The organism is Streptomyces sp. NPDC031265 (assembly GCF_055570295.1).
This window is the reverse complement of the sequence record NZ_JBVIHM010000021.1, coordinates 111,325-164,708: the sequence shown is the minus strand read 5'-3', so window position 1 is coordinate 164,708 and position 53,384 is coordinate 111,325. Positions and strand designations below refer to the sequence as shown.

At 71.7% G+C, this 53,384-nt stretch carries 51 protein-coding genes and 1 tRNA gene; 27 read left to right on the top strand and 25 right to left on the bottom strand.

What is annotated here, in order from left to right; translation table 11 throughout:
* Nucleotides 1-147: 147 nt before the first annotated feature.
* Together ACZ499_RS28090 and hmgA are read right to left on the bottom strand one after the other, a co-directional pair.
* Nucleotides 148-930, bottom strand: coding sequence for a GntR family transcriptional regulator (locus ACZ499_RS28090; RefSeq protein ID WP_468679019.1), 783 nt, complete (start codon nt 928-930; stop codon nt 148-150).
* A gap of 250 nt (nt 931-1,180) precedes the next feature.
* Nucleotides 1,181-2,500 carry a homogentisate 1,2-dioxygenase gene (hmgA, locus tag ACZ499_RS28085; protein WP_468679017.1) on the bottom strand — a complete coding sequence of 440 codons (1,320 nt, stop codon included), beginning with the start codon at nt 2,498-2,500 and terminating at the stop codon, nt 1,181-1,183.
* A 97-nt stretch (nt 2,501-2,597) separates the two neighbouring features.
* On the opposite strand from hmgA, the gene ACZ499_RS28080 reads away from it, so the two are divergent.
* The 7 genes from ACZ499_RS28080 to ACZ499_RS28050 all read left to right on the top strand — a co-directional run bounded on the left by ACZ499_RS28080 (nt 2,598) and on the right by ACZ499_RS28050 (nt 11,270).
* Nucleotides 2,598-3,212 (top strand): TetR/AcrR family transcriptional regulator, encoded by a 615-nt coding sequence (locus ACZ499_RS28080; protein ID WP_468412084.1) that lies wholly within the window; start codon nt 2,598-2,600, stop codon nt 3,210-3,212.
* Between the two features lie 172 nt (nt 3,213-3,384).
* Nucleotides 3,385-5,604, top strand: a complete 2,220-nt coding sequence (locus ACZ499_RS28075) for a molybdopterin oxidoreductase family protein (protein WP_468679016.1) — start codon at nt 3,385-3,387, stop codon at nt 5,602-5,604.
* 122 nt (nt 5,605-5,726) lie between these two features.
* Nucleotides 5,727-7,106, top strand: a complete 1,380-nt coding sequence (locus ACZ499_RS28070; RefSeq protein ID WP_468679023.1) for a CitMHS family transporter — start codon at nt 5,727-5,729, stop codon at nt 7,104-7,106.
* Nucleotides 7,107-7,263: 157 nt separating this feature from the next.
* Complete coding sequence (locus ACZ499_RS28065; RefSeq protein WP_468679014.1) at nt 7,264-7,872, top strand: hypothetical protein; 609 nt, start codon at nt 7,264-7,266, stop codon at nt 7,870-7,872.
* A complete protein-coding gene (locus ACZ499_RS28060) occupies nt 7,859-8,635 on the top strand; it encodes a class F sortase (protein WP_468679013.1) in 777 nt (258 codons plus the stop codon). The genes ACZ499_RS28065 and ACZ499_RS28060 overlap by 14 nt, the downstream gene beginning before the upstream one ends.
* A gap of 111 nt (nt 8,636-8,746) precedes the next feature.
* Complete coding sequence (locus tag ACZ499_RS28055) at nt 8,747-10,141, top strand: aldehyde dehydrogenase family protein (RefSeq protein WP_468679011.1); 1,395 nt, start codon at nt 8,747-8,749, stop codon at nt 10,139-10,141.
* Between the two features lie 49 nt (nt 10,142-10,190).
* Entirely contained in the window at nt 10,191-11,270 is a 1,080-nt protein-coding gene (locus tag ACZ499_RS28050; RefSeq protein ID WP_468679009.1) for a Zn-dependent alcohol dehydrogenase, read from the top strand.
* 112 nt (nt 11,271-11,382) lie between these two features.
* Here the strand turns inward: ACZ499_RS28050 and ACZ499_RS28045 are convergent, their stop codons facing one another.
* The 3 genes from ACZ499_RS28045 to ACZ499_RS28035 all read right to left on the bottom strand — a co-directional run bounded on the left by ACZ499_RS28045 (nt 11,383) and on the right by ACZ499_RS28035 (nt 13,807).
* On the bottom strand, nt 11,383-12,339 hold the full coding sequence (locus tag ACZ499_RS28045; protein ID WP_468679007.1) for a DMT family transporter: 957 nt from the start codon (nt 12,337-12,339) through the stop codon (nt 11,383-11,385).
* 76 nt (nt 12,340-12,415) lie between these two features.
* Nucleotides 12,416-13,111, bottom strand: a complete 696-nt coding sequence (locus tag ACZ499_RS28040) for an ArsR/SmtB family transcription factor (protein WP_468679005.1) — start codon at nt 13,109-13,111, stop codon at nt 12,416-12,418.
* Nucleotides 13,112-13,129: 18 nt separating this feature from the next.
* On the bottom strand, nt 13,130-13,807 hold the full coding sequence (locus ACZ499_RS28035) for a TetR/AcrR family transcriptional regulator (protein WP_468679003.1): 678 nt from the start codon (nt 13,805-13,807) through the stop codon (nt 13,130-13,132).
* Between the two features lie 115 nt (nt 13,808-13,922).
* On the opposite strand from ACZ499_RS28035, the gene ACZ499_RS28030 reads away from it, so the two are divergent.
* The 3 genes from ACZ499_RS28030 (at nt 13,923) to ACZ499_RS28020 (ending at nt 16,115) form a co-directional block, all read left to right on the top strand.
* Nucleotides 13,923-15,074 (top strand): acyl-CoA dehydrogenase family protein, encoded by a 1,152-nt coding sequence (locus tag ACZ499_RS28030; RefSeq protein WP_468411942.1) that lies wholly within the window; start codon nt 13,923-13,925, stop codon nt 15,072-15,074.
* Between the two features lie 59 nt (nt 15,075-15,133).
* Nucleotides 15,134-15,421, top strand: a complete 288-nt coding sequence (locus tag ACZ499_RS28025) for a YiaA/YiaB family inner membrane protein (protein ID WP_385535582.1) — start codon at nt 15,134-15,136, stop codon at nt 15,419-15,421.
* 64 nt (nt 15,422-15,485) lie between these two features.
* On the top strand, nt 15,486-16,115 hold the full coding sequence (locus ACZ499_RS28020) for a TetR/AcrR family transcriptional regulator (RefSeq protein ID WP_385535580.1): 630 nt from the start codon (nt 15,486-15,488) through the stop codon (nt 16,113-16,115).
* A 16-nt stretch (nt 16,116-16,131) separates the two neighbouring features.
* Here the strand turns inward: ACZ499_RS28020 and ACZ499_RS28015 are convergent, their stop codons facing one another.
* Complete coding sequence (locus ACZ499_RS28015) at nt 16,132-16,593, bottom strand: MaoC family dehydratase (protein ID WP_468678999.1); 462 nt, start codon at nt 16,591-16,593, stop codon at nt 16,132-16,134.
* Between the two features lie 127 nt (nt 16,594-16,720).
* Here ACZ499_RS28015 and soxR point away from each other — a divergent pair, with 127 nt between their 5' ends.
* Nucleotides 16,721-17,221, top strand: a complete 501-nt coding sequence (gene soxR / locus ACZ499_RS28010; RefSeq protein WP_468678997.1) for a redox-sensitive transcriptional activator SoxR — start codon at nt 16,721-16,723, stop codon at nt 17,219-17,221.
* Nucleotides 17,222-17,299: 78 nt separating this feature from the next.
* On the opposite strand, the gene ACZ499_RS28005 is transcribed toward soxR, so the two are convergent.
* Nucleotides 17,300-17,911 (bottom strand): hypothetical protein, encoded by a 612-nt coding sequence (locus ACZ499_RS28005; protein WP_468411935.1) that lies wholly within the window; start codon nt 17,909-17,911, stop codon nt 17,300-17,302.
* Between the two features lie 283 nt (nt 17,912-18,194).
* Here ACZ499_RS28005 and ACZ499_RS28000 point away from each other — a divergent pair, with 283 nt between their 5' ends.
* Nucleotides 18,195-20,972, top strand: coding sequence for a penicillin acylase family protein (locus ACZ499_RS28000; RefSeq protein ID WP_468678995.1), 2,778 nt, complete (start codon nt 18,195-18,197; stop codon nt 20,970-20,972).
* Nucleotides 20,973-21,066: 94 nt separating this feature from the next.
* Here the strand turns inward: ACZ499_RS28000 and ACZ499_RS27995 are convergent, their stop codons facing one another.
* The 3 genes from ACZ499_RS27995 to ACZ499_RS27985 form a co-directional block, all read right to left on the bottom strand.
* Nucleotides 21,067-22,383 (bottom strand): serine-threonine protein kinase, encoded by a 1,317-nt coding sequence (locus ACZ499_RS27995; RefSeq protein WP_468678994.1) that lies wholly within the window; start codon nt 22,381-22,383, stop codon nt 21,067-21,069.
* A gap of 119 nt (nt 22,384-22,502) precedes the next feature.
* Complete coding sequence (locus ACZ499_RS27990; RefSeq protein WP_468678992.1) at nt 22,503-23,828, bottom strand: erythromycin esterase family protein; 1,326 nt, start codon at nt 23,826-23,828, stop codon at nt 22,503-22,505.
* 79 nt (nt 23,829-23,907) lie between these two features.
* Nucleotides 23,908-25,176: an exo-beta-N-acetylmuramidase NamZ family protein gene (locus ACZ499_RS27985; RefSeq protein WP_468678990.1), complete on the bottom strand. Its 1,269-nt coding sequence runs from the start codon at nt 25,174-25,176 to the stop codon at nt 23,908-23,910.
* Nucleotides 25,177-25,586: 410 nt separating this feature from the next.
* Here ACZ499_RS27985 and ACZ499_RS27980 point away from each other — a divergent pair, with 410 nt between their 5' ends.
* Genes ACZ499_RS27980 through ACZ499_RS27970 form a run of 3 tightly spaced genes read left to right on the top strand, consistent with a single transcriptional unit; the run spans nt 25,587 to nt 28,656 of the window.
* Entirely contained in the window at nt 25,587-26,360 is a 774-nt protein-coding gene (locus tag ACZ499_RS27980) for an SDR family oxidoreductase (protein WP_468411924.1), read from the top strand.
* Nucleotides 26,357-28,009, top strand: coding sequence for a class I adenylate-forming enzyme family protein (locus ACZ499_RS27975; protein WP_468678987.1), 1,653 nt, complete (start codon nt 26,357-26,359; stop codon nt 28,007-28,009). The genes ACZ499_RS27980 and ACZ499_RS27975 overlap by 4 nt, the downstream gene beginning before the upstream one ends.
* A 53-nt stretch (nt 28,010-28,062) precedes the next feature.
* Complete coding sequence (locus ACZ499_RS27970) at nt 28,063-28,656, top strand: TetR/AcrR family transcriptional regulator (protein ID WP_385535560.1); 594 nt, start codon at nt 28,063-28,065, stop codon at nt 28,654-28,656.
* Between the two features lie 6 nt (nt 28,657-28,662).
* On the opposite strand, the gene ACZ499_RS27965 is transcribed toward ACZ499_RS27970, so the two are convergent.
* The 7 genes from ACZ499_RS27965 to ACZ499_RS27935 all read right to left on the bottom strand — a co-directional run bounded on the left by ACZ499_RS27965 (nt 28,663) and on the right by ACZ499_RS27935 (nt 33,595).
* Nucleotides 28,663-29,877 carry an acyl-CoA dehydrogenase family protein gene (locus ACZ499_RS27965; protein ID WP_468678984.1) on the bottom strand — a complete coding sequence of 405 codons (1,215 nt, stop codon included), beginning with the start codon at nt 29,875-29,877 and terminating at the stop codon, nt 28,663-28,665.
* 9 nt (nt 29,878-29,886) lie between these two features.
* Nucleotides 29,887-30,915 carry a phosphotransferase family protein gene (locus ACZ499_RS27960; RefSeq protein ID WP_468678982.1) on the bottom strand — a complete coding sequence of 343 codons (1,029 nt, stop codon included), beginning with the start codon at nt 30,913-30,915 and terminating at the stop codon, nt 29,887-29,889.
* Nucleotides 30,916-31,027: 112 nt separating this feature from the next.
* Nucleotides 31,028-31,327 carry a hypothetical protein gene (locus ACZ499_RS27955; RefSeq protein WP_468678981.1) on the bottom strand — a complete coding sequence of 100 codons (300 nt, stop codon included), beginning with the start codon at nt 31,325-31,327 and terminating at the stop codon, nt 31,028-31,030.
* A gap of 85 nt (nt 31,328-31,412) precedes the next feature.
* A complete protein-coding gene (locus ACZ499_RS27950) occupies nt 31,413-31,730 on the bottom strand; it encodes a DUF202 domain-containing protein (RefSeq protein WP_468678980.1) in 318 nt (105 codons plus the stop codon).
* Nucleotides 31,727-32,119: a YidH family protein gene (locus ACZ499_RS27945; RefSeq protein WP_371651622.1), complete on the bottom strand. Its 393-nt coding sequence runs from the start codon at nt 32,117-32,119 to the stop codon at nt 31,727-31,729. Before ACZ499_RS27945 ends, ACZ499_RS27950 begins: the two co-directional genes overlap by 4 nt.
* Nucleotides 32,120-32,142: 23 nt before the next feature.
* The gene (locus tag ACZ499_RS27940) at nt 32,143-32,676 is read right to left on the bottom strand and encodes an NUDIX hydrolase (protein ID WP_468678977.1); all 534 of its coding nucleotides are present in this window, start codon (nt 32,674-32,676) and stop codon (nt 32,143-32,145) included.
* A gap of 25 nt (nt 32,677-32,701) precedes the next feature.
* Nucleotides 32,702-33,595 (bottom strand): DMT family transporter, encoded by an 894-nt coding sequence (locus tag ACZ499_RS27935; RefSeq protein WP_468678974.1) that lies wholly within the window; start codon nt 33,593-33,595, stop codon nt 32,702-32,704.
* Between the two features lie 775 nt (nt 33,596-34,370).
* Between ACZ499_RS27935 and ACZ499_RS27930 the strand changes: the two genes are divergently transcribed.
* On the top strand, nt 34,371-35,660 hold the full coding sequence (locus ACZ499_RS27930; RefSeq protein WP_468678972.1) for an MFS transporter: 1,290 nt from the start codon (nt 34,371-34,373) through the stop codon (nt 35,658-35,660).
* Nucleotides 35,661-35,768: 108 nt separating this feature from the next.
* On the opposite strand, the gene ACZ499_RS27925 is transcribed toward ACZ499_RS27930, so the two are convergent.
* On the bottom strand, nt 35,769-36,005 hold the full coding sequence (locus ACZ499_RS27925; protein WP_468678970.1) for a hypothetical protein: 237 nt from the start codon (nt 36,003-36,005) through the stop codon (nt 35,769-35,771).
* Nucleotides 36,006-36,481: 476 nt separating this feature from the next.
* On the opposite strand from ACZ499_RS27925, the gene ACZ499_RS27920 reads away from it, so the two are divergent.
* Nucleotides 36,482-36,781, top strand: coding sequence for a hypothetical protein (locus ACZ499_RS27920; protein ID WP_468678969.1), 300 nt, complete (start codon nt 36,482-36,484; stop codon nt 36,779-36,781).
* Nucleotides 36,782-37,135: 354 nt separating this feature from the next.
* Here the strand turns inward: ACZ499_RS27920 and ACZ499_RS27915 are convergent, their stop codons facing one another.
* Both ACZ499_RS27915 and ACZ499_RS27910 read right to left on the bottom strand, forming a co-directional pair.
* Nucleotides 37,136-37,771 carry a hypothetical protein gene (locus ACZ499_RS27915; RefSeq protein ID WP_468678967.1) on the bottom strand — a complete coding sequence of 212 codons (636 nt, stop codon included), beginning with the start codon at nt 37,769-37,771 and terminating at the stop codon, nt 37,136-37,138.
* Nucleotides 37,762-38,202, bottom strand: coding sequence for a recombinase family protein (locus ACZ499_RS27910; protein WP_468678964.1), 441 nt, complete (start codon nt 38,200-38,202; stop codon nt 37,762-37,764). The genes ACZ499_RS27915 and ACZ499_RS27910 overlap by 10 nt, the downstream gene beginning before the upstream one ends.
* Before the next feature lie 521 nt (nt 38,203-38,723).
* On the opposite strand from ACZ499_RS27910, the gene ACZ499_RS27905 reads away from it, so the two are divergent.
* The 4 genes from ACZ499_RS27905 (at nt 38,724) to ACZ499_RS27890 (ending at nt 42,757) form a co-directional block, all read left to right on the top strand.
* Nucleotides 38,724-39,698: a hypothetical protein gene (locus ACZ499_RS27905; RefSeq protein WP_468678962.1), complete on the top strand. Its 975-nt coding sequence runs from the start codon at nt 38,724-38,726 to the stop codon at nt 39,696-39,698.
* Between the two features lie 69 nt (nt 39,699-39,767).
* On the top strand, nt 39,768-41,297 hold the full coding sequence (locus ACZ499_RS27900) for an APC family permease (protein WP_468678960.1): 1,530 nt from the start codon (nt 39,768-39,770) through the stop codon (nt 41,295-41,297).
* A gap of 91 nt (nt 41,298-41,388) precedes the next feature.
* Nucleotides 41,389-42,123, top strand: coding sequence for a molybdopterin-dependent oxidoreductase (locus ACZ499_RS27895; RefSeq protein WP_468678959.1), 735 nt, complete (start codon nt 41,389-41,391; stop codon nt 42,121-42,123).
* Nucleotides 42,065-42,757: a cytochrome b/b6 domain-containing protein gene (locus ACZ499_RS27890; protein WP_468678958.1), complete on the top strand. Its 693-nt coding sequence runs from the start codon at nt 42,065-42,067 to the stop codon at nt 42,755-42,757. The genes ACZ499_RS27895 and ACZ499_RS27890 overlap by 59 nt, the downstream gene beginning before the upstream one ends.
* Here ACZ499_RS27890 and ACZ499_RS27885 read toward each other — a convergent pair.
* A complete protein-coding gene (locus ACZ499_RS27885) occupies nt 42,743-44,179 on the bottom strand; it encodes a GntT/GntP/DsdX family permease (protein ID WP_468678956.1) in 1,437 nt (478 codons plus the stop codon). The genes ACZ499_RS27890 and ACZ499_RS27885 overlap by 15 nt on opposite strands.
* A gap of 34 nt (nt 44,180-44,213) precedes the next feature.
* Nucleotides 44,214-44,726: a gluconokinase gene (locus tag ACZ499_RS27880; protein WP_468678955.1), complete on the bottom strand. Its 513-nt coding sequence runs from the start codon at nt 44,724-44,726 to the stop codon at nt 44,214-44,216.
* Nucleotides 44,727-44,920: 194 nt separating this feature from the next.
* Between ACZ499_RS27880 and ACZ499_RS27875 the strand changes: the two genes are divergently transcribed.
* The 4 genes from ACZ499_RS27875 to ACZ499_RS27860 all read left to right on the top strand — a co-directional run bounded on the left by ACZ499_RS27875 (nt 44,921) and on the right by ACZ499_RS27860 (nt 49,262).
* A complete protein-coding gene (locus ACZ499_RS27875) occupies nt 44,921-45,622 on the top strand; it encodes a FadR/GntR family transcriptional regulator (protein WP_468678953.1) in 702 nt (233 codons plus the stop codon).
* A gap of 209 nt (nt 45,623-45,831) precedes the next feature.
* Nucleotides 45,832-47,280 (top strand): amino acid permease, encoded by a 1,449-nt coding sequence (locus ACZ499_RS27870; RefSeq protein WP_468678950.1) that lies wholly within the window; start codon nt 45,832-45,834, stop codon nt 47,278-47,280.
* A 267-nt stretch (nt 47,281-47,547) separates the two neighbouring features.
* Nucleotides 47,548-48,633 carry an S-(hydroxymethyl)mycothiol dehydrogenase gene (locus ACZ499_RS27865; RefSeq protein ID WP_468678948.1) on the top strand — a complete coding sequence of 362 codons (1,086 nt, stop codon included), beginning with the start codon at nt 47,548-47,550 and terminating at the stop codon, nt 48,631-48,633.
* Nucleotides 48,633-49,262 carry an MBL fold metallo-hydrolase gene (locus ACZ499_RS27860; protein WP_468411892.1) on the top strand — a complete coding sequence of 210 codons (630 nt, stop codon included), beginning with the start codon at nt 48,633-48,635 and terminating at the stop codon, nt 49,260-49,262. The genes ACZ499_RS27865 and ACZ499_RS27860 overlap by 1 nt, the downstream gene beginning before the upstream one ends.
* Here ACZ499_RS27860 and ACZ499_RS27855 read toward each other — a convergent pair.
* From ACZ499_RS27855 to ACZ499_RS27845, 3 genes are all read right to left on the bottom strand, one after another.
* Complete coding sequence (locus ACZ499_RS27855) at nt 49,246-50,142, bottom strand: amidohydrolase family protein (protein WP_468678946.1); 897 nt, start codon at nt 50,140-50,142, stop codon at nt 49,246-49,248. The two genes, ACZ499_RS27860 and ACZ499_RS27855, sit on opposite strands and share 17 nt — an antisense overlap.
* A gap of 60 nt (nt 50,143-50,202) precedes the next feature.
* On the bottom strand, nt 50,203-51,165 hold the full coding sequence (locus ACZ499_RS27850) for an RluA family pseudouridine synthase (protein WP_468678945.1): 963 nt from the start codon (nt 51,163-51,165) through the stop codon (nt 50,203-50,205).
* A gap of 37 nt (nt 51,166-51,202) precedes the next feature.
* Nucleotides 51,203-51,290, bottom strand: a tRNA-Leu gene (locus ACZ499_RS27845).
* A 190-nt stretch (nt 51,291-51,480) separates the two neighbouring features.
* On the opposite strand from ACZ499_RS27845, the gene ACZ499_RS27840 reads away from it, so the two are divergent.
* Complete coding sequence (locus ACZ499_RS27840; RefSeq protein ID WP_266991443.1) at nt 51,481-52,806, top strand: M20/M25/M40 family metallo-hydrolase; 1,326 nt, start codon at nt 51,481-51,483, stop codon at nt 52,804-52,806.
* 213 nt (nt 52,807-53,019) lie between these two features.
* On the top strand, nt 53,020-53,253 hold the full coding sequence (locus ACZ499_RS27835) for a chaplin (RefSeq protein WP_468678944.1): 234 nt from the start codon (nt 53,020-53,022) through the stop codon (nt 53,251-53,253).
* Nucleotides 53,254-53,384 lie beyond the last annotated feature (131 nt).

Sequence of the window (53,384 nt, the reverse complement as noted above, 5' to 3'; positions counted from 1 at the left end):
GAAAGCGGGGTGCAGGGGCCCGCGGGCCCCGCCCGGGGGTCCGGGGGCGCAGCCCCCGGGACAACCACCTTCACCCCCACCCACCCCCGGAGGCCACGCGGCGGAGCCGCACATGTCACGGCGGGAAGGGGCAGGGTGGGGGACAGATCAACGGGCCTCCACCGTCACCGAGAACGAGAACCGGTCCCCCCGGTACCGGATGCGGGCGACGTCCACCACCCGGCCCGCCGCGTCGTACGTCACCCCCGTGTAGTGCAGGATCGGCGACAGCAGCGGCACCTCAAGGAGTTCCGCCGTCACCGGATCCGCCAGCCGAGCCTCCACCGTGTCCGTGATCCGGCTGATCCGCACCCCCACCGTGTCCCGCAGCACCTTCGTCATGGGCCACCGTTCGAGGTCGGACACGTCGATCCCGGCCGCGAGCTCCGGACGTACCGCGTTCTCCGCCCAGTTGGTGGGCTCCCCGCTCTCCCCGTCCCGCCGCAGGCGCCGGTAGGAGACGACCGACGCGCAGTCGGGGAAGTACTCCGCGAGTTCCCCCGGCACCGGTTCCGGCCCGTGCCCGAGCACCGTCGTCGGCTCGCCCGACTGCTGCGCCACGATCGCGTCGATCGAGCCGAGCAGCCGCACCGGCGCCCCGCGCCGCGCGGCCGGCTCGATGAACGTGCCGCGCCGCCGGTGCCGGGTGATCAGCCCCTCCTCCTCCAGCTCCTTCAGCGCCTGCCGCATGGTCAGCACGCTCACGCCGTAGTGCGCGGCCAGCCGCTCCTCGGTGGGCAGCCGCAGCGAGGCGTCCGGGGTGCGGCCGAGTATCGACGCGCGCAGGGACTGCGAGACCTGGTACCAGAGCGGCAGCTTGCGGTTGAGGACCAGCGAGTCGGGAGCGAAGGAGGAGGCCGGGGGAGTGGGGGAGGAGGTCGAGGAGGTCACGGGGATTCCGTATCAGGCTCTGGGGCGAAGCGGAAGGTACTGATCAGGATCCGGGAGGCCGGGGGCCCGGCGCAGCCCGGTCCGGACGAGCGCGCGGGGCCCGACAGCACCCGCCGGGAAAGCAAGCCGGGCGCAACCGGCAGCCCCCTCCCGGCAGGCGATCCGAGTCCGGCAGCACCCCGCCCGGGCAAGCGAGCCGGGCCACGGCAGTACCCGCCCCGGCAGGCGAGCCGAGCCCCGCCCCCGCGCATCACGCGCGGAAGTGGCGCTCCAGCCCCCGCCACACCTCGTCGTACCCCCGCTGCAGATGCCCCGCCGACGCCGCCTGTTCCGTCGCCGTCACCGGCCACCGGGTCTCGAACATGAACGCGAGGCCGTCGTCGATCTTCTGCGGCTTCAGTTCCGCTGCGCTCGCCTTGTCGAACGTCTCCCGGTCGGGGCCGTGCGCCGACATCATGTTGTGCAGCGAGCCGCCGCCGGGCACGAACCCCTCCGCCTTGGCGTCGTACGCGCCCTCGATCAGGCCCATGTACTCGCTCATCACGTTCCGGTGGAAGTACGGCGGCCGGAACGTGTCCTCGCCCACCAGCCAGCGCGGCGCGAAGACGACGAAGTCGACGCCCGCGAGGCCGGGGGTGTCCGACGGGGAGGTGAGGACCGTGAAGATCGACGGGTCCGGGTGGTCGTACGAGATCGTGCCGATGACGTTGAAGCGGCGCAGGTCGTACACGTACGGGACGTGGTTGCCGTGCCACGCGACCACGTCCAGCGGGGAGTGGTCGTACCGCGCGGACCAGAGATTGCCGCAGAACTTGTTCACCACCTCCACCGGGCCCTCGACCTCCTCGTACGCCGCGACCGGCGCGCGGAAGTCGCGGGCGTTGGCGAGGCCGTTGGCGCCGATCGGGCCGAGGTCGGGGAGCTGGAACGGCTGGCCGTAGTTCTCGCACACGTAACCGCGGGCCGTCTCGTCAAGGAGCTCGACCCGGAAGCGCACGCCGCGTGGGATCAGCGCGACCTCGCCGGGGCGGGCCGCGAGCAGGCCGAACTCGGTGCGCAGCAGCAGTCCGCCGTGCTCGGGGACGATCAGCAGCTCGCCGTCCGCGTCGCTGAAGACCCGGTCCATGGGGGCGTTGGCGTGGTAGAGGTGCACCGCCATGCCGGTGCGCTGCGTGGCGTCGCCGTTGCCGCCCAGCGTCCACAGGCCCGCCAGCCAGTCCGTGCCCTGCTCCGGCTCGGGCAGCGGGTTCCAGCGCAGCCGGTTGGGGTCGGGCACGGTCTCGGTGAAGGGCGCGCTGCGCAGCCGGCCGTTGTCGGTGCGGACGAAGGCGGGGTGCGCGGCCGACGGTGTGATCCGGTACAGCCAGGAGCGGCGGTTGTGCGCCCTCGGCTCGGTGAACGCGGAGCCGCTCAGCTGCTCCGCGTACAGCCCGAGGGGGGCGCGCTGCGGCGAGTTCCGGCCATGCGGCAGGGCGCCGGGAACCGCCTCCGAGCTGTGCTCGTTGCCGAACCCGGGGGAGTACGTCAGCGCCTCCGCCGTCTTCCTGGCCTGCTCGCTGCTGGTCGTCATCTACCGCTCCCGCCGCCGAAGAATCCTGCAATCCTATGGGTCACCGTAGGATTCGGATTCGACCGCGTCAACGGCAAAACCGGCCGAGAGCGGCATGATGGGGCCCGTGCCCCATGCGAACCTCCGCCGCGCACCGGTGCAGCAGCGCAGCGCCGAGCGCCTCAGCCGCATCCTGGACGCCTGCGCCGAGCTCCTGGACGAGACCGGTTACGACGAGCTCTCGACCCGGGCCGTCGCCCAGCGGGCCGGGGTGCCCATCGGCTCGGTCTACCGCTTCTTCAGCAACAAGCGGGCGCTCGCGGAGGCGCTCGCCGCCCGCAATCTGGACCGGTTCGCGGAGATCGTCGGTGCCCGGCTCGTCACGATCGAGGCCGAGGACTGGCGCGGGGCGATCGACGCGGTGCTCGACGAGTACCTGGTCCTGAAGAAGACCGTGCCCGGGTTCAACCTGGTCGACTTCGGCGGCCCGCAGCCGGTCGTCGACCCCGCCACCGACGCCAACCACCTCCTGGCCGACCGGCTCGCCGAGCTGCTCCCGGCCCAGTTCGGCCGCGCCCCCGACGCCGAGCTGCGCCGGACCATCCTGGTCGCGGTGGAGGCGGCGGACGCCCTGCTGCGGCTCGCCTTCCGCACCGACCCGGACGGGGATCCGGGCATCGTGTCCGAGACCCGGGAGCTGCTGCACGCGTATCTGGCCAGGACCCTGGGCTGAGCCCTCGGCCACGGCGCGGCAGCAACGGTCTTCCGCAGCCCTCGGGGTTTCCCAGTCCCCGGTGCTCCCGAGCAATCCCCGGTGCTCCTCAGCCCTCGCCACCATGCCTACCGGTCGGTATGCTCAAAACCGCCCGCGCGTCACCACCCGCCGCCCCCGGGGAGGACCCCCCATGTCCGCACTCCGCATCTGCCCCCTCTGCGAAGCCACTTGCGGGCTGACCCTGACCGTCGAGGGGACCCGGGTCACCGGCGCCCGCGGCGACCGCGACGATGTGTTCAGCCAGGGGTTCATCTGCCCCAAGGGCGCCTCCTTCGGTGAGGTCGACAGTGACCCCGACCGGCTCACCGCGCCCCTGGTCCGCCGCGACGGCGGGCTGGAGCAGGCGACTTGGGACGAGGCGTTCGACCTGGTCGCCGCGCGGCTGCGGCCGGTGGTCGAGACGTACGGCGCCGACGCCGTCGGGGTCGTGCTCGGCAACCCCAACGTCCACACCATGGCCGGGGCCCTCTACCCGCCCGTACTGCTCGGCGGGCTGCACACCCGCAGCCTCTTCACCGCCAGCACCCTCGACCAGATGCCCAAGCACGTCTCCAGCGGGCTGCTCTTCGGCGACCCGTTCGCCATCCCGGTGCCGGACCTCGACCGCACGGACCACCTGCTGCTGCTCGGCGCCAACCCCCTGGAGTCCAACGGGAGCCTGTGCACCGCGCCCGACTTCCCCGGCAAGCTCAAGGCGCTGCGCCGGCGCGGCGGCACCCTCACCGTCGTCGACCCGCGCCGCACCCGTACCGCCAAGCTGGCCGACCGGCATCTGGCCCCGCGGCCCGGGACCGACGCGCTGCTGCTCGCTGCGCTCGCCCATGTCCTCTTCGAGGAGAAGCTGACCTCGCTCGGGGAGCTCGCGCACCGGGTGGAGGGGCTGGCCGAAGTCCAGGAGGCCGTACGGGAGTTCACCCCAGAGGCGGCCGGGGCGGCCTGCGACCTCGACCCGGACGAGATCCGCGTCCTCGCCCGGGAGCTCGCGGCCGCGCCCACCGCCGCCGTCTACGGCCGCATCGGCAGCTGCACGGTGGAGCACGGCACCCTCGCCAGCTGGCTCGTCGACGTCCTCAACATCCTCACCGGCAATCTGGACCGGCCCGGCGGCGCGCTCTTCCCGCTCTCCGCCACCGACCGCGCCCCGCGTCCGGCAGGGCCCGGCAAGGGGTTCGAGATCGGCCGCTGGCGCAGCCGGGTCGGCGGCCACCCGGAGGCCAAGTCCGAGCTGCCGGCGGCCGCGCTCGCCGAGGAGATCGAGACGCCGGGCGAGGGGAAGATCCGGGCGCTGATCGTCTGCGCCGCCAACCCGGTGCTCTCCGCCCCCGACGGCGACCGGCTCGACCGCGCTCTGGCCGGGCTCGACTTCATGGTCAGCATCGACCCGTACCTCAACGAGACCTCGCGCCACGCCGACGTCGTGCTGCCCCCGCCGCCGCCCTCGCAGAGCGCCCACTTCGACTTCGCCTTCAACGCGCTCGCCGTGCGCAACCAGGTCCGCTACACCCGGCCCGCCGTGCCGCTCGCCGAGGACAGGCTGGACGAGTGCGAGATCCACGCCCGGCTCGTCCTCGCGGCGACCGGTATGCACGGCGCCCCGGCGGACGCCGTGGACGCGATGGTCGTCGACCGTACGCTGGGCAAGGCCGTGGCCGACCCGCACTCGGCCGTGCACGGACGCGATCCGAAGGAGCTCGCCGCAGCGCTGACCGGGGAGAACGGTCCCGAGCGGCGGCTCGACATGATGCTGCGGCTCGGCCCCTACGGCGACGGCTTCGGCGCCGCCCCGGACGGCCTCAGCCTGGAGCGGGTCCTCGCCCATCCGCACGGCATCGACCTCGGCCCCCTGGAGCCCCGGCTGCCGCAGGCGCTGCGGACCCGCAGCGGGCGGATCGAGCTGCTGCCCGCACCGATCGCCGGTGATCTGCCCCGGCTGCGCGCGGCCCTCGGCGCCCGCCCGGACGGGCTCGTTCTGGTCGGCCGGCGCCATCTGCGCTCCAACAACAGCTGGCTGCACAACATCCCGTCCCTGAACGGAGGTTCCAACCGCTGCACCCTCCACGTACACCCCGAGGACGCGGCGCGCCTCGGTCTGCGCGACGGCGATCCCGTACGCGTCAAGGCGGACGGCGGCGAGGTGGCGGCGCCCGTGGAGATCACCGACTCCGTCCGTACGGGTGTGGTCAGCCTTCCGCACGGGTGGGGGCACAACCGCCCCGGGACCCGGCTCGGGGTCGCCGCGGGGCAGCCCGGGGTCAACGTCAACCAGCTGCTCGACGGCTCGCGCCTGGACCCGCTGTCGGGGACGGCGGTGCTCAACGGTTTCCCGGTCGAACTGGTCGCACTTCGTTGACCTGGGGTTTTGCTCGTATTGCTCACGTGTCAACATCTTGTTAACGCCGGAAGGGCCGACCTAACGTCATCCCACCGCCAGCCCCCTGGTGGGAGTTCAAGGGTGAACGTTAGGTGTCCTCCATGCTGACCGTCCTCGGCTTCACCATGATCGCGACCTTCCTGGTTCTGATCATGCTGAAGAAGCTGTCGCCCATCGCGGCGCTGGTTCTGATCCCCGCCCTCTTCTGCGTCTTCGTGGGCAAGGGAGCCCACCTCGGCGACTACGTGGTCGACGGCGTGGGCAAGCTCGCGCCGACCGCCGCGATGCTGATGTTCGCGATCATCTACTTCGGCGTGATGATCGACGTCGGCCTCTTCGATCCGATCGTCCGGGGCATCCTGCGGTTCTGCAAGGCCGACCCGGTACGCGTGGTCGTCGGTACGGCGGTGCTCGCCGCGATCGTCTCGCTCGACGGCGACGGCTCGACCACCTTCATGATCACGGTCTCCGCGATGTATCCGCTCTACAAGCGGCTGAAGATGAGCCCAGTGGTGATGACCGGAGTCGCCGCCACCGCCAACGGCGTGATGAACACCCTGCCCTGGGGCGGCCCGACCGCCCGCGCCGCCACCGCCCTCAAGCTCGACGCGTCCGACATCTTCGTCCCGATGATCCCGGCCCTCGCGGTCGGCCTGGTGGCGGTCTTCGTCCTCGCGTACGTCCTCGGCCGCCGCGAGCGCAAGCGGCTCGGCTACCTGACGCTGGACGAGGTCCTGGAGCCGGAGAGCGAGACGGTCCTGGTCGCGGCGGGCGGTTCCGAGCCGCCGCGCCCGGGTGCGGGCGGCGGGTCGGACCAGGACCTGCCCGAGGCGCCCGAATTCCAGGGTCTCGACCCGAAGCGCGCGACCCTGCGCCCCAAGCTGTACTGGTTCAACGCGGCCCTCACCGTGGTGCTGCTCACCGCCATGATCATGGAGTGGCTGCCGATCCCGGTGCTGTTCCTGCTGGGCGCGGCGCTCGCGCTCACCGTCAACTTCCCGCACATGCCGGACCAGAAAGCCCGGATCGCCGCCCACTCCGACAATGTCGTCAACGTGGCGGGCATGGTCTTCGCCGCGGCCGTCTTCACCGGCGTCCTCAACGGCACCGGCATGGTCAAGCACATGGCGGACTGGCTGGTCGGCGCCGTCCCCGACGGCATGGGCCCGCACATGGCGCTGGTCACCGGCCTCCTGAGCCTGCCGCTCACGTACTTCATGTCCAACGACGGCTTCTACTTCGGCGTCCTGCCGGTCCTCGCGGAGGCCGGTGCCGCGCACGGCGTCTCCTCCGTGGAGATCGCCCGCGCCTCGCTGGCCGGACAGGCGCTGCACATGTCGAGCCCGCTGGTTCCCGCCGTGTACGTCCTGGTGGGCATGGCCAAGGTCGAGTTCGGCGACCACACCCGGTTCACGGTGAAGTGGGCGGCGCTCACCTCGCTGGTGGTCCTCGGCGCGGGCATCCTCTTCGGGATCATCTGAGGCGGCCCGGACGCAGGGCGCGGACACCGGCGCGCTGCGCCGGACGGGCGATATCCAACGGCCCGTCCGGCGCCGCTCCGCCGTTTCGCCGTGCGGGTGTGAAAGAGAGTCAGATGAAAGGTCAATTTATATGACAATCTGACTCAAAGGAAAGCGCATGCCTGCCACCTCACCCCCGCGTCCCACCGTCCGCCGCCCGGCCGTCACCGCCACCGCGGCCCTCGCCCTCGGGCTCACGGGAGCCGCCCTGGCCGGGGCGCCCGCCGCACACGCCGCCCCCGGCGACAACGGCGACGTGAAGATCCACAACCTGGGCACCCCGTTCACCGACCAGCGCAACGAGCCCAAGGTCTGCGGGTTCTACCTCGACGGGTTCAACTTCGACAACGGCCAGAACATCAGCTGGTCCATCCAGACGCAGCCCCTCAGGGCGGGCGGCGCGGCCCTCAGCGGCACCATCGCCCTCCCCACCGGCACCGGCCACACCCTGCCGCTCACCCTCCCGGACGGGCAGTACAAGCTCACCTGGAACATCGTCGGCGGCAACGGCGCGGGCAAGCACAAGGTCTTCAGGGTCGACTGTCCCCCGGGCGGCAGCGGCGGCCCGCACGGCGGGCCGAACGCCGGCGGCGGCGGGCTGGCCGGGACCGACGGCTTCACCGACGGCGTCTCGCCGGCCGCGGGCTTCGCGGCCCTCGGTCTGGTCGGGGTCTCCGGGGTGCTCTTCGTCCGACGAATGCGCCGCCGCCCCCATGGCGCCGCGTAGAGGTTCCCGCAGGCCCTTCCACCGCACCCGCGCCTACCGGCTGACGCGGACGGCGGCGCTGGCCGCGACCCTGGTCGTCGGCGGCGTCTGGTGGGCCCAGGACGACGGGTCGGTCGCACCGGTCGCCATGGGCGCCGGGGGGGCCGGGGGCGCGGCGACGCCCTCGGCCCCCACCGGGGCCGACGGGGACAAGCAGGCCCCGGGGCCGCCGGGCGCCAAGCCACCGGCCCCGGCCGGGCCCGGCAGGCTCACCGGGCCCACGGCGACTGCCCGCCCGCCCCGGCCGCTGCCGCCGTCCAGGGCGACCGGTCTCGCCATCCCGTATCTGAGCCTGAAGGCGCCGGTCATCGGCCTCGGGCTCGACCCGGGGCGGCACCTGGCCACCCCGCCGGTCGACAACCCCAAGCTGGTCGGCTGGTTCCAGGGCGGGCCCACCCCGGGCGAGACCGGGACCGCCGTCGCCGTCGGCCACCGCGACACCCGCACCGGGGCGGCCGTCTTCGCCAACCTCTCGGTGCTGCGGCCCGGCAGGCTCGTCGAGGCCCGGCGCGCCGACGGCCGGACCGCGGTGTACACGGTGGACGCGGTCCGCAAGTACGACAAGGCGCACTTTCCCAACGAGGAGGTGTACGGCCCGCGGAACCGGCCGGAGCTGCGGCTGATCACCTGCGGCGGCAAGTTCGACCGCAAGAAGGGCTATGAGAGCAACGTCGTGGTCTTCGCCCATCTGACCGCCGTCCTGGGCCCAGGACGGACCGCATAGCCTCCTCCTGACGCCCGGGGACTGGCCGGGCAGCCCCTGGTGCCGGAAAACTACCGGCGCTAGTTTGGGTCCCCGGACCCAGACGCAGGACCCAGGCTCAGGAGGAGCGCGATGAACGCCCACGACGGGATGTACATAGGCGGCCGGTGGACGCCCGCCGCGGGCGGCGACACGATCGCCGTGGTGAACCCGGCGGACGAGCAGGTCATCGCCCACGTCCCGGCGGGCACCGCCGAGGACGTCGACGCGGCGGTGCGCGCGGCCCGCGCGGCGCTGCCGGGCTGGGCCGCGACCCCGCCCGCCGGGCGCGCCGCCCTGATCGCCGCCCTGCGGGACCGGCTCGCCGCCCGCAAGGACGAGATCGCCGCGACCGTCACCGCCGAGCTCGGCGCGCCCGAGCAGTTCGCCCAGCAGGTGCACGTCGGCCTGCCGATCGCGGTCGCCGGTTCGTACGCCGAACTCGCCGCCTCGTACGGCTTCGAGGAGCGGATAGGGAACTCCACGGTCTTCCACGAGTCGGTCGGCGTGGTCGGCGCGATCACGCCGTGGAACTACCCGCTGCACCAGATCGTCGCCAAGGTGGCCCCCGCCCTCGCGGCGGGCTGCACGGTCGTGCTCAAGCCCGCCGAGGACACCCCGCTCACCGCACGGCTCTTCGCCGAGGCGGTACACGAAGCCGGGCTGCCCGCAGGGGTGTTCAACCTGGTCACCGGGCTCGGCCCGGTCGCGGGCCAGGCGCTCGCCGGGCACGGGGGAGTCGACCTCGTCTCCTTCACCGGCTCGACGGCCGTGGGCCGGCAGATCGGCGCCACGGCGGGTGCGGCCGTCAAGCGCGTCGCCCTGGAGCTGGGCGGCAAGTCCGCCAACGTCATCCTGCCCTCCGCCGACCTGGCCAAGGCGGTCGCCGTCGGCATCGCCAACGTGATGAGCAACGCGGGTCAGACATGCAGCGCCTGGACCCGGATGCTGGTCCACACCGACCGGTACGAGGAGGCGGTCGAGCTCGCCAGGGCCGCCGTCGCCAAGTACCCGGCGGGCGACCGCGTCGGCCCGCTGGTCAGCGCCAAGCAGCGGGAGCGGGTGCGCGGTTACATCGCGAAGGGCGTCGAGGAGGGCGCCCGCCTCGTCGCGGGCGGCGCCGAGGCCCCGCTGGAGCAGGGGTACTACGTGGCACCGACCGTCTTCGCCGACGTCGCACCCGGTATGACCATCGCCCAGGAGGAGATCTTCGGCCCGGTCGTCTCGCTCATCCGGTACGAGGACGAGGACGACGCGCTGCGGATCGCCAACGGCACGGTGTACGGGCTCGCGGGCGCGGTCTGGGCCGGGGACGAGGCCGAGGCGGTCGCCTTCGCCCGGCGGATGGACACCGGGCAAGTCGACATCAACGGCGGCCGGTTCAATCCGCTGGCCCCGTTCGGCGGGTACAAGCAGTCGGGCGTCGGCCGCGAGCTCGGCCCGCACGGCCTGACCGAGTACCTCCAGACCAAGTCCCTCCAGTTCTGACGTCTCAGCACTTCGGAACTTCCGTACTTCTGAATCCGGGAGCAGCATCGTGGTCCGCGCCGCAGTCCTTCCCTCCGTCGGCTCCCCGCTGGAGGTCACCGAGATAGAACTCCCCGAGCCCGGCCCCGGCCAGGTGCGGGTCCGCCTCGCCGCCGCCGGGGTCTGCCACTCCGACCTGTCGCTCACCAACGGCACCATGCGTGTGCCGGTCCCCGCCGTCCTCGGCCACGAGGGCGCGGGCACGGTCGTCTCCGTCGGCGAGGGGGTCACCTCGGTGGCGCCCGGCGACGGCGTGGTCCTCAACTGGGCGCCCTCGTGCGGCAGTTGCCACCCCTGCTCGCTCGGCGAGGTCTGGCTCTGCGTGAACGCGCTGACGGGCGCGGGCGCGGTGTACGCGCGCACCTCCGCCGGGACCGAGCTCCACCCCGGTCTCAACGTCGCCGCGTTCGCCGAGGAGACGGTGGTGGCCGAGAACTGTCTGCTGCCGCTGCCCGAGGGCATCCCGCTCACCGAGGCCGCCCTGCTCGGCTGCGCGGTCCTCACCGGATACGGCGCGATCCACCACTCGGCCAAGGTGCGCGAGGGCGAGACGGTCGCGGTGTTCGGCGTCGGCGGCGTGGGCCTGGCCACGATCCAGTCGGCCCGGATCGCGGGCGCCGCCGAGATCGTGGCGGTCGACGTCTCCCCGGCCAAGGAGGAGCTGGCGCGGCGGGCGGGCGCCACCGACTTCGTCCTCGCCTCGGAGACGACCGCGAAGGACGTCCGCAAGCTGACCGGCGGCCACGGCGTGGACGTGGCCGTGGAGTGCGTCGGCCGCGCGGTGACCATCCGTACCGCCTGGGAGTCCACCCGGCGCGGCGGGCGCACCACGGTCGTCGGCATCGGCGGCAAGGACCAGCAGGTCTCCTTCAACGCCCTGGAGATCTTCCACTGGGGCCGTACGCTCTCGGGCTGCGTCTACGGCAACAGCGACCCGGCGCGCGACCTGCCGGTCCTCGCCGGCCACGTCCGGGCCGGGCGTCTCGACCTGGGCGCGATGGTGTCGGAGCGGATCGGGCTCGACGGGATCCCGGCCGCGTTCGACAACATGCTCGCGGGCAAGGGCGGCCGGGCGCTGGTGGTGTTCTAGGAACAGGACCTAGCGGCAATGCCACTGACTTAACAGCACCCGCAAGCTGTTGACCTGCGGCGATGATGGGGCCGGAAAGCTCTGCAAGGCCGCAAAGTCAGTGGTATTGGACCTAGCGGGCGTCCGCCACGGCGGGCACGGCGGCGCCCCCGCTCTCCGGCTCCGTACGCTCGGTGCGGCGCCGGGGGCGGGAGCGCGAGACCGCCACGCCCGCGAGGCAGAGGGCGCCGCCGACCAGGGTGAGCCACGCCGGGACCTCGTCGAGGACCAGCCAGGACATCAGCACCACCAGCGCGGGCACCACATAGGTGGTCGCGCCGAGGCGGCCCGCCGTCGTACGGGCCAGGGCGTACGCCCAGGTCGTGAAGGCGAGCGCGGTCGGGAAGACCCCCAGATAGACCATGTTCAGCGTCGCCGTGAGCGGCGCGTCGGCGGCGTCCGACACCAGCTGCCCGCTGAACGGGAGACAGACCACGGCCCCCACCAGACAGCCGAAGAAGGTCACTTGGAGCGCGCTGGCGTGGGCGAGCGCGGGCTTCTGCGCCACGACACCGGCCGCGTACGTCACCGCCGCGAGCATGCACAGCACCACCCCGAGCACATTGGCGCCGCCGTCGCCGGACATCGACAGGCCGACGGCCACCGCGCCCGCGAACGAGACGCCCATGCCCGCCACCAGCCGGGGCGGCAGCCGCTCCCCGAGGAACCGGGCGCCGAGCAGCGCGATGAGGATCGGGCCGATGTTGACGACCATGGCGGCCGTCCCCGCGTCGACCTGCTGCTCGCCCCAGTTGAGCACCACCATGTAGAGGCCGAACCACAGCAGCCCGGAGACGGCTATGCCCCGCCAGGCGGCGCGCGGCGGGAGGCCCTCGCGCCGGGCGACGAGGAGCACGCCGAGCACGGCGGTGCCCGCGAGCAGTCGGCCCAGGGCGAGCGCCCCCGGGGAGTAGGCGTCACCGGCGCTGCGGATCGACACGAAGGCCGAGGCCCACAGCACCACGGAGACCCCGGCGGCGGCGAGGGCGAGCCGTTCCGAACGGCGCCCGGTGTGCGAGGAGTTCGTCATATGCCGACGGTACGGCCACAACTGTTCGGCGCTCACCGAATTATTCGGCGCCGCCCTCCGCCGCCCCGGACGCCGCTCACCGCAGGCTCGCCTTCTCGATCCCGAGCAGCTCGGACAGGGCCCCCTCGCCCGCAGGCGTCACCTTGACCGCCCGCTCGGAGCCGATCCGTACGCACCACCCGGTGTCCAGCGCGTGCGCGCACAGCACGGCTCCGGCCACCCCGGCCAGATGGGGGCGGCGCTCGGTCCAGTCCAGGCACGAGCGCACCAGCGGGCGCTTGCCCTTGTGGTCGAGGGCGAGCCCCAACTCCCCGTACCAGCCCACCCCTTCGCGCGTCAGCGCGAACCCGGCGTCCTGGGTGAGCAGCCCCCGTACGGTCATCGCGTCCGTGACGGCCATGCCGAGGCGGCCGGCGAGATGGTCGTAGCAGGTGCGTCCGCGGGCCATCGCGCTGCCCGCGGACGCGGCCCGGAGGCTGTCCGGCCGGGCGGGCGCCGTACGGGCCGCCAGCTCCTCGACGAGGTGGGCGACCCCGGCGTCGGCCAGGCGTACGTACCGGTGCCGCCCCTGCCGCTCCTCGGAGAGCAGTCCGCCCGCCACCAGTTTGCCCAGGTGCTCACTGGCCGTGGAGGGGGCGACCCTCGCGTACCGCGCCAGCTCCCCGGCCGTCCAGGCCCGCCCGTCGAGCAGCGCCAGACAGAAGGCCGCCCGGGTCTCGTCGGCGAGCAGCGCGGCGAACGCGGCCAGTCCGGATCCCCTTGTGGTTGTCATGCCTCCAGGATGCCGCCGTCACCCTTCGGCGGGGGCCGAACCGTGGGCGGCGGACCGGCGGGGCAGCGCGTCGTACTGCGTCTGGAGTCCGTCCAGGAGCGCCCGCAGCCCCGTCCCGAACGCGCCCTCGTCGATCTCCTCCTGCCGCTCGGCCAGCAGATGCGCCTGGCCGAGGTGGGGGTAGTCGGCCGGGTCGTACGCCGTCTCGTCGTCCACGAAGCCGCGGGCGAAGGAGCCCAGGGCCGAGCCCATGACGAAGTACCGCATCAGCGCGCCGATGCGGGTGGCCTGCGCGGGCGGCCAGCCCGCCGCGACCATCGCGCCGAACACCGCGTCCGCGAGCCGCAGGCCCGCCGGGCGGCGGCCGGGGCCCTGGGCGAGCACCGGGACGATGTTGGGGTGGCGGGTGAGGACCGCTCGGTAGGCGACGGCCCAGTCGTGCAGCGCGGTGCGCCAGCCGCGGGCGTCGCCCGTTTCGAACATCGACAGGTCGACCTGCGCGGAGGTCGCGTCCGCCACCGCCTCCAGGATCTCGTCCTTGGTGCGGAAGTGGTTGTAGAGGGAGGGCCCGCTGACGCCCAGCTCGGCGGCGAGGCGGCGGGTCGAGACGGCCGCGAGCCCCTCGGCGTCCACGAGCGCGCTCGCCGCAGCGACGATGCGGTCGTGGCTGAGGAGGGGCTTGCGCGGTCGGGCCATGCGGCACATAGTAGGCCTGCGCCGGAAAACTAGCAGTGGTAATTAAATGGCGACCGGGCCGGCCGCCCGACCGGACTACCTGGGGCGCGAGCGACATGAACCTGGAGCTGTCGGCATGAACCTGGAGCTGAGCGAGGAGCAGGCCGCGGTACGGCGGCTCGCCGAGGACTTCACCGCCCGCGAGGTCACTCCGTACGCCGTCGCCTGGGACCGCGCCGAGAACGTCGACCGGTCGATCGTGAAGAAGCTGGGCGCGCTCGGGTTCCTCGGGCTCACCATCCCCGAGGAGTACGGCGGCTCCGGCGGCGACCACCTCGCGTACTGCCTGGTGACCGAGGAGCTGGGGCGCGGCGACTCGTCGGTGCGCGGCATCGTCTCCGTCTCGCTCGGCCTCGTCGCCAAGACGGTCGCGCACTGGGGCAGCGAGGAGCAGAAGCGGGCCTGGCTGCCCCGGCTGACCTCCGGCGAGGCGCTCGGCTGCTTCGGTCTGACCGAGCCCGGCACCGGCTCCGACGCCGGGAACCTCGCCACCCGGGCGGTCCGCGACGGCGGCGACTACGTCATCAACGGCTCCAAGATGTTCATCACCAACGGCACCTGGGCCGATGTGGTGCTGCTCTTCGCCCGCACCAACGACACCCCCGGACACCGCGGCGTCTCCGCCTTCCTGGTGCCGGCCGACACCCCCGGTCTCACCCGCCGCCCCATCCACGGCAAGCTCGGCCTGCGCGGCCAGGCGACCGCCGAGGTGGTCCTCCAGGACGTGCGCGTCCCCGCCGACGCGCTGCTCGGGCCGGAGGGCAAGGGCTTCTCGATCGCCATGTCCGCGCTGGCCAAGGGGCGGATGTCGGTGGCGGCGGGCTGCGTCGGCATCGCGCGGGCGGCCCTGGACGCGGCGGTCGCGTACGCCGGGCAGCGCGAGCAGTTCGGCCGGACCATCGCGCACTACCAGCTGGTCCAGGAGCTGATCAGCGACATCTCCGTGGACGTGGACGCGGCCCGGCTGCTGACCTGGCGGGTCGCCGATCTCATCGACCGGGGCGAGGAGTTCGCCACCGCTGCCTCCAAGGCGAAGCTGTTCGCCTCCGAGGCCGCCGTGCGCGCGGCCAACAACGCCCTTCAGGTGTACGGCGGTTACGGCTACATCGACGAGTACCCGGTCGGCAAGCTGCTCCGCGACGCGCGCGTGATGACGCTCTACGAGGGCACCAGCCAGATCCAGAAGCTGATCATCGGCCGGGCGGAGACCGGGGTCTCGGCGTTCTGAGTACGACCTGAGTACGCGAGCGGATGTGGCCCCGGCCACACCCGTCGCATCCTGGGCGCATGAGTGAGACACCGGTCAAGCAGCAGAACACGGCCGCGTACTACGGGCAGGCCGTCGCGTCCTTCGCCGTCGCCATCGGGGCCACGGCCATCGGCATCACCCGGCTCCAGGCCGACGCCTGGGTGCGCGCCTTCCTCGGGATAGCCGTCCTCTACCTCGTCACCTCCGCCTTCACGCTCGCCAAGGTGGTCCGCGACCGCCAGGAGGCGGGGCAGATCGTCAGCCGGGTCGACCAGGCCCGCCTGGAGAAGCTGCTCGCCGAGCACGACCCGTTCCAGAAGCTGTAGGGCGCGACCCTAAGCGCTTGCTCACCTTCGGGGTATGGTGTTCGTCCGAAGAAAGGGGCAGGCGATGGATGCGGCTGAGCAGACGGTGGGCGGCGAGGACAAGCCGTGGGGCGAGGTCACGCCCGAGGCCGCCCGGAGGCTGCTCGTCGCCGCCGTGGAGGCCTTCGCGGAGCGCGGCTACCACGCCACGACGACCCGCGACATCGCGGGCCGCGCCGGAATGAGCCCGGCCGCGCTCTACATCCACTACAAGACCAAGGAAGAGCTGCTCCACCGGATCAGCCGGATCGGCCACGACAAGGCCCTGGAGATCCTGGAGACGGCGGCGGACGCCCCGGGCACCGCCGCGGACCGGCTCGACGGCGCCGTGCGCTCCTTCGTGCGGTGGCACGCCGGGCACCACATGACCGCCCGAGTGGTCCAGTACGAGCTCGACGCGCTCGGCGCCGAGCACCGCACCGAGATCGTGGGCCTGCGCCGCCGCAGCGACGCCGCCGTGCGGCGCATCCTCAACGAGGGCGTGGCGACGGGCGAGTTCGACGTCCCGGACGTCCCCGGCACCACGCTCGCGGTCCTGTCGCTCTGCATCGACGTGGCCCGCTGGTTCAACACCCAGGGCCGCCGCACCCCGGACGAGGTCGGGGCGCTCTATGCGGACCTGGTGCTGCGGATGGTGGGGGCGCAGCCGAAGTAGCGGCCCGAGGGTCCGCTCAGAAGAAGTACCGGGACACGGACTCCGCCACGCACACCGGCTTCTCGCCGCCCTCGCGCTCCACCGTGACCTTCGCGGTCACCTGTACCCCGCCGCCCGCCTCCACCACGTCCGTCAGGACGGCGGTGGCGCGCAGGCGCGAGCCGACCGGGACCGGGGCGGGGAAGCGGACCTTCTCCGTGCCGTAGTTGATGCCCATCTTCATGCCCTCGACGCGCAGCACCTGCGGTACCAGGGCCGGGAGGAGGGAGAGCGTCAGATAGCCGTGCGCGATCGTCGTGCCGAACGGGCCGGCCGCGGCGCGGGCCGGGTCGACGTGGATCCACTGGTGGTCCCCGGTGGCGTCGGCGAACAGGTCGATGCGGTGCTGGTCGATCTCCAGCCAGTCGCTGTACCCGAGCGGCTCGCCCACTCCGGCCTTCAGCTCGTCGGCGGAGGTGAAGATCCTCGGCTCTGCCATGCCCGGTTCCTGCCTCTCTCGCATGTTTCAGCTGCCTTTGCGCTCCACTGTCCAAGCGCTTGCTCAGCATGCTGGGGGCGGTGCCCGCTGTCAACGGTGATCGCACCCGCGCAGTAGGGTTCGAGGAGTGCCGCAGATTCCAGAGAAGGTCCATGAGCTCACGGTCGGTCAGCTGTCCGCCCGCAGCGGGGCCGCCGTGTCCGCCCTGCACTTCTACGAGTCCAAGGGTCTGATCAGCAGCCGCCGTACCTCGGGCAACCAGCGCCGCTACAGCCGCGACGTGCTGCGCCGGGTCGCCTTCGTGCGGGCCGCACAGCGTGTGGGCATCCCGCTCGCCACGATCCGGGAAGCCCTCTCCGAACTCCCCGAGGAGCGCACCCCGACCCGCGAGGACTGGGCGCGGCTCTCCGAGGCCTGGCGCTCCGAACTCGACGAGCGCATCAAGCAGTTGAACCGGCTGCGCAACCATCTGACGGACTGCATCGGCTGCGGGTGTCTGTCGCTGGAGACCTGTGTCCTGTCCAACCCGGACGACATCTCCGGCGACCGCCTCACCGGGTCGCGGCTGCTGCCCGAGCGCAAGAGCAGGCAGACCCCGGTCAACGCCCCGTCGTGCGAGACCTGTTAGCGGTCGTACGGCCAGTGGTGCCCTGACATCGCGGGGGCGGCCCCCTGCGGCCCGCGGCCGCCTCCGCCCCCGCGTGCCCTATGCCACTGATGCCAGCGCTCCGCGCCGTACCGACTTGGCGCGCACCAGCGCCTCGGCGGTCAGCACGGGCTGCGGCACCAGGATTCCGCAGCCCGTGCAGACCGGGCCGCACCACGGATCGTGGGCCAGGTCCCGCTGCCACACCAGCGCCTGCCCGTCGCACACCGGGCAGCCCGCGCCCGGCACCGTCCGCAGGGCCGCGATGATCCGGCCGAGCACCTCGGCCAGCGGCTGCGCCGGATGCACCGACGGATCGTCGCACCAGGCGACCCCGAACCCGCCCCAGGTGCGCCGGTGCCAGTCGTCGAAGGAGCCGGGGTTGCGCAGGCCGGCGTGCTTCTCACGCTTCCTGCGGGCCGCGAACTCCGCTTCGTATCCGAGCCAGACGGCCCGCGCCGCCTCCAGCTCGTCGAGCGCGGCCACCAGCCGCGCAGGATCGGGCGCCCGGTCCTCAGGCCCGATGCCGTGCCGCGCACACAGATGGTCCCAGGTCGCCCGGTGTCCATAAGGGGCGAACCGTTCAAGGCACTTGCGCAGCGAATACCGGCGCAGTGCGAGATCGTTCCCTGGGTCGCGCACCTGTCTCGCAAGGCTGCGGAAACCAGCCATGGCCCTGCCACCTCCGTCGCTCGTACTTCGGCGAATGCTCGGCGTCGAGGAATGGACGTACGGCTACCCGATCCGGCTCCATCGAAAATCCGATGGGCCCCATCAGACAGCGCTGACCGGAATCCGTCGCACGCCCCCCGCGTGCTCCGGGCGCCCCGCCTCCGTCGCCCTGTGGGGATTCCGGGAAGGTCACGCACGTTCGGGAAAGGTGACGTGTGTTCATCTTCCCTCCGGCGGTACCCCTCAGTAACCTCCGCCGCATCGGTCCTCACAAGGAGCACGCATGCGACGACCCACCGCACGGCTCAGAACCGCCACCGCCGCCACCGTGATCGCCCTCTCGGCCGCCCTGCTCGTCCCCCTCAGCCAGGCCGGCGCGGCCGAACCCCCCAACAGCGACTACTGCCTCGGGCGGTGCGGTGACATCCTGCCGCCCGGCGAGAACGGCAACGCCACCCTCGTCGAGATCCTCGGCAACAAGGCCTTCGGCACCCATCCCGCGCACAGCGACGACCAGCTCGGCAAGTACGACGCACTTGTCGCCGGCCAGTCCTCGCTCACCGACGACAAGCTCAACTCCTTCTTCAACGATGCCTCGTTCGGGGTTCCCAGCGGCCAGGTGGCCTCCACCAGCTCCCCGCGCCCCGACGTCACCATCACCCGCGACAAGGCCACCGGCGTCCCGCACATCAAGGGCACCACCCGTTACGGAACCGAGTTCGGCGCCGGGTTCGCGGCCGGCCAGGACCGGCTCTGGCTGATGGACCTGTTCCGGCACATCGGGCGCGGCGAACTCACCTCGTTCGCGGGCGGCGCGCTCGCCAACCAGGGCCTGGAGCAGGAGTTCTGGCCGCAGGCCCCGTACACCGAGGCCGACCTCCAGACCCAGGTCGACCGGATCCGCACCGCCAACGGCCCGCGCGGCGAGCAGGCGATGACCGACGCGCAGGCGTACGTGGACGGCATCAACGCCTACGCCAAGCAGTCCAAGGACGGCCGGTACTTCCCCGGCGAGTACGTCCTCACCGGCAAGATCGACGCCATCACCAACGTGGGGGAGATCCAGCCGTTCAAGGTCACCGACCTGATCGCGCTCGCCTCCGTCGTCGGCGGGCTCTTCGGCGGGGGCGGTGGCGGCGAGGTGCAGGCCGCGCTCTCGCTGCAGGCGGCCCAGGCCAAGTACGGCGTCGCCGAGGGCACCAAGGTCTGGGAGTCGTTCCGTGAGCGCAACGACCCCGAGGCCGCCCTCACCGTCCACGACGGCACCAGCTTCCCGTACGCCACCAAGCCCGCGAACGCGCAGGGCACCGCGATGCCCGACCCCGGCACGGTCGTGCCCGAACAGCTCGTCTACGACCGCACCGGCTCGGCCGTCACCAAGGCCAGGGCCGAGGTGCGGGTGCCCGAGCAACTCAAGCCGCTCAAGGGCATCTTCAACAACGGCGCGCTGCCCGGCTTCGACATCGGCAAGCCGCGCGGGATGTCCAACGCGCTGCTCGTCTCCGGCAGCCGCACCGCGAGCGGCAACCCGGTCGCCGTCTTCGGGCCGCAGACCGGCTACTTCGCGCCACAGCTGCTGATGCTCCAGGAGATCCAGGGCCCGGGCATCAGCGCCCGGGGCGCCTCCTTCGCAGGCGTCGGCATGTACGTCCAGCTCGGCCGGGGCCAGGACTACGCCTGGTCGGCCACCTCCGCCGGACAGGACATCACCGACACCTACTCCGTCGAGCTCTGCCAGGACGCGGCCCACTACCTCTACCGGGGCGTGTGCACCCCGATGGAGAAGCTGGAGAAGACCAACGCCTGGAAGCCGACCACCGCCGACAACACGGCCGCCGGCTCCTACCGGATGCAGGTGTGGCGCACCAACTACGGCATCGTCACCGCCCGCGCCACGGTCGGCGGCAAGCAGGTCGCGTACACCGCACTGCGCTCGACCTACCGCCACGAGGCCGACTCGATCATCGGCTTCCAGATGTTCAACGACCCCACCTACGTCAAGGACGCGGCCACCTTCCAGCAGGCCGCTCAGCACGTCGACTACGCCTTCAACTGGTTCTACGCGGACTCCCGCACCGCCGCCTACTACAACAGCGGCAAGAACCCGGTCCGCAACCCCGCCGTCGACCCGTCGCTGCCGATCGCGGCCGACCGGGCCTACGAGTGGCAGGGCTTCGACCCCGCGTACAACACCGCCGACTACACCCCGCCCGCCCAGCACCCGCAGTCCGTCGGGCAGGACTACTACATCTCCTGGAACAACAAGCAGGCCAAGGACTACACGGCCGCCGGGTTCGGCAACGGCTCGGTGCACCGGGGCAACCTGCTCGACGACCGGGTCAAGGCGCTGGTCGCGCAGGGCGGGGTGACCCGCGCCGCGCTCACCCGGGCGATGGCGCAGGCCGCCGTCACCGATCTGCGCGGCGAGGACGTGCTGCCCGAGCTCCTGAAGGTCATCCGCAGCGCCCCCGTCACCGATCCGCAACTGGCCACGGCGGTCCAGCAGTTGGAGTCGTGGAAGGCCGACGGGACCCAGCGCCGCGAGACCGCGCAGGGCTCGCACACCTACACCCATCCCGAGGCCGTGCGGCTGATGGACGCCTGGTGGCCGCTGATGATCGAGGCCGAGTTCCGGCCGGGCCTCGGGGACGGGCTCTACTCGGCGCTGACGTCGAGCCTCTCCACCGACGAGGCGCCGTCGGCCGGGCACGGCCCGACCGGGGCGCACGCCGGATCCGCCTTCCAGTACGGCTGGTGGAGCTACGCGGACAAGGATCTGCGTACGGTGCTGGGGGAGCCGGTGGCGGGGCCGCTGGGACGGGCGTACTGCGGCGGGGGGCAGCTGTCCGCCTGCCGTGACGTTCTGCTCAACACGCTTGGGCAGGCTGCCGCGAAGACGCCGGCGCAGGTCTATCCCGGCGACGCCGGTTGCGCGGCGGGCAACCAGTGGTGCGCCGACTCGATCGTGCAACGCCCGTTGGGCGGGATCAGCCAGAACGCCATCAACTGGCAGAACCGGCCTACCTATCAGCAGGTGGTCGAGTTCGTGTCGCACCGGTAGCCCGGCTGGAAGCGCGTCTTTCGGCCGCGGACCGAATGTGGCTGGTCGCGCAGTTCCCCGCGCCTCTCACGGGGCGCACATGGTCGCGGGTTGGTCAGGCGTAGCCGATCCGGCCCGCGGCCAGTACCACCCTCGCCAGTTCCGGATGGCAGATGTCGCTGTGGGCGCCCGCCGGTGGGCCGCCCGCGCGGACCACCGACTCCGCGTTCACGCTCACGCACCCGGAGTCGGGGACGCCGTCCCGCAGCACCTCCGCCAGGGTGAGTTCGGTGCACGGCGCCACCGACTGGATGCCGTCGTGGCCGATCGCCCACCAGCGGCGGTCGAGCTCCAGCATCCCCCGGTAGTCCCCGGCGAGCTTGGACGCCAGCGGGTAGATCACCCCGAGGGCGGTGTCGAAGCGCGAGTAGCAGGAGACCACCGGGCCGTCGACGCGCCGCTGGAGCGCCGCGAGCGCGCCCGCCCCGGCGAGCCCCGACGGCAGCCGCTCGGCGAACGCGTAGTGCGAGAAGGCCCCTTCGAGCAGGGTCACCGACTTGATGTTGCGCGCCCCCTCCGGCAGCCCCTTCAGTGCGAACGCGACCAGCCGCCCGCCCTGGCTGTGCCCGACCAGATGGACCCGCAACGTGGGTCTGGTCCGGGCGAGCTCACCGAGCAGCGGCCCGAGCCCGAGCTGGCCGACCTTGCCCGACCGGCGCTTCATCTCGTAGTACGTGGTCTGCCGCAGCACCTCCTTGGCGCCGTCCCACAGGTGCTTGAGCGAGTTGCCGAGCGAGAACGAGGGGCCGGGCGGGCCCGGTTCGACCCGCATCCCGGTGTCGGACAGGGCGAGCGTGAACTCCCGGCACAGCCCGAGCGTGTCGTCCGTGAGGAGCGTCGCGCCGCCCGCGCCGTGGTTCACGGTGTCGGCGGCGAAGGCGGACGAATCCGCTTCATCCGCCACCAACTGCCGGGTGAGGAGACCGAATTGACGGAATGCCTCCTCCGAGTCCGGCTGTTCGTCGAGCAGCCGGGCCAGCGCGTCGACGGTCGCCTCGTGCCCGGGGAACACCCGCTTGAGCGCGTCCACGGTCGCCGCGTCCAGTCCCGCGCCCGGCTCCACGCCCAGGGCGGCGTGCGGGAAGTTCGGGATGTGCTCGTCGGCGAAGCGGATGGAGGGCCAGACGATGCCCGCGTACCCGAGGCGCACGCGCGCCCCGGCCGGGCCGGACTGGGCCAGCAGGCCGGGGAAGGGGGCGAAGAAGTGGCGGTACAGGGCCGTCGCGATCGACGGGGTGTTGTTCCAGCCGTGCGAGAACATCACCAGATCGGTGACGTTCAGATCCGCGAGGGCCGCGCGCTCGGCCGGAGCGGCGTCGCCGTCCGCGTCGAAGGTGATCTCCCGATATGGCTCGACTCCGATGTCGGGCATGGCGTGGCCCTCCGGTCCGTTCGCTGACGATGGGGCGAGGCTGAGGCCTCACATCGTCCCGCCGGACCGGAGGGCTGACCATACGCAGGACATCGCAGAAAGGATGAGATCGGGGGAGGTCAGAGCCGGTGCGCCGCCGTCACCCGGTGCAGGTGCACCAGTACGTCGAACGAGGGCCCGAGCCGCACCTGGTCGGCGTCCTGGGGCCAGGAGTTGCCGATGGACCGAGTCGGCCGGAAAGTGCCCAGCCAGTCCTTCGCCGGCTTCGCCACCTTGCGCAGATCGAGGTAGTAGTCGCGCGGCGAGACGCGTTCGAGGACCTCCTCGTTGCTGCCCGGCTCGGGCGGCCCGACGGTGAACTCGCGGATCGGCTCGGCCGGGTCGTTGAGGTCGAGGGCGTTGAACGAGCCCTGTCCGAAGGTGAATCCGATGTTCATGTACGCGGCGCCGACCGCATCCCGGAGGAAGGCGCCCTGCAGCTCCGGGTACTCGGCGCTGAGCGTCGGGGCGTACCCGACATGGCCGTTGTGCGCGGAGAGCAGCATCTTGTGCCCGGTCCGGCGCTGCCACCACACGGTGTTCTCGGCCATGATCCGGTCCCGGTAGAGCCGGGACTCCTTGAGCTGGTCCGCGTCGAAGAAGTCGAATGCCCACATGGCACCGGTCTGCGCGATGGTGCGCGCGTACTGGAGGATCCAGGCGTGCTCGGCCCGGTCGGGGCCGGGCCGCTGGGCCGCGAGCAGCTCGTAGGCCCGGCGCACCTCGTCGGCCTGCCGCCTGCGCTCGGCGAGCGGGCGCTTGAGCGTGCTGTTCATGGTGTCGCCGACGCCCGCGGTGGGCCGGGACGCCTTGTAGAGCGCCGTGACGCGGGGCAGCAGCGCGGGGTAGCGCTTCGCGGTGTACGCGGTCACCTTGGTGAAGAGCTCCGGGCCCGCGTATCCCATGTCGTCGCCCATGAACTGGACCTTGCGGCTGTGGTGCAGGTTGTAGCCGCGCATCCAGCGGATCAGGTCCAGGTACTCCCGGGTCTCCCACATCGCGTACGAGCTCTGGAACTCCTCGCGCACGATCCGCTCGGGGTCGCCCTCGCCGCGCAGCACGTAGTCGTTGACGCGCATCCCCGAGGACCAGGCCGTCTCCAGGGCGAAGGTGGTGAAGCCCTTCTTCTCGACGAGGTACTGGAACACGCGCCGCTTGGTCGCGAAGAACTCGTGCGAGTTGTGCGTCGCCTCGCCGAGGCCCACGATGTCCGCCGAGCCGACCATGCGGCCGAGCGGGCGCAGATCGTCGAGTGGGTGCGCCGATCGCGCCAACTGCCGTTCCGAGGTGGGGGGTTCGGTGGCCCGGGCCGCCGGGGCGCCCGCCGTGAACACGCCTAGCGTCAGACCGAGCAGCAGGAGTAAGGCCTGGCGCAGACGGTGGTGTGTGTCGTGGAACAGATGCATGGCCCCAGCCTGTCGGCCGGGCGGGGGCCGGGCCCATCCCGCCAGCCACCGTCCGCCCCCGGGGGTTTTCCCCCGGCCCTCACCGGTAGAGCAGATACCGCGCCCGTGTCGCGCGGAACGCCGTGAGCCCGCTCTGCCAGGCGCCCACCACCTCGTCGGTGCCCGCGCCCGCGTCGATCAGGGTGCGCACCGCCGCCGACCCGGTGAGCTTGTCGATCCAGTGGTCCGGCCGCCACGCGAAGCCGCTCCACGCCTTCTTCGCCGTCACCAGGAGCGCGACACCGGTGCGCACCGGGTCGTACGACCCGCGGTCGTGGACGTGGAGCTGGACGCCGCCGACCGTCTTTCCCTGGAACTTGGAGAAGGTGGGCGTGAAGTACGCCTCGCGGAAGCGCACCCCCGGCAGCTCCAGGGCGTTCACGGCGGCCGCCCAGCGTGCGTCGATCCCCTCGGCGCCGAGCAGCTCGAACGGGCGGGTGGTGCCGCGCCCCTCCGAGAGGTTCGTGCCCTCGAACATGCAGGTGCCCGCGTAGACGAGAGCGGTGTCGGGGGTCGGCATGTTGGGGCTCGGCGGGACCCAGGGCAGCCCCGTGGAGTCGTGGAAGCCGTCGCGCCGCCAGCCCGTCATCCGTACGGTCTCCACCCGTACGCGCCCGCCCAGGAACTCGGCGTCGAAGAGCCCGGCCAGCTCGCCCACCGTCATTCCGTGCGCCTGCGCGATCGGCTCGCGCCCGACGAAGGTCGCGAACGCCTTGTCGAGCACGGGCCCGCTCGCCGCCCGGCCGGTCACCGGGTTCGGCCGGTCCAGGACGACGAACCGCTTCCCGGCTGGGGCGGCCGCTTCCATGCAGTCGTAGAGCGTCCAGATGTACGTGTAGAAGCGCGCCCCCACGTCCTGGATGTCGAAGACGACCGTGTCCACGCCCGACGCGGTGAACACGGCGGCGAGCTTCTCTCCGCTCACGCCGTACGTGTCGTACACCGGAAGGCCGGTCGCCGGGTCGTCGTAGCGCCCCTCGGAGCCGCCCGCCTGCGCGGTGCCCCGGAAGCCGTGCTCGGGCCCGAACACCGCGACCAGGTTCACGCGCGGGTCGGCGTGCATGACGTCCACGATGTGCCGGACGTCCGCCGTGACCCCGGTCGGGTTGGTGACCACGCCGACCTTGCGGCCCTCCAGGGTCCGGTAGCCGTCGGCGGCCAGCCGGTCGAAGCCGGTCCGCACGGGCTTGGGGAGGTGGTGGGCGGAGGAGGAGGCGGCCGGGGCGGGGGAGGGTGCCGCGCCCGCCACCGCCGCGCTCGCCGCCGCTGTCCCCGTCCCCGCCAGCAGGCCCCGTCTGGACAGGCTCATCGGCGTACCTCCAAGGCCGCTCGCGGTGTCATGGCCACGCACGCCAGGGCCTGCCCGGCGGATCTTGTCGACACGCGGGGTCCTGGCATGCCCTCCCCCAAGGCCTTGAGGGCCAGCGGCGTTGTCGTCGGTTGCCGACTCCCCCAAGCTCTCGGCTTCGCTCGAACAGGGAGGCCCCCCATCGCGTCGACGCCCCCCTCCGCCTCGCAGTTGGACGCACCAGAGCCCCGCTCACCGGAACCGAGAGGGCGTCCGGGGCCGAAGCCGACCAGATCCGCCGGACAGACCCTAGCGCGCGGGTGCGCGAGGGGGAACGAGCCGCACGGGGCGGTTCGCGACGGCCCCTTCCGTCCGTACATACCGACTGGTTAGTCTGCACATCAGTCGGCATGTGGAGAGGCGGATTCTCGATGGGTTCGGTTCAGGGCGTCCAGGGCGCGGCAGTGGTGGTCACCGGGGCGGGCGGCGGTATCGGCGCCGCGCTCGCGCGCAGATTCGCGGCGGAGGGTGCCCGGGTAGTCGTCAACGACCTCGACGAGGCCAAGGCCCGCAGGACCGCCGAGGAGATCGGCGCGATCGCCGTCCCCGGGGACGCCTCGGGCGTCGTACCGCTCGCCCGCGAGGCGCTCGGCGGGACCATCGACGTCTACTGCGCCAACGCGGGTCTGGGCTCCGGAGGTTCCGAAGCCGCGCCCGAGGACGTCTGGGCGGCCGCCTGGGACGTCAACGTGATGGCCCACGTCCGCGCCGCCCGCGAGCTGCTGCCCGAGTGGCTGGAGCGCGGCGGCGGCCGGTTCGTGTCGACGGTGTCGGCGGCCGGGCTGCTCACCATGATCGGCGCGGCTCCGTACAGCGTCACCAAGCACGGCGCCCTCGCCTTCGCGGAGTGGCTCTCGCTCACCTACCGCCACCGGGGCGTCCAGGTGCACGCGATCTGCCCGCAGGGCGTGCGCACCGACATGCTGGCCGCCACCGGGTCGGCCGGGGACCTGGTGCTCGCGCCGACCGCGATAGAGCCCGCGGCCGTGGCCGACGCGCTCTTCGAGGCGATGGCCGAGGAGCGCTTCCTGGTGCTGCCGCACCCGGAGGTCGCCGGCTACTACGGCGCGCGGGCCGGCGATCCGGACCGCTGGCTCACCTCCATGAACCACCTCCAGCAGAAGTGGGAGGCGGACGGCGCATGACCTCCCTCTACGCGGCCAAGCCCTGGCTCGGGCAGCTCACCGAGGCCCAGCGGGCGCCGGTCAGCCCGCCCGCGAGCGTGGTGCACGCCTTCCGCGCGGCCGTCCTGCACGCCCCCGACCGCACCGCGCTCGCCTACTTCGACGGCCGGCTCAGCTACCGCGAGACCGACGCGCTCTCCGACTCGGTGGCCGGCCATCTCGCCGCCCGGGGCCTCCAGCCCGGAGACCGGGTCGCGATCATGCTCCAGAACACCCCGCACTTCGTGATCGCGCTGCTCGGCGCCTGGAAGGCGGGCGCGACCGTCGTCCCGCTCAACCCGATGTACAAGTCGGCCGAGGTCGGGCACGTCCTGGGCGACTCCGAGGCCGCCGCGCTGATCTGCTCCGACCGGGCCTGGGAGGCGTATCTGCGGGACACCGCGGCCGCCTCGACCGTCCGGATCGCGCTCACCGCCTGCGAGCTCGACCTGCAGAGCCGCGACGACGCGCGCGTGCTCGCCTTCGAGCGGCTGCCCCGCCCCGCCGACACCGACGACCTGCTGGCCGTCGCCCGGCAGGGCCTGCCCGCGCCGGGCGGGCGCGAACCCGCCCCCGACGCCACGGCGTTGATCAGCTACACCTCGGGGACCAGCGGCACCCCCAAGGGGGCCATGAACACCCACCGGGGCATCACCTACAACGCCGAGCGCCAGCGCACCGGCCACCCGATAGCCGAGGGCGCGGGCTACTTCGCGCTGGCCCCGCTCTTCCACATCACCGGCATGGTCTGCGAGCTCGCCGCGTGCGTCGCCAACGCGGGCACGCTGATCCTCGCCTACCGCTTCCACCCCGGCGTGGTCCTCGACGCCTTCGCCGAGCACCGGCCCGCGTACACCGTGGGCCCGTCCACCGCCTTCATGGCGCTTGCGGCCGCGCCCGGTGTCACCCGCGAGCACTTCGACTCCTTCCGGGTGATCTCCTCGGGCGGCGCGCCGGTGCCGCCCGCGCTGGTGGAGAAGTTCCGGGCGGCGTTCGGCCCGTATCTGCGCAACGGCTACGGGCTGACCGAGTGCACCGCCCCCTGCGCCTCGGTGCCGCCGGAGCGGGAGGCCCCGGTCGACCCGGTCTCGGGCACCCTCTCGGTCGGTCTGCCCGGCCCCGAGACGGTCGTACGGATCGTCGACGAGGAGGGCGAGGAGGTGGACTTCGGCGAGCAGGGCGAGATCGTGGTGCGCGGCCCGCAGGTCGTACCCGGCTACTGGCGCCGCCCCGAGGCCACCGCCGAGACCTTCCCGGACGGCGAACTGCGTACCGGCGACATCGGGTTCATGGACCGGGACGGCTGGCTCTACGTCGTCGACCGCAGGAAGGACATGATCAACGCGTCCGGCTTCAAGGTGTGGCCGCGCGAGGTCGAGGACGTGCTCTACGGTCACCCGGCGGTGCGCGAGGCGGCCGTCGTCGGCGTCCCCGACCCGTACCGGGGTGAGAACGTCAAGGCGTACGTGAGCCTGCGCCCCGGCGCCGAGGCCACGCCCGGCGAGCTCTCCGCGTACTGCGAGGAGCGGCTGGCCGCGTACAAATATCCCCGGCAGGTCGAGGTACTCGCGGAGCTTCCCAAGACGGCGAGTGGGAAGATCCTCAGGCGGGAACTGCGTTCCCGCCACTAGAACGGCGTAAAAACGCGGGTAAGACGCGGGACCACGAGAGAGGCGGCGACGGCATGGCCAGGACGACGGACGGGAGCGGCACCCCCGTCCCCCAGAGGCTGCTGGCCGCCGCCACCCGCCTCTTCGCCGAGAACGGGTACGACAGGACCTCGGTCCAGGAGATCGTCGAGGCGGCGGGCGTCACCAAGGGAGCGCTCTACCACTACTTCGGCTCCAAGGAGGACCTGCTCCAGGAGGTGTACGCGCGCGTGCTGCGCCTCCAGCAGGAGCGGCTCGACGCGTTCGCGGACGCGGACGCGCCGGTCGAGCGGCGGCTGCGAGACGCGGCCGCCGACGTGGTGGTCACCACCATCGACAACCTCGACGACGCGTCCATCTTCTTCCGCTCGATGCACCACCTCAGCCCCGAGAAGAACAAGCAGGTACGGGTCGAGCGGCGCCGCTACCACGAGCGGTTCCGGGCCCTGATCGAAGAGGGCCAGTCGGCCGGGGTCTTCTCCACGGCCACCCCGGCGGACCTGGTGGTGGACTACCACTTCGGGTCGGTCCACCACCTGTCCACCTGGTACCGGCCGGACGGCCCGCTCACCCCGCAGCAGGTCGCCGACCACCTAGCCGACCTGCTGCTGCGGGCGCTGCGCCCCTGAGGGGGGCTACAGGTACTTCTTCAGCTCCCGGCGGGCCAGCGAGCGCTGGTGGACCTCGTCGGGGCCGTCCGCGATGCGCAGGGTCCGCGCCGCCGCCCACAGCTCGGCCAGCGGGAAGTCCTGGCTGACGCCGCCCGCGCCGTGGACCTGGACGGCCTTGTCGAGGATGTCGAGGACCGTCCGGGGCGTGGCGATCTTGATGGCCTGGATCTCGGTGTGGGCGCCGCGGTTGCCCACGGTGTCCATCAGCCAGGCGGTCTTCAGAACGAGCAGCCGCAGCTGCTCCACCGCCACGCGCGCGTCCGCGATCCACTCCTGCACCACGCCCTGCTGGGCGATCGGCTTGCCGAAGGCGGTCCGGGCCACCGCCCGGCGGCACATCAGCTCGATGGCCCGCTCGGCCATGCCGATCAGCCGCATGCAGTGGTGGATCCGGCCGGGCCCGAGGCGGGCCTGGGCGATGGCGAAGCCGCCGCCCTCCTCGCCCACCAGGTTCTCCACGGGCACCCGCGCGCCGTGGAAGACGACCTCGGCGTGGCCGCCGTGCGAGTGGTCCTCGTACCCGTACACCTGCATGGCGCGGCGGACCTCGACGCCCGGGGTGTCGCGCGGCACCAGCACCATCGACTGCTGGCGGCGGACGTCCTCGTTGTCCGGGTCGGTCTTGCCCATCACGATGAAGATCTTGCAGTCGGGGTTCATCGCGCCAGAGATGTACCACTTGCGCCCTGTGATGACGTACTCGTCGTCCTCCTTGGCGATCCGCGTCTCGATGTTGGTGGCGTCCGAGGAGGCCACCTCCGGCTCGGTCATCGCGAAAGCGGAGCGGATCTCCCCGGCCAGCAGCGGCTCCAGCCACCGCTTCTTCTGCTCGTCCGAGCCGAACTGGGCGAGCACCTCCATGTTCCCGGTGTCCGGCGCCGCGCAGTTCAGGGCGGTGGGCGCCAGGTGCGGGGAGCGGCCGGTGATCTCGGCGAGCGGCGCGTACTGGAGGTTGGTGAGCCCGGCGCCGTGCTCGGCGTCCGGCAGGAAGAGGTTCCACAGCCCCTGGCTGCGCGCCTCGGCCTTCAGCTCCGCCACCACGGCGGGCGTGTCCCACGGCGACTTCAGGAGGAGGCGCTGCTCGTGCGCGGTGGTCTCGGCCGGGTAGACGTACTGCTCCATGAAGGTGAGCAGCCTGGCGCGCAGCTCTAGGGTCCGTGCGTCGAATGCGAAGTCCATGGCGGGAGTTCAGCCTTCCTGACGTGACTGGAGGGTGGTGAGGCCGTGGTCGATGAAGACGGGCACCAGGTCCCCGATGCGGTCGAAGCCCGCGCCGACGGTCTGGCCCAGGGTGTAGCGGTAGTGGATGCCCTCCAGGATCACGGCGAGCTTGAACCAGGCGAACGCCGTGTACCAGGAGATGGCCGACGTGTCCCGGCCCGAACCGGCGGCGTACCGCTCGATCAGCTCGGCGGGGGTGGGGTGCCCGGCGGCCCCGGCGGTGGTGGAGACCGGGGAGTTTTTCACCGTCAGCTCGGCGCTGTACATCACGAGCAGCCCGAGGTCGGTCAGCGGGTCGCCGAGGGTCGACATCTCCCAGTCGAGGACCGCCTTGATCTCGTCGTCGTCCCCGACCAGGACGTTGTCGAGCCGGTAGTCGCCGTGGATGACCGTGGGGGCGGGGGAGACGGGGAGCTCACGGCCGAGCGCCGCGTGCAGCTCGTCGATGCCGGCCAGCTCCCGGTTGCGGGAGGCGTCGAGCTGCTTGCCCCAGCGCCGCAACTGGCGGTCGAGGAAGCCCTCCGGGCGCCCGAAGTCCCCGAGACCGACCGCCTCGGGGTCCACCGCGTGCAGCTCGACCAGCGTGTCCACCAGGCCGAGGATCGCGGCCCGGGTGCGCTCCGGGCCCAGCGGAGCCAGCTGCTCCGCCGTGCGGTACGGGGTCCCGGCCACGTACTCCATCACGTAGAACGGCGCGCCGAGCACCGAGTCGTCCTCGCACAGGAGCAGCGGCTCCGGCACCGGGACCGACGTCGGGTGCAGGGCGCTGATCACCCGGTGCTCGCGCTTCATGTCGTGCGCGGTGGCCAGGACATGCCCCAGCGGCGGCCGCCGGACCACCCACTGGCCCGTGCCGTCGGTCACGATGTACGTGAGGTTGGACCGGCCGCCCTCGATCAGCCGGGCGCTGAGCGGCCCGGTCACGAGCCCCGGCCGCTCGCGGTCGAGATGGGCGCGCAGCCGCTCCGGATCGAGACCTGGCGGGACTGTGGTCATGGCGGGCTACCTCCGGGAACGGCGATCGTGTCACGGACACGCTACCGACCAGTCGGTATGTCGTCCAGATGCCGTCGCTCCCGGATCCGGCCCGCCGTGGGGGAGCAGGGCCTCAGTGGTCGTCCCAGTGGCCCTCGTGCTCGGCGTGGCGGTGACCGTCGTGGACGTAGTCCAGGTGGTCGCGGTGTTCCACGGACTGGTGGCCGCAGCCGACGCCGTGCTCGTGCGCGTGCCCGTCGTGGGCGACGTGGCCGGCCGGCTCGCACTCGTCCCAGTGGCCGGAGTGCTCGCGGTGCATGTGCCCGTCGTGGGCGTAGTCCGTGTGGTCGCCGTGCGGCACGGCCCGGTGCCCGCAGGTGGGGCCGTGCGCGTGCTCGTGGGTGGTGGGGTGTTCCTCGTGGCTCACGGTCATGGCGTTCACCCTCAAGATCGCTCACTTCTCAGGCTAGTGCGCAGGGCGCGGCCCCGCCTGCGAGGGCGCGGGGCCGTGCTGCCGTTCAGAGCAGCATCGCCACCGCGAACAGCGCCAGCGCCGCCACGCACGCCATCGCCGCGACCGCCTCGCGGGCCCGCAGCACCCCGGGGCGGGCCGAGCGGGTCAGGGACTGGATGCGGTGGTGGGCCACGGCAAGGAAACCCAGCCAGACCAGACCGCTCAGGGCCACGGCGACCAGGCCGACGGCCGTCCTGCCGCCGTGCAGGCCTTGCTTGGCCGCGAGGACCGCCGCCACCGTGCAGGACAGCGTCGTACGGCGCCAGGCGAGCCGGGTCCGCTCGGGCTGGAGGCCGGGGTCCCGGTCGGGCGCGCCCGTCACCCGGCCCAGCCGAAGACGACGACCACCACCATGGCGACGGCGACCACCGCCACCGCCACGCTCAGCAGGGTGGGGAAGCGCGACACGGGCAGGTCCTCGCCGCGCCGCATCGCCCGCTCGCACCGCACCCAGTGGTTCACGGCCCGCAGCGCGCACAGCACCCCGGCCGCCAACAGCGCCAGGGCGAGCCCGACCCGTACGCCCCAGCGCAGGTCCGGCAGGAACTGGTCGACCGCGAACCCGCCGCCGACCAGGGCGAGCGACGTCCGGATCCAGGCCAGGAACGTACGCTCGTTGGCGAGCGAGAACCGGTAGTCCGGCGTCTCGCCCTCCTCGGAGATGCGCTCGGGCGCGAACCACAGCCGCAGGGTCTGCGCGATGCTGATCACCTTTGCACACTACCCGCAGTGGATCATCCGGCCCGGTGCGCGCGCAGCCGCCGGTACGCGTCGAGCCCGTCCGGCACCCACTCCCAGGTGTCGAGCCGCCGCTCCACCTCGGCCTCGGGCAGGAAGTCGTGCCAGGCGACCTCCTCGGCCTGCGGGCGTACGGGAAGCGTGCAGCGCACTTCGTACACGGCCGACCACCATGTCTGCCGCCCGTCCGCCCCGCCTTCGTAGAGGAAGGTGAACAGCGGTACGGGCCGTGGCAGCCCGGAGACCCCGAGCTCCTCCTCGGCCTCCCGCAGGGCGGCGTCGTCGTAGCTCTCGCCCGCGCCGACGACACCGCCGACGAACATGTCGTACAGCGAGGGGAAGACCAGCTTGGTCGGGGTGCGCCGGTGGACGAAGATCCGGTCCTCGGCGTCCCGGACGAGGATGAAGGCGCAGCGGTGGCGCAGCCCCCGGGCGTACGCCTCGCCGCGCGGGGCCTGGCCGACGACGCGGTCGTGCTCGTCGACAATGTCGAGGATCTCGTCGGCGGGGGAGGACGGAGATGAGCTCATGAGGCTCATCCAACCACCGGGCTGTTCAGTGCGGCTGAAGGTCGCGGATCGGCTCCTTCGGCCCTGTGCCGGACGGCATCGCCGGATGGAGCCCGAGCAGGATGATGCCGGCCACGATGGCGGCGAGCCCGCACACCTCCCAGGCGAGCGCTGCCGCGTCGGTACGCAGCTGGTCACCCAGGAAGCCGACGCCGCAGGCGATCCCGGCGAGCGGCTGGGCGGCGGTGAGCGCGGGCAGCGACATCCGCAGCGGGGCGGTCTCGAAGGCGCTCTGCACCAGGATCAGGCCGGTCACGCCGAGCGCCAGCACGCCGTACGGCTGCCAGCCCGTCAGCATGTGGGCGAAGCCGCCGGCCCTGAACCGTTCGCCGCTGACCCGGGTGAGGGCGTCCTGGAGGCCGTAGAGGAGCCCCGCGGCGACGGCGAGGAGGGTGGGGCCGGCGCTGAGGCGGGACCGCTTGGCGTACACGGTGAGGACGAGCGCGATCCCGACGACGATCCCGACGATCAGCCAGTGCCGCAGGGGCCCGGAGACGTCGTTGCCGCCGCGCGGCTGGCCCGCCACCATGAAGGCGGTCACGCCGCCCGCCAGGAGGGTGAGCCCCGCCCAGCCCTGGCGGCCCAGGGACTGCTTGGTCTGCCAGCGGGACAGGGCCATGGCGAAGAAGAGGTTGGTGGCGAGGAGCGGCTCCACCTGGGAGACCTCGCCCTGGCCCAGCGCCAGCGCGCCGAGCACCATGCCGGCGATCATCAGCCCCATCCCGGCGAGCCAGCGGGGCACCCGTACCAGGTCCAGCAGCAGCCGCGGCGAGAGGAAGTCGCCCAGCGGGGCGCGCTGGGCGGCGTTCTGCTGGAGCACAAACCCGAAGCCCAGACAGCAGGCCGCGCCCACGGCGAGAGCGAGGACGAGAACCGACACGTGGGACACCTTCAAGTGCGGCCGGGGGTTGCGAACTTGCTCGACGATAGCGCCCCAGGCCCGCTGACGCCTCCCGAGTACCCGCTGGGCGTGGCCCAGACCCCTTTCGGCCCAGGGTTTTCCGCCAGGCCCCATCGCCGGGGGCTTCGCCTCGGACACCTTTTCTTTTCGGCCGAGGGGTTCGTTGCCGGTGCTTCGCCCTGGACCCCGTTTGTCTGCGGGTTCGGTGGGGGTTGATCGGGCGGTTCCCCGCGCCGCTGACCACCTAGGGGCGCGGGGAACTGCGCGCCCAGCCACAGACGGCCCGCAGACGAACGGGGTCCGGGGCGGAGCCCCGAAGCGGGGGCGGGGGCGCAGCCCCAGCGGGGGGTACCGGGGGCGCAGCCCCCGTAAGCGGGGTGCAGGGCCGCAGGCTCCGCAAGGGGCGCAAGGGGCGGAGCCCCTGCCTCCGGGGGGCGGGGCTCCGCCCCCGGGAGAGCCGCCTGAACCCCCCACCCACCCTCGGAGGGTTTAGGGAAGCCCCGAGGCTCGTAAGTAGGGGTTCTGAGCATAGGAGCTGGTCAGGACACAAGGAAGCCCCATCCAGCACTGTGGCCGAACGGGGCTGGTCCTTGTCTGATCTAGGTCTAACCGCAGAACGACCGTCACGGCAGTCTTAACGATCAGATCGCTCGGAACCATCGATGAGAGCCGACAACGCTGGCGCATGTCTGCCGTCGTTGGGTGACTTGTTCCGCCGTCGTCCGGCGGTGATCTTCGCTGGTACGGTCCGATCATGCCGCGCCTGGTGGAAGTCCCTGGGTACGTACGTTTCTTGACCGCCTCGGCCGTGTCTGCGTTCGGTTCTCAGGTCACGGGACTGGCGTTGCAGATCCTTACCGCCGTGGCGCTGAGCGCATCCGCCACGGAGGTCGGCATCGTCAATGCCGCCCGCTGGGTTCCGTATCTGCTCTTCGGACTCATAGCCGGGGTCGTGGTGGACCGCTGGCGGCGCAAGCCGATGATGGTCGCTACGGACCTCGGAAGGGCAGTCCTGCTCGGGGCGATACCGGTGCTGTATGCGCTGGATCGGCTCAGCATCCCCGCGCTGTGCCTGTTCGTCTTCGTGTTCGGGGTGTTGTCCTTGCTGTTCGAGGCAGCGAACCAGTCGTATGTGCCACAGCTGGTACCCAAAGAGCTGCTCAACGCGGGATACGCGCGCGTGCAACAGGCCGACGCGTTGGCCGGCTCGACCGGCCCTCTGCTCGCCGGGGTACTGATCAAAATCATGGGAGCGCCGCTTGCCGTGCTGGTGGACGCCCTCACCTATCTGATGTCCGGCCTGCTGCTCGCCTCGGTGAAGGCACCCGACCCCGTCCCCGATCGAGGCGCGCGGCGCAGCCTGGGCAGCGAGCTGCGGGAGGGCGTGGCATGGGTCTACCGGCATCGCACGCTGGCGTCGATCGCCCTGACCTCGCACGCGATGCTCCTCTTCAACAGCATGGTGACCACGGTCTTCGTGGTCTTCGCCCTGCACAGCCTGAAGATCGGGGCATTCGGTCTGGGGGTCACCTACGCCTGCGCGAGTGTCGGCGTGATACTCGGCGGTGCGCTCTCCGGGCGCGTGGCCACAAGACTGGACGTGGGCGCCACTCTGATCGCCTTCCGCCTGCTCGCCGCCGTCGGCTGGCTGCCTTTGGTCCTGGCCGAGCGTGGACCGTGGGCGCTCGCCTCCGTGTCGCTCGGCTTCTTCCTCGTGTCCCTGGCCATCGGCGTCGAAAGTCCGGTGGAGATGAGCTACCGCCAGGCGGTGACACCCGACCGGCTGCGCGGGCGGATGAACGCGACGATCCGCTCGATGAACTGGGGAATGGTAGCGGTGGGGGCACCACTTGGCGGAGTACTCGCCGACCAGGTCGGCTATCGCTTCGCCCTGTGGATCGGACTGTCCGGAGCAGTCATCCAGGCACTTGTGCTGACGTTTTCTCCCACCCGGAGGGCCCGTACTGCCGACGAACTCGATCGCTCGACAGCTGACCTGACACGGCACGGCGCAGAAGCCGCTGCTGGAGAGAGCAAGGGCTGATGTGCTCATGTCCGCAGCGTACGCCCGGCAGACGGCCCCGGACATGACGAATCCCCCGCACCCGCCGCCCCGAAGGGTGACGAGCACGGGGGCTCCCGTGGTGCCGGGTCAGCCGGCGAGGACGTTGGTCAGGCGTGCTGCGGCCTTCCCGCCGAACAGGGCGAGGCCGCAGTAAAAGTCGATGCGGGTGCGGTAGACGGGCTTGTCGTGTGACTCGCCCAGGTCGGTGGCCTGGACGCCGCCGTTGGTCAGGCCGGTCACCCCGGAGTCGGCTTCGGTGGACCCGAAGCGCACGGCGTAGATGTCACCAGTCTGCTTGCCGCCGGTCCCGGCAGTCAGTGGCACGACGTACACAGCGGACGCAGACGAGAGAACACATCCGGATCAGCAACGCCCCGAGCCAGCAGTGAGCGGCGCGACTCCGGGAAACGGTCGGCAACCGTCGCGGTCTTCCCGCACAACACGCACCACGGGTTGGCGTACAGGTAGCGGCGCCGTGTGTTCGGCTACCGAGGACCGTACGAGCTGGTGCCCGGCGTCACACGCAGAGCATTCGCCTCGCGCTCATGTCGGGCACAGCGGCCACCAGCGCGGGTCAGCTCGGGGCAACCGGGGACAGAGCACGGGGGGCGGGGTCTTCGGGGCATAGGGGGACCTCCGGGCAGGGGTAATGGGGCCTGGTCAGGGTCCACGTGAGGCAGTGGCTTCACGCCACGCTGTCGATTCTCGGCCGTTTCGCCGAGAGTTACTGTTTGGTGACGCAGCGTCGTGCGACGCTCTGACCAGGTCAGCATCGAGCCGACCAGGGAGGGGACATAGCCATGTCTGATGAGCAAGCAGCGCCCGAGGTAGTCGGCTTGGAGCAGACCCCGGCGCAAGAAGTCAAGCCCCAGGACGTGGGCACGCTGTCGCTGCACTACCGAGACGGCGTGCCTGTACTGGTGGTGAACGGAGGCAGGTACATTCCTGCCCAACTCAACGTCGTTGACGGCGAAGGCGCCGCCGCAGCCAGCTATGCGGCAGGACCTCTCGCAACAGGTCGAGTCCAGGTCCAGCCCAGGTACAGCGTCGGGCCGATCGCACTGTTCGAGATTCCCGTAGACCCGTCGAAAAAGCGATAGGTCCCAAACGCCTCGCCCCGGCACAGGACGCCGACACTGTGCCGGGGCGGCGCCATGTTCGCGCTCGGGGCACCCCGGGACAGAGCACGGGGGCCGGGGTCTTCGGGGCATGGGGGCGCCTCCGAACAGGGTGGGCATGGGAAAGCCCCGGCGGTCCGAGGACTACCGGGGCGGTGCGGGCTGGTCGTACTGCATTTTCGGGCTCTAGGAACCGTCATGCACCAGCCCTGGCCAGCGCACCCATTCCGGCGCGGGGTGTATCGAGCCTATAGGCCGCTTGGGGGACATGCCGAACCCCTGGTGCGCCAGTGGCCCGCCGGGGCGTGCTCGGGCTTCCAGGGGGCTGCTACGCCGCTATCGCCAGGGTGCTTGGGGTGTCAGGTTGCGGTGCGCCTTGGCCCCGGGCGTGGGTGCGTGCTCCGGGGTGTTCTCTGTGGCAAGCTCGTTCGCCACCGTCACGTTCTCCTCAATGGCGGGGTCAAGGTCGCCGTTGATGGTGAAGTTCACGCGGCGTAGGTCGAGTGTCCGCCATCCTCCCCGGGTGCCACGCTTGACCATGAGACGTGCCCCTGCCTCTACGAGCATGGTGCGCCGTGCCACGTTGTCGCCGCTGTTCCACTCGTCGGCGTAGCTGCGTCCGGTGGGCAGTGCCTCGCGGCGGGGCTCGGTCTTCTCCCGCGCTTCCAACTCCGCCAACCGGGAGTCGAGCGCGTCCGCGTGACGCTGCCACTCGGCTTGCGCGGCCTTGGACTTCTGGCGGCCCTTCTGCTTCTGGTGCTCGGCGAACTCGGCCGCCGTGGCGTCGATCTCGGGCTGAGGGTCATAGCCCGGTATCTCGATGATGCGGGTGATCTGCACGGGGCCGACCAGGCGCAGGAACTCGGCGGTCACGTGCTGCTCCACCCAGTCCGCGCGCACCGTGGACGGGGCCTTGCAGTCTGACCCGTACTTGTATGACGAGCACTGGTAGTAGCCCTTGTTCAGGTACATGCGGGAGCCGCAGCCGTCGCAGTGGATGACCCGCAGGAGCAGTGCCCCGGAGTCCTTGCGGACGGGCGGACGGGCGGACGGGCGGTGACGGGCTTGGGGGCGAGCAGCGCGCCCACCTGGTCGAACTCCTCGCGGGTGAGAATCGGCGTTTCGGCAGCCATGACCGGGGCGCCCTGGTCATCGCGGACGGGCTTGCCCTGGTACACCTTCCACCCAAGCAGTGCCGGGCTGGTCAGCATTCTCACGATGGTCTCGGCACGCCACTGTGCGGGCTTCCGCTTCGGGGCGGTGCTCTCGGCGGGCTCCGCACCGTTGTTCTTCGTACGGGCCTTGTAGGCGGCCCAGTGGGCGGACGGGGACAGCACCTTGTCAGCGTTCAGCATGCGCGCAATGGCGAGCGGGGCGAGCCCGGACAGCAGCGCGGCGATCATTTGCTCAATGACCTTGATGGCGATCGGGTCGGGACGAGTGTCCAGCCCGCTCCGCCGTGTTCCTTCGGCATAGGGGCGGGCAGGTAGCCGTACGCGGTCTTGCCGCCGCCGCGCCGGCGAAGCGGCATCTTGCGCCGCTCGGGGCTCGTCGTCTCATCCGTCCGCACCGACAGACGGATGCACCGGACTCCGCGCAGGGTCTCGGTAGCGTGAATTACTGCTGTAGGCGTGCTGGTCTCCATACCCTCTGTGGAGGCCAGCGAGTTCCCCGTGGTGCTGACCAGCGCAGATGCCGCCATGACGCGATCACTCCAGAACACTCAATCTGGAGCATCGGGAAGGGGTGGGGTGGGGGGCAAACCCCGCAACCACCCACCAAGTTGAACCCCGAAGCCCGCTCACCCGACCTTGACGTGGAGCCTTGGGTACCGCTTTGCTGTCCGCGATCACCCTGTCGCCCGGCCCAATAACCACACCCACCACACCCGCATCACACCAACCACCCCCCGGGAAGTACGCGGATGCCGCCCCCGCCCCCGCTCGGCCGCCCCCGCAAACGCGGCGGACGAGCCTTCGACCCGGCGCTCGACGACGCCGAACTCGTCGCCGTCCGCGCCCAGTTGGCGCAGGGCCGGTGGACCAGGGTCCGCTCGCTGCTGGTCGCGACCGGCGACGACTGGGACCGCCGCGGCCACCGCCTCACCGTCCTCGGCGAGCCCGCCACCTCCGCGGCCTGGGCCCGCGAGTGGCTGCTCGCCGAGCCGGACAGCGCCGACGCCGCCGCCCTCTACGCCTGCGCCCTCGTCTCCCGCTGCCTCAGCGAGAAGGAGGGAAAGGGCGGAAAAGGCGGCAACGGCCACATGGACCGCGCCCGCGACGCCTGCCTGGAGGCGGCCCGGCTCGCCCCCGCCGACCCCACCCCCTGGCTCGCCCTGCTGGCGCTCTCCCGCAGGCTCGGCTCGGACAACGAGACCGAGCAGATCTTCGCCGAGGTGTGCTCCCGGCACCCGGACCACCACCACGCCCACCACCTGATGGCCGCCCGGCTGGCCGAGCGCCGTCCGGGCGACGGCGCCGACCCGATGCACGAGGTGTACGCCTTCGCCGCCGCCTCCGTCGCCCGCGCCCCCGCCGACTCCCCGCTCGCCCTGCTCCCGCTGGTCGCCCACGCCGAGCGGTACCGGGTGCTCGCGGCCGGGGGCGCCGCGCCGGGCGACCCCGTCGAATCGGAGCACTGGACCGGCCGCCGCGCCCGCCAGGTGATCAAGTCCGCGTTCGACTGGTGGCTGGAGTGGGAGCGCGAGGACCACCCCCGGGCCGGCGTCGACCTCAACTTCCTCGCCCACGCCAAGCACTGCGAGGGCCGCCCCGCCGAGGCCGCGGCCCTCTTCCACCGCATCGGCCGGCACTTCACCCCCGCCCCCTGGTCGTACCCGGACCGGGACCCGTACCGCGCCTTCCAGGCCGCCCGCAGCGCCGCGCTCGGCACCGTCTAGCCACACCCAGCATCTCCCAGTACCCCCTCGGTACCACCCCCCGCGTCCCACCGAAAGGGCACCCCCGCCATGTCGAGCGACACCGATGAGATCCGTACGTACAAGGGGCAGGAGAGAGCCCTGCGAGCCGACCGGCTCGGCACTTCGGGCCTGCTGCTCTCGGTGCTCGCCGCGAGCGCCCCGCTGATGGTGGTCGCCGGTGTCATGCCCACCACGTACGGCGTGATGGGCATCGTCGGCCAGCCCCTTCTCTTCCTCATCCTCGGCGCCGTCCTGGCCCTGTTCAGCTTCGGGTACGCCGAGATGAGCCGCCACGTCCACAACGCCGGCGCGTTCTACGCGTACATAGCCAGGGGCCTCGGCCCCACCGCCGGGTCGGGCGCCGCCTTCGTGGCGCTCGTCGCGTACAGCACCCTCCAGGTCGGTATCTACGGCATGTTCGGCTTCGAGGTCTCCAGCCTCTTCGCCACCTACCTGGACACTGAACTCGCCTGGTGGATCCCGGCGCTGGCCGCCGTAGCGCTGGTCGGCGTGCTCGCCTGGCTGAAGATCGACCTCAACGCCAAGGTCCTCGGCGTGCTGCTGGTCATCGAGGTCGCCCTGGTCGTCGTCTTCGACTTCGCCGCCGTCGCCGACCCCGCCAAGGAAGGCCTGTCGCTGCACGCGTTCAACCCGTCCACGCTCTCCGGCGCGGGCATCGGCACCGCCCTGTGCTTCTGCATCGCCGCGTTCACCGGCTTCGAGCAGGCGCCGGTGTACGCGGAGGAGACCAGCCGCCCGCATCTGGTCGTCTCGCGCGTGATGTTCCTGGCCGTCGGCTTCACCGCCGTGTTCTTCGCGCTCAGCTCCTGGGCGCTCACGGTGGCCACCGGACCTTCCGGCATCATCGACGCCTCCCGCAAGAACGGTCCTGGCCTGCTGTTCGGGCTCACCGAGGACCGGCTCGGCACCACCTTCACCGACGTCCTGCACGTCCTCTTCGTCACCGGCATGTTCGCCGCGCTGCTCAGCTTCCACAACGTCGTCTCCCGGTACGTCTTCGCCATGGGCCGCGAGGGCCTGCTGCCCGCCGCGTTCGGCCGTACCAACCAGACCAGCGGCGCCCCCGGCACCGGCTCGCTGCTCCAGACCGCGATCTCACTCGTGGTCGTCGTCGCCTTCGCCGCCACCGACGACAAGCCCACCGGCGACCCGACCGCCGCCGTCCTGCACCTGTTCACCTGGATGGGCAACGTGGGCGCGCTCGGCGTGATCGTGCTGATGGCCGCCGCCTGCTTCGCGGTCATCGCCTTCTTCGTCCGCCGGGGAGCGGCCGCCGCCCAGCTGTGGCGGCTGCTCGCCTCCGGCATCGCCGGGGTCGCGCTCTTCGTCATGGCGGTCTACACGGTCAAGGACTTCGACGTCCTCGTCGGCGCGGGACCGGACTCCTCGCTCAGCTGGATCCTGCCCTCGATCATCGCGCTCGCCCTGGCGGCGGGTGTGGCGTACGGCCTCTTCGTACGGGCGGTGCGGCCCGAGGCGCACGCCCGGATCGGCCAGGGCAACGAGGCCTTCCAGCTGGAGAAGCTGGAGAGGGCGGCGGGACGCGCCCAGGCGTAGGCCGCGCTCGGGCCCGAGCGAACTCTGACCAAACGATGACGGTGTGCCGCGGCCCCTGGTGTCCGGGAGCCGCCGGTGCTCGAATCGGAGGGTGAACCCCGAACCACCCGCACCGTCCACCGCCGAGAGCGCCCCCGTCGGCCGCCGCATCGTGCTCGGCATGCTCGGCCTCGGCGTCGCCGGGGTCGCCGCCGCCCCGGTCCTCCAGCGCGGCCTGGAGTCGGTCCTCGGCGCCGCCGCCGGGAAGGACCCCACCGGCCTGACCGGCCTGCTGCCCAACGGCGGCGGCTTCCGCTACTACTCGGTCGCCGCCTCCGTACCGCACAAGGGCGCCGCCGACTACCGGCTCACCGTCGACGGCCTGGTCGACCGCCCGGCCACCTACACCCTTGACGCACTGCGGGCGCTGCCGCAGACCCGGCTGGTCCGGGACGTGCAGTGCGTGACGGGGTGGCGGGTGCCCGGCACACCGTTCGCGGGGGTGAGGCTGTCCCGGCTCCTCGACGCCGCAGGGGTGCGCCCAGGAGCCGGGGCGGTCCGCTTCACCTGCTTCGACGGCACGTACACCGAGAGCCTCACGCTCGAACAGGCCCGCCGCGACGACGTGCTGGTCGCCCTGAGCATGCGGGACAAGCCCGTGTCGCACGCCCACGGCGGCCCGGTCCGCCTCTATGTGGCGCCCATGTACTTCTACAAGTCGGCGAAATGGCTCTCCGGGATCACCGTGACGGGCAAGGTGCGGCGGGGATTCTGGGAGGAGCGGGGCTATGACACGGATGCCTGGGTCGGCCGGTCCAACGGGCGCGACGACCACCCCACGAGCTGAACCGGCCGTCCGCGTACGGCGGTTCACCCGGGCCGAGCGCTGGGTGCACCGGACCAACGCCCTGGTGTTCGGCGTGTGCGTGCTGTCGGCCGCCGTGCTCTATCTGCCGCAGCTCGCCGAGGCCGTGGGACGCCGGGAGCTGGTGGTGCGGGTGCACGAGATCTCGGGCGTGCTGCTGCCCGTACCGGTCCTGGCGGGGCTCGTCTCCCGGGCCTTCCGAGCCGACCTGCGCCGCCTCAACCGGTTCGGGCCGCATGACCGGCGCTGGCTGCGCTCGGCGCTCACCCGGGACGAACATCCGCGTACGGCGGGAAAGTTCAACGCGGGGCAGAAGGTCTACGCCGGGTGGATCACCGGGGCCGCGCTCGTCCTGCTCGGCACCGGTCTGCTCATGTGGTTCACGCGTCTGGCGCCGCTGGCGGTGCGGGTCGGCTCGACGTTCGTCCACGACTGGCTGGCGCTGGCCGTCGGGATCGTACTCACCGGCCATGTGACCATGGCGCTCCTCGACCCGGAGGCACGCCGTGGCATGCGCACCGGGTCGGTGGGGCGTCCGTGGGCCCGGCGCGAGCACGGGCTGTGGCTGGAGGAACTGGAGGGCCGGGGGAGCGCTGGTCCCCTAGATCACGAGTGACAGCAGCAGTACGAACCCCAGCGCCACCACCGAGATGATCGTCTCCATCACGGACCAGGTCTTGACCGTCTGGCCGACGTCCATCCCGAAGTACTCCTTGACCAGCCAGAACCCGGCGTCGTTGACATGGCTGAAGAAGAGCGAGCCCGCGCCGACGGCGAGGACCAGCAGGGCCGTGTGCCCGGTCGACATGTCGGCGGCCAGCGGGGCCACCAGGCCGGCGGCGGAGATCGTCGCCACCGTGGCCGAGCCGGTCGCGAGCCGGATCGCGACCGCGATCAGCCAGGCGAGCAGCAGCGCGGGGATGGACCAGTCCTTGGAGATGTCCAGGATCATCTGCCCCACGCCCACGTCGATCAGCGTCTGCTTGAAGCCGCCGCCCGCGCCGACGATCATGAGGATGCCCGCGATCGGGGCGAGCGACTTCTCGACCGTCGTGGAGATCCGTTCCTTGCTGAACCCGGCGGCCCGGCCCAGTGTGAAGATGGCGACGAGCACGGCCGTGAGCAGCGCGATCAGCGGCGAGCCGATCACGTCGGTGACGCGCTGGAGATGGTTCTTCGGATCGTCGACCACGATGTCGACCAGGGCCTTCACCAGCATCAGCACGACCGGCAGGAGCACGGTCGACAGGGTCGCGGCGAAGCTCGGCCGCGTCTCCAACTCCTCGGAGGGGCGCGCCGCGGGGGTCCGGGGGGAACCCCCGACCGAGGGCGGCATCCGGTCCGGCGCCGGTATGTCCACCCAGCGCGCCGCGTACCGGGAGAAGACCGGCCCGGCGATGATCACCGTGGGTATGGCCACCAGGACACCCAGGGCGAGCGTGACGCCCAGGTTGGCGCCGACCGCGTCGATGGCGACCAGCGGGCCCGGGTGCGGCGGGATCAGCCCGTGCATCACGGAGAGACCGGCGAGCGCCGGGATGCCGATCCGCATCAGCGAGTAGTTGCCGCGCTTGGCGACGAGCAGCACCACCGGGATCAGCAGCACGATCCCGACCTCGAAGAACAGGGGCAGGCCGATGATCGAGGCGATGACCACCATCGCCCACGGCATCGCGCGCCCGCCGGACTTCCCGGCCTTCGCCAGGATCGTGTCGACGATCTGGTCCGCGCCGCCCGAGTCGGCGAGCAGCTTGCCGAGGATCGCGCCGAGAGCGATGAGCACCCCGACACCGGCGACGGTGTTGCCCAGGCCGGTGGTGAAGCTGGTGATCGCCTTGTCCAGTGGCGCCCCCGCGAAGGCGCCGAGCGCCAGCGAGCCGATGGTCAGGGCGAGGAACGCGTGCAGCTTGAACTTGGTGATGAGCAGGACGATGACGGCGATGCCGGCGAGTACGGCGATCCCCAGCCGGGCGTTGCCCGCCGAGGTGATCGGCTCGGCCGCGCCCGCTGCCAGGATCTCGACGCTGAGACTGGTCACGGTGTGGTCCTTGGCTGGTGAGTTGGCCGGCGGGTCAGTCGGCGAGCCGGCGCAGTGCGGCGACGGCCCGGTCGGTGATTTCCTCGGGGGTCCCCCCGGCGACGTCGACGGCCACCCCGGCCTCGTCCGCCCCGAGCGGCTGGAGCGTGGCGAACTGCGAGTCGAGCAGTGCGGTGGGCATGAAGTGGCCCTTGCGCCCGCTCATCCGCCGCTCGATGAGCTCCCGGTCGCCGGTGAGGTGCAGGAAGACGAGGCCGGGGGCGGCTGCCCGCAGCCGGTCGCGGTAGGCCCGCTTGAGTGCGGAGCTGCTCACCACCCCGCCGAGGCCGGCCCGGCCGTGCGCCCACTGCCCGATCGCGTCGAGCCAGGGCCATCGGTCGCCGTCGTCCAGCGGGACGCCGGCCGACATCTTGGCGACGTTGGCCGCCGGGTGGAAGTCGTCGCCCTCGGCGTACGGAACGCCGAGCGCGGCGGCGACCAGGGGACCGATCGTGGTCTTGCCGGTGCCGGCCACGCCCATCACCACGACGACGTGGGGGGTGCTCATAGCGGTGCCTCGCTGTCTTCGTCGACATCGATGTGTTCCGGGCGGGGGTCGTTTCCGGCCATCCGCCCGTCGCGCTACTGAAACCCAAAGGTGCGACGTATTCAAGAGTTCGTGATTAATAAGTAATACTTTTTCGTCGGCGGCCCTCGCGCGCCCGTCCTGCCCCGGCCCCACCTCCCCGTACCCTTACGGCCATGACCACACAGGCCCAGGGACTGCACGCGCAGGTGCTCGACACCCTCGGCCGCGCGATCACCGCAGGCGAATACCCGCCCGGCAGCGTTCTGCGCGGCGACGAGCTCGCCCAGCGCTTCGACGTCTCGCGCACCGTGATCCGCGAGGCGATCCGGGTCCTGGAGTCCATGCAGCTGGTCGAGTCCCGGCGCCGGGTCGGGGTGACCGTCCGGGCCACCGAGCAGTGGAACGTGTACGACCCCCAGGTCATCCGCTGGCGCCTGGCCGGATCCGACCGGCCGCGCCAGCTGCGCTCACTGACCGTGCTGCGCTCGGCCGTGGAGCCGGTAGCCGCCGGGCTCGCCGCCCACCACGCCACCCCCGAGCAGTGCGCCGCCCTCACCGAGCAGGCGCTCGGCATGGTCGCCACCTCGCGCGGGCGCCGGCTGGAGGGCTACCTCGTCCACGACGTCGCCTTCCACCGGATCGTCCTGAACGCCTCCGGCAACGAGATGTTCGCCCGGCTCGGCGACGTGGTCGCCGAGGTCCTGACCGGCAGAACCCACCATCGGGTGATGTTCGAGGACCCCGATCCGGCGGCCGTCACCCTGCATGTCCAGGTGGCCGAGGCGGTCCGGGAGCGGGACGCGGAGCGGGCCGAGAGACTCACGCGGGAGATCGCCGTCGGGGCCCTCAAGGAATTGGACGTACTCGCCCCCTAAAGCTCAGATTTACCTCAGATTCATCACAGATCTGCCCGTACGTGACATTGGCCACTGCCAAATGCCCCGTCGAGCCGCGACCATGTCCCGGATCAGCCACGCCGCGGTGACCCCAGAACTCACCCGCATCACCGGCCACAGCCGGGACGGCACCGGCACAGCCCGGTATCGCACGACCGCATGACCCCTCACGAAGGCGATACAGCTACATGAGTGACCGCACCATGCCTGCGGCCGAGACGTCGGCGTCCGCGCCGGCGCAGGGCACCCCCCACATCGATGCCGGTGACGCCGGTTACAGCAAGGACCTCAAGTCCCGCCACATCAACATGATCGCCATCGGCGGCGCGATAGGCACCGGCCTGTTCCTCGGCGCCGGTGGCCGGATGGCGGGCGCCGGCCCCTCGCTGGCGATCGCCTACGCGGTCTGCGGCGTCTTCGCGTTCTTCGTCGTCCGGGCCCTCGGCGAGCTCGTGCTCTACCGGCCCTCCTCCGGCGCCTTCGTCTCCTACGCCCGTGAGTTCATGGGCGAGAAGGGCGCCTACACGGCGGGCTGGCTGTACTTCCTGAACTGGTCCACCACCGCCGTGGCCGACATCACGGCCGCCGCGACCTACGCCCACTTCTGGGCCATGTTCAGCGACATCCCGCAGTGGGTCCTCGCCCTGATCGCCCTGGCCGTGGTCCTCACCGCCAACCTGATCTCGGTGAAGTACTTCGGCGAGATGGAGTTCTGGTTCGCGATCGTCAAGGTCGCGGCCCTGGTGGCCTTCATGCTGGTGGGCATCTACCTGGTCGCCACCCAGCACAGCGTCGACGGCAACACCCCGGGCCTGGCCAACATCACCGACCACGGCGGCATCTTCCCGATGGGCATGCTGCCGATGCTCCTGGTCGTCCAGGGCGTCGTCTTCGCGTACGCCTCGGTCGAGCTCTGCGGTGTCGCGGCGGGCGAGACCGAGAACCCGCAGAAGATCCTGCCCAAGGCGATCAACTCGATCATGTGGCGCGTCGGCATCTTCTACGTCGGCTCGGTCGTCCTGCTGGCGCTGCTCCTGCCGTACACCGAGTACTCCGGCGAGCAGAGCCCGTTCGTCACGGTCCTGGACAAGCTCGGCGTGCCGGGCGCGGCCGGTGTGATGAACCTGGTGGTCCTGACCGCCGCGCTCTCCAGCCTCAACTCGGGCCTGTACTCCACCGGCCGCATCCTGCGCTCGATGGCCGTGGCGGGCTCCGCGCCCAAGTTCACGGCCCGGATGAACAAGGGCCAGGTGCCCTACGGCGGTGTCCTGCTGACCGCCGCGTTCGGCGCCGCCGGTGTCGCCCTGAACAAGCTGATGCCCGACGACGCCTTCGAGATCGTGCTGAACTTCGCCTCGATCGGCATCCTCGGCACCTGGGCGATGATCATGATCTGCTCGCTGCTGTTCTGGCGCCGCGCCCAGGAGGGCCTGCTCACCCGCCCCTCCTACCGGCTGCCCTGGGCCCCGTACACCCAGATCGTCACGCTGATCTTCCTCGCCACCGTGCTGTACCTGATGTGGTACGGCGGCGGCGTGGGCCGCACGACCGTCTACTGCCTGCCCGTGATCCTGGGCATGCTGGTCGGCGGCTGGTACCTGGTCCGCAAGCGGGTCGCGGAGATCGCGGCCAAGTAGCGGACGCACCGCGTACGTACGAGAAGGGCGGCATCCCGGCGCGGGGTGCCGCCCTTCGGCATGGGGCGGGCTGCGTCTTCCCGGGGACGCATCGATATGCGGCTGACGCCGCGTGGCCCCGGACCCCCAGCCGGACAGGCGGGCCGCCCGGAGCGCCCAGTGGACCCGCACCGGGCCGACCGGAGTAACGTGCGGAGGCCGGGCCCGTACCCATTTCCGCCCCTGCGCGTCCGCGCGTACCGGCGGTGCCAGAAAGGAAGTTCACGCATGCCGCAGCAGGTCCGAGGGGTCATCGCGCCGGGGAAGGACGAGCCCGTACGGGTGGAGACGATCGTGGTGCCGGACCCGGGGCCCGGCGAGGCCGTGGTGAAGGTCCAGGCGTGCGGGGTCTGCCACACCGATCTGCACTACAAGCAGGGCGGGATCAACGACGACTTCCCCTTCCTGCTCGGCCACGAGGCCGCCGGTGTGGTCGAGTCGGTCGGCGCCGGGGTGACCGACGTGGCGCCCGGCGACTTCGTGATCCTCAACTGGCGCGCGGTGTGCGGCCAGTGCCGCTCCTGTCTGCGCGGCCGCCCCCAGTACTGCTTCAACACCCACAACGCCGAGCAGAAGATGACCCTGCTGGACGGCACCGAGCTGTCGCCCGCGCTCGGCATCGGCGCCTTCGCCGAGAAGACGCTGGTCGCCGCCGGGCAGTGCACCAAGGTCGACCCGTCGGTCTCCCCGGCCGTCGCAGGGCTGCTCGGCTGCGGTGTCATGGCGGGCATCGGCGCCGCCCTCAACACCGGCAACGTCGGCCGCGGCGACTCGGTGGCCGTCATCGGCTGCGGCGGGGTCGGGGACGCGGCGATCGTGGGCGCCCGGCTCGCGGGCGCGGCGAAGATCGTCGCCGTGGACATCGACGACCGCAAGCTGGCCACCGCGAAGACCATGGGCGCCACCCACACCGTCAACTCGCGCACCGAGGACGCCGTCGAGGCGGTCCGCGCCCTGACCGGGGGCTTCGGCGCCGACGTGGTCATCGAGGCGGTCGGCCGCCCCGAGACCTACAAGCAGGCGTTCTACGCCCGCGACCTGGCCGGAACCGTGGTCCTGGTCGGCGTGCCCACCCCGGACATGAAGCTGGAGCTGCCGCTGATCGACGTCTTCGGCCGCGGCGGCGCGCTCAAGTCGTCCTGGTACGGCGACTGCCTGCCCTCGCGGGACTTCCCGATGCTGATCGACCTGCACCAGCAGGGCCGGATCGACCTCGCCGCCTTCGTCACCGAGACCATCGCGCTCGACGAGGTCGAGAAGGCCTTCGAGCGCATGCACGAGGGCGATGTGCTGCGCTCGGTGGTGGCGTTCTGATGGCCGCCCGCATCGAGCACCTGGTCACCTCGGGCACGTTCGCGCTGGACGGCGGCACGTGGGACGTCGACAACAACGTCTGGATCGTCGGCGACGACGAGGAGGCGGTGGTCATCGACGCCGCCCACGACGCGTCGGCGATCCAGGCCGCGCTGGGCGGCCGCACCCTGCGCGCGATCGTCTGCACCCACGCCCACAACGACCACATCGACGCCGCCCCGGAACTCGCGGAGGCCACCGGGGCGCCGGTGCTCCTTCACCCCGACGACCTGCCGCTGTGGAAGCTCACCCACCCGGACCGCGCCCCCGACGGCGAGCTGGCAGACGGGGAGGCCGTGACGGTCGCGGGCACGACGCTCACCGTGCTGCACACCCCGGGCCACGCCCCGGGCGCGGTGTGCCTGTACGCCCCCGAGCTGGGCACGGTGTTCACCGGCGACACCCTGTTCGCCGGGGGCCCGGGCGCGACCGGCCGGTCCTTCTCGCACTTCCCGACGATTGTCGACTCGATCCGCGAGCGGCTGCTCACCCTGCCGCCCGAGACGGAGGTACGGACGGGCCACGGCGACTCCACCACGATCGGCGACGAGGCACCTCACCTGGACGAGTGGGTCAAGCGCGGCCACTGAGCCCGTAGACGCGGTCCGCCGTGCCGCCGAGGACCTGGGCCCGTTCGTGCGGGCCCAGGTCCTCGGTCAGCAGCCGTGCTACGTCCAGGACTTCGCCGTACGAGGCGGCGAGCAGGCACACAGGCCAGTCCGAGCCGAACATCAGCCGTGCGGGTCCGAACGCCTCCAGGACCGTGTCCGCGTACGGCCGCGGGCCGGCCACGCTCCAGTCCGGGCCCGCCTCGGCGACCAGGCCCGACAGCTTGCAGACGGAGTTCGGGAGGGCGGCGAGCGCGCGGGCCGCCGATCCCCAGGGCCCGGAGTCGCCCGCGCCGATCGGCGGCTTGCCCAGGTGGTCGAGGACGAAGACGAGTCCGGGGTGGAGCCCGGCGGCCCGTACGCAGGCGGGCAGCTGGTGGGGGAGGACCACCAGGTCGTACGCCGGCCCCGCGTCCGCGACGGCCGCAAGTCCGCGGGCCACGTCCGGCCGCAGCAGCCACTCGGGGTCGCGCTCGCCCTGCACCTGATGGCGGATCCCCACCAGCCGTTCCCCGCCCGGCAGTTCCCGCAGCCTGGCCAGTTCGTCGGCCACCCCGGGCGCGGTGAGATCGGTCCAGCCGACGACGCCGCGTACGAGAGGGTCGTCCTCGCCGAGCGCCAGGAACTCCGGGGTCTCCTCGGCCACGGTCACGGTCTGCACAAGGACGGTGGCCTCCACTCCGGCGGCGTCGGCCTCCACCCGCAGCTCGTCGAGGGTGAAGGTGCGCCGCAGCGGGGCGAGTTCGGGCCCGGCGATCCACTCCTGGTCGCGCACGGAAAGGTCCCACACATGGTGGTGCGCGTCGACGACCCGCGCGCCCGTTCCCCGGTGGGGAGCTTTGTGACGCGCATGCGAGCACATTTATCAGATGTCTCAGGGGTTGAGGTACCCCCTGAACCCCAAATTACCTTCGCGCGGCCCCTATTGATCCGATGTATCGCGGTCGCCGTCGTCCGGACACCACGCGGCGAGCCGCAGCCCGCTCTCGAACCTCCGCTCCCGCCCGTCCACCGGATCCGTGAACTCCAGGACCTTCGCCAGCAGTTGCAGGGGACTGGTGAAGTCGTCCGGGTCGGGCTCCTCGGCCAGCGCCGGATAGACCGGGTCGTTGAGGATCGGCAGCCCGAGGCCGTTCATGTGGACCCGCAGCTGATGGGTGCGCCCGGTCGCCGGAAGCAGCCGGTAGCGGCCGAGCCCGCCCCGGTGTCCGATCAGCTCGATCCGGCTCTCGGCGTTCGGCTCGCCCGCCTCCTCGCGCGCGGCGATCACCCCGCGCTCCTTGACGATCCGGCTGCGCACGGTCACCGGCAGCGCCACGCCCGCGTCGTACGGGGCGATGGCCTCGTACTCCTTGCGCACCCGCCGCTCGGCGAACAGGTTCTGGTACGCGCCCCGGTCCTCGGGGCGCACGACGAACAGGGCGAGACCGGCGGTCAGCCGGTCGAGGCGGTGCGCGGGCTGGAGCGCGGGCAGACCGAGCTCGCGCCGCAGCCGGGCGACGGCGGTCTCGGTGATGTGCCGGCCCCGGGGCGTGGTGGCCAGGAAGTGCGGCTTGTCCGCGATCACGATCCGCTCGTCGCGGTGGACGATCCCGATCCCGAACGGCACGGGCACCTCGGGCGCGAAGTCCCGGTGGAACCAGACGTACATCCCCGGCCGGTACGCCAGCTCCTCGTCCACGGGCCCGTCGGCGGTCAGGAACCGCCCACCGCGGATCATCTCCTCCACCCGCGCGGCACCGATGGCGCCCCGGAACCGTTCGACCAGATGCTCCCGGACCGTCCCCCAGGCCCCGTCCGGGTCCACGGGCAGCCGCACCCGCACCGGGTCGATTCCGTCGCGCTGGGGGAGCGGGGCGGCCGGGATCTTGGCTCTACGTCTCACAAAACAAGAAAACCCCAGCTCAGCTGGGGTTTTCAAGTGGTGTCCGAGGGGGGACTTGAACCCCCACGCCCGATAAAGGGCACTAGCACCTCAAGCTAGCGCGTCTGCCATTCCGCCACCCGGACAAGGTGTCTGTCTCGCGGGCCGTGCCCGTTCCGACGTGGAAAACAATAGCAAACATCTGGGGGTGCTCGATCACCCCCGTGGCCTGCGTGAACGTCGTATGTCGACGGGAAGCCGCCCTTGGGCGGGCGAGGGCGCGGGGGGAGGATGAGGTGGACTCTGGAAGCGGCAGCGGCAACGGGAGGAAGCAGCGTGAGCGAGTCGAAGGCGGCGCGGGGCGTGACCGGCGAGGACGAGGTCGTCGACCTCTGTCGCGATCTGATCAGGATGGACACCAGCAACTACGGGGACCACTCCGGTCCGGGTGAGCGGGCGGCGGCCGAGTACGTGGCCGAGAAGCTCGCGGAGGTGGGGCTCGAACCGAAGATCTTCGAGTCGCACACCGGACGGGCCTCCACCGTGGCCCGGATCCAGGGCGAGGACCCGTCGAGGCCCGCGCTGCTCATCCACGGCCACACCGACGTCGTCCCGGCCAACGCCGACGACTGGACGCACCACCCGTTCTCGGGCGAGATCGCGGACGGCTGCGTCTGGGGGCGCGGCGCGGTCGACATGAAGGACATGGACGCGATGACCCTCGCGGTCGTACGGGACCGGCTGCGCAGCGGCCGCAAGCCCCCGCGCGACATCGTGCTCGCCTTCCTCGCCGACGAGGAGGCGGGCGGCACGTACGGGGCCCGCTACCTCGTCGACAAGCACCCCGACCTGTTCGAGGGCGTGACGGAGGCGATCAGCGAGGTCGGCGGCTTCTCGTTCACCGTCAACGAGAACCTGCGGCTCTACCTCGTGGAGACCGCCCAGAAGGGCATGCACTGGATGAAGCTGACCGTGGACGGCAGCGCCGGGCACGGTTCGATGATCCACAAGGACAACGCCATCACCGAGCTCTCCGAGGCGGTGGGCCGGCTCGGGCGGCACAAGTTCCCGGTCCGCGTCACCAAGACGCTGCGGCACTTCCTCGACGAGCTCGGGGACGCGCTGGGCACCGAGCTCGACCCGGAGAACATGGACGAGACCCTGGCCAAGCTCGGCGGCATCGCCAAGCTCATCGGCGCCTCGCTCCAGAACACCGCCAACCCGACCCAGCTGGGCGCCGGCTACAAGGTCAACGTGATTCCGGGGCAGGCGACCGCGCACGTCGACGGCCGCTTCCTGCCGGGGTACGAGGAGGAGTTCCTCGCCGACCTCGACCGGATCCTGGGACCCCGGGTGCGGCGCGAGGACGTGCACGCCGACAAGGCGCTGGAGACCACCTTCGACGGGGCGCTCGTCGACGCCATGCAGACGGCCCTGGTGGCCGAGGACCCGATCGCGCGGGCCGTGCCGTACATGCTCTCGGCCGGCACCGACGCCAAGTCCTTCGCGGACCTCGGGATCCGCTGCTTCGGCTTCGCGCCGCTGAAGCTGCCGCCGGAGCTGGACTTCGCCGGGATGTTCCACGGCGTGGACGAGCGGGTGCCGGTGGACGGTCTGAAGTTCGGCGTACGGGTCCTCGACCGGTTCATCGACGCCTCCTGACCTGGGAAGGTCCACGGGTGCCGGGTACGCACGGCACCCGTGGACCGTGCAACGGTCGCCTTGCTGGAACGACACGCCAACAATCGCCCAGGCGTGCGCAGTTGACTGAGAAGAGTGAATGCGTTCATAAGCTCGTAGCCCCATAACTTCCCCGTCGTTACAGGGTGTGCGGTCCGCGGCTGGGATCGCACCTTTGCCAACAAGGAGGAAGTAATGATCAAGAAGGTCGTCGCTGCTGCGGCTGTCACTGGTGGTCTGGTTCTCGCGGGCGCGGGCCTGGCCGTCGCCGACGCGGGTGCCCAGGGTGCCGCTGTGCATTCCCCGGGTACCGCTTCCGGCAACGTCGTTCAGGTGCCCATCCACGTGCCGGTGAACTTCTGCGGTAACGCGATCTCGTCGACCGGGCTGCTGAACCCCGCCTTCGGCAACACCTGCGTCAACAAGTGACGTCGAACCTCAACCCGTGAGGGTCTGAGTCCTGGGGGGGGGGGGGGGGGGGGGGGGGGGGGGGGGGGGGGGGGGGGGGGGAAAAAGGAGGGGGAGGGGGGGGGGGGGGGGGGGGGGGGGGGGGGGAGGGG

Coding starts and splice junctions, on each gene's coding strand:
- ACZ499_RS27940 (WP_468678977.1), bottom strand. CDS start 32,676: ATGAGCTCATCTCCGTCCTCCCCCGCCGACGAGATCCTCGACATTGTC.
- ACZ499_RS28025 (WP_385535582.1), top strand. CDS start 15,134: ATGAGTGAGACACCGGTCAAGCAGCAGAACACGGCCGCGTACTACGGG.
- ACZ499_RS28030 (WP_468411942.1), top strand. CDS start 13,923: ATGAACCTGGAGCTGAGCGAGGAGCAGGCCGCGGTACGGCGGCTCGCC.
- ACZ499_RS27980 (WP_468411924.1), top strand. CDS start 25,587: ATGGGTTCGGTTCAGGGCGTCCAGGGCGCGGCAGTGGTGGTCACCGGG.
- ACZ499_RS28020 (WP_385535580.1), top strand. CDS start 15,486: ATGGATGCGGCTGAGCAGACGGTGGGCGGCGAGGACAAGCCGTGGGGC.
- ACZ499_RS27965 (WP_468678984.1), bottom strand. CDS start 29,877: ATGGACTTCGCATTCGACGCACGGACCCTAGAGCTGCGCGCCAGGCTG.
- ACZ499_RS27910 (WP_468678964.1), bottom strand. CDS start 38,202: ATGATCGCCGCGCTGCTGTCCGGGCTCGCCCCGCTCGCCATTGCGCGC.
- ACZ499_RS28080 (WP_468412084.1), top strand. CDS start 2,598: ATGGGGCCCGTGCCCCATGCGAACCTCCGCCGCGCACCGGTGCAGCAG.
- ACZ499_RS27930 (WP_468678972.1), top strand. CDS start 34,371: ATGCCGCGCCTGGTGGAAGTCCCTGGGTACGTACGTTTCTTGACCGCC.
- ACZ499_RS27970 (WP_385535560.1), top strand. CDS start 28,063: ATGGCCAGGACGACGGACGGGAGCGGCACCCCCGTCCCCCAGAGGCTG.
- hmgA (WP_468679017.1), bottom strand. CDS start 2,500: ATGACGACCAGCAGCGAGCAGGCCAGGAAGACGGCGGAGGCGCTGACG.
- ACZ499_RS27955 (WP_468678981.1), bottom strand. CDS start 31,327: ATGACCGTGAGCCACGAGGAACACCCCACCACCCACGAGCACGCGCAC.
- ACZ499_RS28015 (WP_468678999.1), bottom strand. CDS start 16,593: ATGGCAGAGCCGAGGATCTTCACCTCCGCCGACGAGCTGAAGGCCGGA.
- ACZ499_RS27870 (WP_468678950.1), top strand. CDS start 45,832: ATGAGTGACCGCACCATGCCTGCGGCCGAGACGTCGGCGTCCGCGCCG.
- ACZ499_RS28000 (WP_468678995.1), top strand. CDS start 18,195: ATGCGACGACCCACCGCACGGCTCAGAACCGCCACCGCCGCCACCGTG.
- ACZ499_RS27985 (WP_468678990.1), bottom strand. CDS start 25,176: ATGAGCCTGTCCAGACGGGGCCTGCTGGCGGGGACGGGGACAGCGGCG.
- ACZ499_RS27990 (WP_468678992.1), bottom strand. CDS start 23,828: ATGCATCTGTTCCACGACACACACCACCGTCTGCGCCAGGCCTTACTC.
- ACZ499_RS27915 (WP_468678967.1), bottom strand. CDS start 37,771: ATGTACCTGAACAAGGGCTACTACCAGTGCTCGTCATACAAGTACGGG.
- ACZ499_RS28075 (WP_468679016.1), top strand. CDS start 3,385: ATGTCCGCACTCCGCATCTGCCCCCTCTGCGAAGCCACTTGCGGGCTG.
- ACZ499_RS28040 (WP_468679005.1), bottom strand. CDS start 13,111: ATGACAACCACAAGGGGATCCGGACTGGCCGCGTTCGCCGCGCTGCTC.
- ACZ499_RS27875 (WP_468678953.1), top strand. CDS start 44,921: ATGACCACACAGGCCCAGGGACTGCACGCGCAGGTGCTCGACACCCTC.
- ACZ499_RS28055 (WP_468679011.1), top strand. CDS start 8,747: ATGAACGCCCACGACGGGATGTACATAGGCGGCCGGTGGACGCCCGCC.
- ACZ499_RS27960 (WP_468678982.1), bottom strand. CDS start 30,915: ATGACCACAGTCCCGCCAGGTCTCGATCCGGAGCGGCTGCGCGCCCAT.
- ACZ499_RS28005 (WP_468411935.1), bottom strand. CDS start 17,911: ATGGCTGGTTTCCGCAGCCTTGCGAGACAGGTGCGCGACCCAGGGAAC.
- ACZ499_RS27835 (WP_468678944.1), top strand. CDS start 53,020: ATGATCAAGAAGGTCGTCGCTGCTGCGGCTGTCACTGGTGGTCTGGTT.
- ACZ499_RS28060 (WP_468679013.1), top strand. CDS start 7,859: ATGGCGCCGCGTAGAGGTTCCCGCAGGCCCTTCCACCGCACCCGCGCC.
- ACZ499_RS27905 (WP_468678962.1), top strand. CDS start 38,724: ATGCCGCCCCCGCCCCCGCTCGGCCGCCCCCGCAAACGCGGCGGACGA.
- ACZ499_RS28045 (WP_468679007.1), bottom strand. CDS start 12,339: ATGACGAACTCCTCGCACACCGGGCGCCGTTCGGAACGGCTCGCCCTC.
- ACZ499_RS27975 (WP_468678987.1), top strand. CDS start 26,357: ATGACCTCCCTCTACGCGGCCAAGCCCTGGCTCGGGCAGCTCACCGAG.
- ACZ499_RS27995 (WP_468678994.1), bottom strand. CDS start 22,383: ATGCCCGACATCGGAGTCGAGCCATATCGGGAGATCACCTTCGACGCG.
- ACZ499_RS28070 (WP_468679023.1), top strand. CDS start 5,727: ATGCTGACCGTCCTCGGCTTCACCATGATCGCGACCTTCCTGGTTCTG.
- ACZ499_RS28035 (WP_468679003.1), bottom strand. CDS start 13,807: ATGGCCCGACCGCGCAAGCCCCTCCTCAGCCACGACCGCATCGTCGCT.
- ACZ499_RS27880 (WP_468678955.1), bottom strand. CDS start 44,726: ATGAGCACCCCCCACGTCGTCGTGGTGATGGGCGTGGCCGGCACCGGC.
- ACZ499_RS27890 (WP_468678958.1), top strand. CDS start 42,065: ATGACACGGATGCCTGGGTCGGCCGGTCCAACGGGCGCGACGACCACC.
- ACZ499_RS27920 (WP_468678969.1), top strand. CDS start 36,482: ATGTCTGATGAGCAAGCAGCGCCCGAGGTAGTCGGCTTGGAGCAGACC.
- ACZ499_RS28065 (WP_468679014.1), top strand. CDS start 7,264: ATGCCTGCCACCTCACCCCCGCGTCCCACCGTCCGCCGCCCGGCCGTC.
- ACZ499_RS27865 (WP_468678948.1), top strand. CDS start 47,548: ATGCCGCAGCAGGTCCGAGGGGTCATCGCGCCGGGGAAGGACGAGCCC.
- ACZ499_RS27900 (WP_468678960.1), top strand. CDS start 39,768: ATGTCGAGCGACACCGATGAGATCCGTACGTACAAGGGGCAGGAGAGA.
- ACZ499_RS27855 (WP_468678946.1), bottom strand. CDS start 50,142: ATGTGCTCGCATGCGCGTCACAAAGCTCCCCACCGGGGAACGGGCGCG.
- ACZ499_RS27860 (WP_468411892.1), top strand. CDS start 48,633: ATGGCCGCCCGCATCGAGCACCTGGTCACCTCGGGCACGTTCGCGCTG.